At 28.3% G+C, this 57,671-nt stretch carries 66 protein-coding genes and 5 pseudogenes (1 of these 71 running past the window's edge); 15 read left to right on the forward strand and 56 right to left on the reverse strand.

The window, feature by feature from the left end:
* The first annotated feature begins 77 nt into the window (after positions 1–77).
* From tnpA to tnpC, 4 genes are all read left to right on the forward strand, one after another.
* Positions 78–341 carry an IS66 family insertion sequence element accessory protein TnpA gene (gene tnpA / locus NMU03_RS00005; protein ID WP_290138208.1) on the forward strand — a complete coding sequence of 88 codons (264 nt, stop codon included), beginning with the start codon at positions 78–80 and terminating at the stop codon, positions 339–341.
* Positions 338–685 carry an IS66 family insertion sequence element accessory protein TnpB gene (gene tnpB, locus NMU03_RS00010; RefSeq protein ID WP_290140241.1) on the forward strand — a complete coding sequence of 116 codons (348 nt, stop codon included), beginning with the start codon at positions 338–340 and terminating at the stop codon, positions 683–685. Before tnpA ends, tnpB begins: the two co-directional genes overlap by 4 nt.
* A gap of 66 nt (positions 686–751) precedes the next feature.
* On the forward strand, positions 752–1,009 hold the full coding sequence (locus tag NMU03_RS00015) for a hypothetical protein (protein ID WP_290138067.1): 258 nt from the start codon (positions 752–754) through the stop codon (positions 1,007–1,009).
* Complete coding sequence (gene tnpC / locus NMU03_RS00020) at positions 1,006–2,334, forward strand: IS66 family transposase (RefSeq protein WP_290140243.1); 1,329 nt, start codon at positions 1,006–1,008, stop codon at positions 2,332–2,334. The genes NMU03_RS00015 and tnpC overlap by 4 nt, the downstream gene beginning before the upstream one ends.
* A 167-nt stretch (positions 2,335–2,501) precedes the next feature.
* On the opposite strand, the gene NMU03_RS00025 is transcribed toward tnpC, so the two are convergent.
* From NMU03_RS00025 to NMU03_RS00150, 27 genes and pseudogenes are all read right to left on the reverse strand, one after another.
* The gene (locus NMU03_RS00025; protein ID WP_290140245.1) at positions 2,502–2,897 is read right to left on the reverse strand and encodes a UPF0158 family protein; all 396 of its coding nucleotides are present in this window, start codon (positions 2,895–2,897) and stop codon (positions 2,502–2,504) included.
* Positions 2,866–3,858, reverse strand: a complete 993-nt coding sequence (locus tag NMU03_RS00030; RefSeq protein WP_290140247.1) for a tetratricopeptide repeat protein — start codon at positions 3,856–3,858, stop codon at positions 2,866–2,868. Before NMU03_RS00030 ends, NMU03_RS00025 begins: the two co-directional genes overlap by 32 nt.
* A gap of 33 nt (positions 3,859–3,891) precedes the next feature.
* Positions 3,892–4,512 (reverse strand): SWIM zinc finger family protein, encoded by a 621-nt coding sequence (locus tag NMU03_RS00035; RefSeq protein ID WP_290140248.1) that lies wholly within the window; start codon positions 4,510–4,512, stop codon positions 3,892–3,894.
* A gap of 184 nt (positions 4,513–4,696) precedes the next feature.
* A complete protein-coding gene (locus tag NMU03_RS00040) occupies positions 4,697–5,170 on the reverse strand; it encodes a hypothetical protein (RefSeq protein WP_290140249.1) in 474 nt (157 codons plus the stop codon).
* 14 nt (positions 5,171–5,184) lie between these two features.
* Entirely contained in the window at positions 5,185–6,399 is a 1,215-nt protein-coding gene (locus NMU03_RS00045) for a hypothetical protein (protein ID WP_290140250.1), read from the reverse strand.
* 59 nt (positions 6,400–6,458) lie between these two features.
* On the reverse strand, positions 6,459–7,160 hold the full coding sequence (locus NMU03_RS00050; protein WP_290140251.1) for an AAA family ATPase: 702 nt from the start codon (positions 7,158–7,160) through the stop codon (positions 6,459–6,461).
* Entirely contained in the window at positions 7,151–7,315 is a 165-nt protein-coding gene (locus NMU03_RS00055; protein ID WP_290140252.1) for a hypothetical protein, read from the reverse strand. The genes NMU03_RS00050 and NMU03_RS00055 overlap by 10 nt, the downstream gene beginning before the upstream one ends.
* Positions 7,312–7,899: a helicase-related protein gene (locus NMU03_RS00060; protein ID WP_353956719.1), complete on the reverse strand. Its 588-nt coding sequence runs from the start codon at positions 7,897–7,899 to the stop codon at positions 7,312–7,314. The genes NMU03_RS00055 and NMU03_RS00060 overlap by 4 nt, the downstream gene beginning before the upstream one ends.
* A complete protein-coding gene (locus tag NMU03_RS00065; RefSeq protein WP_290140253.1) occupies positions 7,866–8,312 on the reverse strand; it encodes a hypothetical protein in 447 nt (148 codons plus the stop codon). Before NMU03_RS00065 ends, NMU03_RS00060 begins: the two co-directional genes overlap by 34 nt.
* Entirely contained in the window at positions 8,303–8,758 is a 456-nt protein-coding gene (locus tag NMU03_RS17400) for a DEAD/DEAH box helicase family protein (protein WP_353956720.1), read from the reverse strand. Before NMU03_RS17400 ends, NMU03_RS00065 begins: the two co-directional genes overlap by 10 nt.
* A 24-nt stretch (positions 8,759–8,782) precedes the next feature.
* Positions 8,783–9,460 (reverse strand): phospholipase D-like domain-containing protein, encoded by a 678-nt coding sequence (locus tag NMU03_RS00070; RefSeq protein ID WP_290140255.1) that lies wholly within the window; start codon positions 9,458–9,460, stop codon positions 8,783–8,785.
* 3 nt (positions 9,461–9,463) lie between these two features.
* Positions 9,464–10,594 (reverse strand): aminotransferase class V-fold PLP-dependent enzyme, encoded by a 1,131-nt coding sequence (locus NMU03_RS00075; protein ID WP_290140256.1) that lies wholly within the window; start codon positions 10,592–10,594, stop codon positions 9,464–9,466.
* Between the two features lie 185 nt (positions 10,595–10,779).
* Positions 10,780–12,513 (reverse strand): hypothetical protein, encoded by a 1,734-nt coding sequence (locus tag NMU03_RS00080; protein WP_290140258.1) that lies wholly within the window; start codon positions 12,511–12,513, stop codon positions 10,780–10,782.
* Positions 12,510–13,475 carry a hypothetical protein gene (locus NMU03_RS00085; protein ID WP_290140259.1) on the reverse strand — a complete coding sequence of 322 codons (966 nt, stop codon included), beginning with the start codon at positions 13,473–13,475 and terminating at the stop codon, positions 12,510–12,512. Before NMU03_RS00085 ends, NMU03_RS00080 begins: the two co-directional genes overlap by 4 nt.
* 80 nt (positions 13,476–13,555) lie before the next feature.
* Positions 13,556–13,990, reverse strand: coding sequence for a DUF6079 family protein (locus tag NMU03_RS00090; RefSeq protein WP_290140260.1), 435 nt, complete (start codon positions 13,988–13,990; stop codon positions 13,556–13,558).
* 122 nt (positions 13,991–14,112) lie between these two features.
* On the reverse strand, positions 14,113–14,982 hold the full coding sequence (locus tag NMU03_RS00095) for a DUF4007 family protein (protein ID WP_290140262.1): 870 nt from the start codon (positions 14,980–14,982) through the stop codon (positions 14,113–14,115).
* Entirely contained in the window at positions 14,966–15,988 is a 1,023-nt protein-coding gene (locus NMU03_RS00100; RefSeq protein WP_290140264.1) for a phosphoadenosine phosphosulfate reductase domain-containing protein, read from the reverse strand. The genes NMU03_RS00095 and NMU03_RS00100 overlap by 17 nt, the downstream gene beginning before the upstream one ends.
* On the reverse strand, positions 15,973–16,719 hold the full coding sequence (locus NMU03_RS00105) for a phosphoadenosine phosphosulfate reductase domain-containing protein (RefSeq protein WP_290140265.1): 747 nt from the start codon (positions 16,717–16,719) through the stop codon (positions 15,973–15,975). The genes NMU03_RS00100 and NMU03_RS00105 overlap by 16 nt, the downstream gene beginning before the upstream one ends.
* A 931-nt stretch (positions 16,720–17,650) precedes the next feature.
* Positions 17,651–18,982, reverse strand: coding sequence for a DGQHR domain-containing protein (locus NMU03_RS00110; protein ID WP_290140267.1), 1,332 nt, complete (start codon positions 18,980–18,982; stop codon positions 17,651–17,653).
* A 13-nt stretch (positions 18,983–18,995) separates the two neighbouring features.
* Positions 18,996–19,553 (reverse strand): hypothetical protein, encoded by a 558-nt coding sequence (locus tag NMU03_RS00115; protein WP_290140269.1) that lies wholly within the window; start codon positions 19,551–19,553, stop codon positions 18,996–18,998.
* Positions 19,554–19,685: 132 nt separating this feature from the next.
* Positions 19,686–19,958 (reverse strand): annotated as a pseudogene (locus NMU03_RS00120) (DUF3658 domain-containing protein); the annotation flags it as partial.
* A gap of 15 nt (positions 19,959–19,973) precedes the next feature.
* A complete protein-coding gene (locus NMU03_RS00125) occupies positions 19,974–20,396 on the reverse strand; it encodes a DUF1835 domain-containing protein (RefSeq protein ID WP_290140271.1) in 423 nt (140 codons plus the stop codon).
* A 5-nt stretch (positions 20,397–20,401) separates the two neighbouring features.
* The gene (locus NMU03_RS00130) at positions 20,402–20,527 is read right to left on the reverse strand and encodes a hypothetical protein (protein WP_290140273.1); all 126 of its coding nucleotides are present in this window, start codon (positions 20,525–20,527) and stop codon (positions 20,402–20,404) included.
* 85 nt (positions 20,528–20,612) lie between these two features.
* Positions 20,613–21,227 carry a hypothetical protein gene (locus NMU03_RS00135; RefSeq protein ID WP_290140274.1) on the reverse strand — a complete coding sequence of 205 codons (615 nt, stop codon included), beginning with the start codon at positions 21,225–21,227 and terminating at the stop codon, positions 20,613–20,615.
* 145 nt (positions 21,228–21,372) lie between these two features.
* Positions 21,373–22,257 (reverse strand): SPL family radical SAM protein, encoded by an 885-nt coding sequence (locus NMU03_RS00140; RefSeq protein WP_290140276.1) that lies wholly within the window; start codon positions 22,255–22,257, stop codon positions 21,373–21,375.
* Entirely contained in the window at positions 22,257–22,916 is a 660-nt protein-coding gene (locus tag NMU03_RS00145) for a GNAT family N-acetyltransferase (protein WP_290140277.1), read from the reverse strand. Before NMU03_RS00145 ends, NMU03_RS00140 begins: the two co-directional genes overlap by 1 nt.
* 212 nt (positions 22,917–23,128) lie before the next feature.
* Positions 23,129–23,575, reverse strand: a complete 447-nt coding sequence (locus NMU03_RS00150; RefSeq protein ID WP_290140279.1) for a TetR/AcrR family transcriptional regulator — start codon at positions 23,573–23,575, stop codon at positions 23,129–23,131.
* Positions 23,576–23,825: 250 nt separating this feature from the next.
* Here NMU03_RS00150 and NMU03_RS00155 point away from each other — a divergent pair.
* Positions 23,826–24,467 (forward strand): annotated as a pseudogene (locus NMU03_RS00155) (Type 1 glutamine amidotransferase-like domain-containing protein); the annotation flags it as partial.
* Between the two features lie 497 nt (positions 24,468–24,964).
* The gene (locus NMU03_RS00160) at positions 24,965–26,224 is read left to right on the forward strand and encodes a methionine gamma-lyase family protein (RefSeq protein ID WP_290140281.1); all 1,260 of its coding nucleotides are present in this window, start codon (positions 24,965–24,967) and stop codon (positions 26,222–26,224) included.
* On the opposite strand, the gene NMU03_RS00165 is transcribed toward NMU03_RS00160, so the two are convergent.
* The 3 genes from NMU03_RS00165 to pnuC all read right to left on the reverse strand — a co-directional run bounded on the left by NMU03_RS00165 (position 26,221) and on the right by pnuC (position 28,847).
* Complete coding sequence (locus NMU03_RS00165; RefSeq protein WP_290140283.1) at positions 26,221–26,967, reverse strand: SDR family NAD(P)-dependent oxidoreductase; 747 nt, start codon at positions 26,965–26,967, stop codon at positions 26,221–26,223. The genes NMU03_RS00160 and NMU03_RS00165 overlap by 4 nt on opposite strands.
* A gap of 18 nt (positions 26,968–26,985) precedes the next feature.
* Positions 26,986–27,543, reverse strand: coding sequence for an elongation factor P (gene efp, locus NMU03_RS00170; protein ID WP_290140285.1), 558 nt, complete (start codon positions 27,541–27,543; stop codon positions 26,986–26,988).
* A gap of 77 nt (positions 27,544–27,620) precedes the next feature.
* Positions 27,621–28,847 (reverse strand): nicotinamide riboside transporter PnuC, encoded by a 1,227-nt coding sequence (gene pnuC / locus NMU03_RS00175; protein WP_290140287.1) that lies wholly within the window; start codon positions 28,845–28,847, stop codon positions 27,621–27,623.
* Between the two features lie 356 nt (positions 28,848–29,203).
* On the opposite strand from pnuC, the gene NMU03_RS00180 reads away from it, so the two are divergent.
* Positions 29,204–29,788 (forward strand): hypothetical protein, encoded by a 585-nt coding sequence (locus NMU03_RS00180; protein ID WP_353956639.1) that lies wholly within the window; start codon positions 29,204–29,206, stop codon positions 29,786–29,788.
* Between the two features lie 413 nt (positions 29,789–30,201).
* Positions 30,202–30,297, forward strand: a pseudogene (locus tag NMU03_RS17405) (hypothetical protein); the annotation flags it as partial.
* Between the two features lie 187 nt (positions 30,298–30,484).
* On the opposite strand, the gene NMU03_RS17410 reads toward NMU03_RS17405, so the two are convergent.
* The 8 genes and pseudogenes from NMU03_RS17410 to NMU03_RS00220 form a co-directional block, all read right to left on the reverse strand.
* Entirely contained in the window at positions 30,485–30,688 is a 204-nt protein-coding gene (locus NMU03_RS17410; protein ID WP_353956721.1) for an ATP-binding protein, read from the reverse strand.
* 469 nt (positions 30,689–31,157) lie between these two features.
* Positions 31,158–32,033 (reverse strand): hypothetical protein, encoded by an 876-nt coding sequence (locus tag NMU03_RS00185; RefSeq protein WP_290140289.1) that lies wholly within the window; start codon positions 32,031–32,033, stop codon positions 31,158–31,160.
* Between the two features lie 89 nt (positions 32,034–32,122).
* A complete protein-coding gene (locus NMU03_RS00190) occupies positions 32,123–32,344 on the reverse strand; it encodes a hypothetical protein (protein WP_290140291.1) in 222 nt (73 codons plus the stop codon).
* On the reverse strand, positions 32,317–32,733 hold the full coding sequence (locus NMU03_RS00195; protein ID WP_290140293.1) for a hypothetical protein: 417 nt from the start codon (positions 32,731–32,733) through the stop codon (positions 32,317–32,319). Before NMU03_RS00195 ends, NMU03_RS00190 begins: the two co-directional genes overlap by 28 nt.
* Before the next feature lie 256 nt (positions 32,734–32,989).
* Positions 32,990–34,300 (reverse strand): DNA cytosine methyltransferase, encoded by a 1,311-nt coding sequence (locus tag NMU03_RS00200; protein WP_290140295.1) that lies wholly within the window; start codon positions 34,298–34,300, stop codon positions 32,990–32,992.
* Between the two features lie 41 nt (positions 34,301–34,341).
* Positions 34,342–35,012 (reverse strand): annotated as a pseudogene (gene dcm / locus NMU03_RS17415) (DNA (cytosine-5-)-methyltransferase).
* A gap of 15 nt (positions 35,013–35,027) precedes the next feature.
* Positions 35,028–35,225 carry a helix-turn-helix domain-containing protein gene (locus tag NMU03_RS00215; protein WP_290140301.1) on the reverse strand — a complete coding sequence of 66 codons (198 nt, stop codon included), beginning with the start codon at positions 35,223–35,225 and terminating at the stop codon, positions 35,028–35,030.
* Between the two features lie 257 nt (positions 35,226–35,482).
* A complete protein-coding gene (locus tag NMU03_RS00220) occupies positions 35,483–36,754 on the reverse strand; it encodes a transposase (RefSeq protein ID WP_290138468.1) in 1,272 nt (423 codons plus the stop codon).
* A 1,034-nt stretch (positions 36,755–37,788) separates the two neighbouring features.
* Between NMU03_RS00220 and NMU03_RS00225 the strand changes: the two genes are divergently transcribed.
* Positions 37,789–39,828 (forward strand): AIPR family protein, encoded by a 2,040-nt coding sequence (locus NMU03_RS00225; protein ID WP_290140302.1) that lies wholly within the window; start codon positions 37,789–37,791, stop codon positions 39,826–39,828.
* 638 nt (positions 39,829–40,466) lie between these two features.
* A complete protein-coding gene (locus tag NMU03_RS00230; protein ID WP_290140304.1) occupies positions 40,467–40,925 on the forward strand; it encodes a hypothetical protein in 459 nt (152 codons plus the stop codon).
* 129 nt (positions 40,926–41,054) lie between these two features.
* On the opposite strand, the pseudogene NMU03_RS00235 reads toward NMU03_RS00230, so the two are convergent.
* From NMU03_RS00235 to NMU03_RS00265, 7 genes and pseudogenes are all read right to left on the reverse strand, one after another.
* Positions 41,055–41,357 (reverse strand): annotated as a pseudogene (locus NMU03_RS00235) (restriction endonuclease); the annotation flags it as partial.
* Positions 41,358–41,571: 214 nt separating this feature from the next.
* Positions 41,572–41,898 carry a hypothetical protein gene (locus NMU03_RS00240; RefSeq protein ID WP_290140306.1) on the reverse strand — a complete coding sequence of 109 codons (327 nt, stop codon included), beginning with the start codon at positions 41,896–41,898 and terminating at the stop codon, positions 41,572–41,574.
* A 625-nt stretch (positions 41,899–42,523) separates the two neighbouring features.
* Positions 42,524–44,443 (reverse strand): hypothetical protein, encoded by a 1,920-nt coding sequence (locus NMU03_RS00245; RefSeq protein WP_290140308.1) that lies wholly within the window; start codon positions 44,441–44,443, stop codon positions 42,524–42,526.
* A 16-nt stretch (positions 44,444–44,459) separates the two neighbouring features.
* Positions 44,460–45,236 (reverse strand): DUF4238 domain-containing protein, encoded by a 777-nt coding sequence (locus tag NMU03_RS00250; RefSeq protein ID WP_290142394.1) that lies wholly within the window; start codon positions 45,234–45,236, stop codon positions 44,460–44,462.
* Positions 45,224–45,472: a DUF4238 domain-containing protein gene (locus NMU03_RS17930; RefSeq protein ID WP_290140310.1), complete on the reverse strand. Its 249-nt coding sequence runs from the start codon at positions 45,470–45,472 to the stop codon at positions 45,224–45,226. Before NMU03_RS17930 ends, NMU03_RS00250 begins: the two co-directional genes overlap by 13 nt.
* 208 nt (positions 45,473–45,680) lie before the next feature.
* Positions 45,681–47,228, reverse strand: coding sequence for a glutamine-hydrolyzing GMP synthase (gene guaA, locus NMU03_RS00260; RefSeq protein WP_290140312.1), 1,548 nt, complete (start codon positions 47,226–47,228; stop codon positions 45,681–45,683).
* Between the two features lie 12 nt (positions 47,229–47,240).
* Positions 47,241–48,518, reverse strand: a complete 1,278-nt coding sequence (locus NMU03_RS00265; protein WP_290140314.1) for an adenylosuccinate synthase — start codon at positions 48,516–48,518, stop codon at positions 47,241–47,243.
* Positions 48,519–48,676: 158 nt separating this feature from the next.
* Here NMU03_RS00265 and NMU03_RS00270 point away from each other — a divergent pair, with 158 nt between their 5' ends.
* Positions 48,677–49,555 carry a LysR family transcriptional regulator gene (locus NMU03_RS00270; RefSeq protein ID WP_290140316.1) on the forward strand — a complete coding sequence of 293 codons (879 nt, stop codon included), beginning with the start codon at positions 48,677–48,679 and terminating at the stop codon, positions 49,553–49,555.
* 340 nt (positions 49,556–49,895) lie between these two features.
* Here the strand turns inward: NMU03_RS00270 and NMU03_RS00275 are convergent, their stop codons facing one another.
* The 7 genes from NMU03_RS00275 to NMU03_RS00305 are packed head-to-tail and all read right to left on the reverse strand — an operon-like array spanning position 49,896 to position 53,763.
* Positions 49,896–51,038, reverse strand: a complete 1,143-nt coding sequence (locus NMU03_RS00275) for a molybdopterin-binding protein (RefSeq protein WP_290140319.1) — start codon at positions 51,036–51,038, stop codon at positions 49,896–49,898.
* 21 nt (positions 51,039–51,059) lie between these two features.
* Positions 51,060–51,494 (reverse strand): MG284/MPN403 family protein, encoded by a 435-nt coding sequence (locus tag NMU03_RS00280; protein ID WP_290140320.1) that lies wholly within the window; start codon positions 51,492–51,494, stop codon positions 51,060–51,062.
* 52 nt (positions 51,495–51,546) lie between these two features.
* Complete coding sequence (locus NMU03_RS00285) at positions 51,547–52,017, reverse strand: tyrosine-protein phosphatase (protein ID WP_290140322.1); 471 nt, start codon at positions 52,015–52,017, stop codon at positions 51,547–51,549.
* A complete protein-coding gene (locus tag NMU03_RS00290; RefSeq protein ID WP_290140324.1) occupies positions 52,014–52,283 on the reverse strand; it encodes a tyrosine-protein phosphatase in 270 nt (89 codons plus the stop codon). Before NMU03_RS00290 ends, NMU03_RS00285 begins: the two co-directional genes overlap by 4 nt.
* A 12-nt stretch (positions 52,284–52,295) precedes the next feature.
* The gene (locus NMU03_RS00295) at positions 52,296–52,778 is read right to left on the reverse strand and encodes a TatD family nuclease-associated radical SAM protein (RefSeq protein WP_290140326.1); all 483 of its coding nucleotides are present in this window, start codon (positions 52,776–52,778) and stop codon (positions 52,296–52,298) included.
* Positions 52,754–52,936 (reverse strand): radical SAM family protein, encoded by a 183-nt coding sequence (locus tag NMU03_RS00300; protein ID WP_290140328.1) that lies wholly within the window; start codon positions 52,934–52,936, stop codon positions 52,754–52,756. Before NMU03_RS00300 ends, NMU03_RS00295 begins: the two co-directional genes overlap by 25 nt.
* On the reverse strand, positions 52,933–53,763 hold the full coding sequence (locus NMU03_RS00305; protein ID WP_290140329.1) for a pyridoxamine kinase: 831 nt from the start codon (positions 53,761–53,763) through the stop codon (positions 52,933–52,935). Before NMU03_RS00305 ends, NMU03_RS00300 begins: the two co-directional genes overlap by 4 nt.
* Positions 53,764–53,903: 140 nt before the next feature.
* Between NMU03_RS00305 and NMU03_RS00310 the strand changes: the two genes are divergently transcribed.
* The 3 genes from NMU03_RS00310 (at position 53,904) to NMU03_RS00320 (ending at position 55,156) form a co-directional block, all read left to right on the forward strand.
* Positions 53,904–54,500, forward strand: coding sequence for a pentapeptide repeat-containing protein (locus tag NMU03_RS00310; protein ID WP_290140331.1), 597 nt, complete (start codon positions 53,904–53,906; stop codon positions 54,498–54,500).
* Between the two features lie 77 nt (positions 54,501–54,577).
* Complete coding sequence (locus NMU03_RS00315) at positions 54,578–54,691, forward strand: helix-turn-helix domain-containing protein (RefSeq protein WP_290140333.1); 114 nt, start codon at positions 54,578–54,580, stop codon at positions 54,689–54,691.
* Positions 54,692–54,832: 141 nt separating this feature from the next.
* Positions 54,833–55,156, forward strand: a complete 324-nt coding sequence (locus NMU03_RS00320) for a hypothetical protein (protein WP_290140334.1) — start codon at positions 54,833–54,835, stop codon at positions 55,154–55,156.
* Between the two features lie 157 nt (positions 55,157–55,313).
* Here NMU03_RS00320 and NMU03_RS00325 read toward each other — a convergent pair whose 3' ends face one another.
* The 4 genes from NMU03_RS00325 to NMU03_RS00330 form a co-directional block, all read right to left on the reverse strand.
* Entirely contained in the window at positions 55,314–56,315 is a 1,002-nt protein-coding gene (locus tag NMU03_RS00325) for a His/Gly/Thr/Pro-type tRNA ligase C-terminal domain-containing protein (RefSeq protein WP_435372916.1), read from the reverse strand.
* A complete protein-coding gene (locus NMU03_RS17935) occupies positions 56,288–56,446 on the reverse strand; it encodes a hypothetical protein (protein ID WP_435372917.1) in 159 nt (52 codons plus the stop codon). Before NMU03_RS17935 ends, NMU03_RS00325 begins: the two co-directional genes overlap by 28 nt.
* Positions 56,434–56,745: a class-II aminoacyl-tRNA synthetase family protein gene (locus NMU03_RS17940; protein ID WP_435372918.1), complete on the reverse strand. Its 312-nt coding sequence runs from the start codon at positions 56,743–56,745 to the stop codon at positions 56,434–56,436. The genes NMU03_RS17935 and NMU03_RS17940 overlap by 13 nt, the downstream gene beginning before the upstream one ends.
* A gap of 149 nt (positions 56,746–56,894) precedes the next feature.
* Positions 56,895–57,026 (reverse strand): hypothetical protein, encoded by a 132-nt coding sequence (locus NMU03_RS00330; protein WP_290140336.1) that lies wholly within the window; start codon positions 57,024–57,026, stop codon positions 56,895–56,897.
* A 143-nt stretch (positions 57,027–57,169) separates the two neighbouring features.
* Here NMU03_RS00330 and NMU03_RS00335 point away from each other — a divergent pair, with 143 nt between their 5' ends.
* Positions 57,170–57,671 carry the beginning of an IS1634 family transposase gene (locus tag NMU03_RS00335; protein ID WP_290140338.1) on the forward strand. Its footprint extends 1,178 nt past the window's final position, so the window shows 502 of its 1,680 coding nt (coding positions 1–502); its start codon is at positions 57,170–57,172; its stop codon lies off the right edge, out of view.

The following is a 57,671-nucleotide window of genomic DNA, read 5'->3' on the forward strand; positions in this document are numbered from 1 at the left end:
TCAAATGAAATAGCACTGATATTTATAAAACAAATCATATAAAATGTAACTACCAATTGAAAAGGAGGTTTAGCTACATGAAATATGATTGGAAAAAGATCATTGATGATCAGCTGAACAGTGGACTCACTGTTAATAAATACTGTGATGAACATCATCTTGCTCTCAGCTCTTTCTATAAAAATAAAAGGAAGATTCAAAAGGATTCGGTTTCTACTGATATCTTTCTGCCTGTTGGAGTTATTGATGACATGCCAGCTCTTGTATCGATGAATATTGATGGTCATACTGTTGAATTTGATTCTTCATTGCTTGATAAAGTCATTGGTGCATTAAAATGATCATTAACACCGATGAAATCAAGAATATATATGTTTCAAGCCATTATGTTGATATGCGAAAGTCGATTGATGGTTTGACACAGATCGTGAATCTTCAGTTTCAGATGAATGTTCTTGATCATAGTTTGTTTATCTTTACAAACAAAGCCAGAAACAGGATCAAGATACTCTATTATGAATCCAATGGTTTCTGGCTGTTCATCAAAAGACTTGAACATGGCAGGTTCAAGATTGAAGAACATGATGATTCCAATACAAGAAAAATAACTTCCACTCAGCTCCACTGGCTTCTGGAAGGCCTTGAATTTGAAGAAAAATTCAAAGAAAAACAGCTTCTCATCTAATAATTCATATTGAAATATGGTACAATACTATTCGTTGAATTATTAAGATATGGAGTGAATTATACAATGAATCTGAGAAATCTAAGTCAGGAAGAACTAATCAAAAAAATCAATATGCTTGAAGAAAGAATCAAAAGACAGGATAACGAGATCAATGTTTTAAGTGAACAGTTAAACTGGTACAGTCAGCAGATCAGACTTCAGCAGAAGAAGCTTTTGGTTCATCATCAGAAAAAACTGTTCTTCCTGACCAGATTTCTCTTTTTGATGAAATTGAAATTGAATCAACTCCAATCAAAGCAGAGCCAAAACTTGAAGAAGTGACATATAAACGAAAAAAGAAAAACAATAAACGTGGCATTGATATTTCATCATTACCCGCTGTAACAAAGATTTATGATCTAGAAAACAAGAACTGTCCTGACTGTGGTGAACCATTAAGAAAGATTGGTGAAAACATCAGAAAAGAACTTGTCTATCATCCTGCAAAATATGAAGTTATTGAGCATGTTCAATATGTCTATACCTGTGACAGATGTGAGGAAGATTCATTAAAATCAAAAATATTCAAGGCAGATATGAAAGCTTCCGTTATCTATAAGAGTTTTGCATCACCATCACTTTTATCATATATTATTGATAATAAATTCAATAAGGCATTGCCTTTATACAGACAGGAGGTGATGTTCAATCAGATTGGATTGAAACTATCAAGACAGACAATGGCCAACTGGATGATCAAGCTTCATGATGAATATTTCAAAAGAATGACTGATTATATGCATAAGACACTTCTTCAAAGTGAATATCTGCATGCGGATGAAACAACAAATCAGGTTTTGAATGTTCCAGACCAGAAACCAACAACAAAATCCTATATGTGGGTATACAAGACAGGACGAAGTGAAGACAAGCAAATTGTTCATTTCATTTATGAAAACACAAGAGGTCATGAACATGCAAAGAAACATCTTGAAGGATATCATAATATACTTCAGACAGATGGATATCAGGCCTATGACAAACTTGATGATATCAGACACATGGGATGCTGGGCACATTGTCGTCGAAAGTATTTAGAAGCACTTGATGGTGCACCATCTGATACAGATCTAAAAGGTACTGCAAGTTACAGACTTCTTCATAAGATCAATAAGCTTTTTACGCTTGAAAAGAAATTAAAAGGCAAAAGCTATGAAGAGATCAAAGACACAAGGCAAAAAGAAGCAAAGCCAATCATTGATGATTTCTTCAAGGATGTCAAGGAATGTGCAAAAGTAGCAGTTGAAAAGACCAAACTCAGCCAAGCCTTAACATACAGCATCAACCAGGAAGAAAACTTAAGATTGTATCTTGAAGAAGGTCGTATTGAAATATCCAACAATCGAGCAGAAAATTCAATTCGTCCATTCTGCGTAGGTCGTCGCAACTGGTTGTTTTCAAACACAGTTAAAGGAGCAGAAGCAAGTGCAGCAATCTATTCGCTCCTTGAAACAGCAAAACTTAATAATCTCAAGCCATATGATTATTTTGAATATCTTTTAACAGCATTAACTGAAATAGATATTAATGATGACAAGGAACTAGAAAAGATCGTGCCATGGTCAAAATCATTACCAGAAAACATATATCTGACTAAAAAATCGTAGAAATACGATCTTTTAGTCGTTAAATGAAATCCAATAAATAATTACAGTCCTATTATAGTGTTTCTTCAGCATTATTTATAGGGCTTTATTATTTGACGCTTACGATGAAAATGACAAATCACTTGTTTTTTTAATAGCAAAAATTTTTTCTTCTTTGACAATTTAAACTATTCAACAAAGGAAAGATTATGTTTTTGACACCAACTGATTGCGATATTTTTATACTCTCTATTTAAGAATTGATACCATTGATCAATAATATGATATTGATGAGCTAAATCCTTGAATCTACGAAATGCTCCTTTGCCTTTAATCACATTTCTCATGATATTTCTTATTTTTTGATCGGTGAGTTGTTCAATAAACATCTCCATAATATGATATTCATGAATATCATAAGATGATGGTAATTCAATGTATTCATCACTATTCAACATAACTTCTATTTGAGTCATATTTGTATCATCATAGACAGGAACAAATTCACCTTTTGCTTCATGATAATACCATGTCATATCGTTATCTGTATTTTCAAGTGCTTGAATAACATCGGATAAATGCACAGTCACTTTCTTTTTTAATTTGTATTTCTTCAATCATAGCGTGACGTTTTGGATACAATTGTACGAGATTATCTATAATCTGATAAGCTGTTGTTTCGTCATATTGTGCTATTTTATTGATATATGAAGCAATATTTTTATAAAATTCTCTTGATCCAGTTTTCTTTAGACTTTCCATAATAAACTCTTTATATAAAGCCATGATTTTCTCTTTTTCTTTTTGAAAAAGAATATCTTCATACTTTCTTATTTCAATCATATCTTGATGTTCAATAAAATAACGCATCAAAGAATCATACATCTGTTCTTCTTGATAAATAGCACAAAGGTTCGTTTGTTGTTGTTCTAAATCATGAATGATTTCAAATTTCTTTTGTTGCCATTCTTGTAAAGAATACATTTCTTTTAATAAATGATAATATTTAATACTACCAGGATATTGACGACAAAGTAATTGTGTATATAAAGAAATAAGTTTATCTTTTTGTTTTGTTTCTTGATAAATTTCAACCAATAACTGATAAGTATCTTTTTCTTTTATCTTTAACATTTTTTCAATACATACTTTTTCAGCTTCTTGAAATTGTTTATTATTTATGTAATGCTTTATTAATTCAAAGAGAAATTCTTGATTTTGAGAATACTTTTGAATTATATATTGAAATGAAGAAGGTTGAAAATGAGAAATTATATAAATATATTTTTGATAAAACATTTTTGTAGATCGATATGAAATACTTATTTTCTTTTCTAAATCATCTATGATCTTTTCAAGTGAGTAATCCTGTTTATAAAGCTGTTCCATAAAACGATAAATAATAGATTGATTATACTGCAAACAAAGATGATCATAAATTTCAGTTTTTTCATCAACAGAAGAGCTATATTTTTCAATCAATTCAATCATATGATTGAAGAAATCCTCTTGTATAGGTTCTAATGTTGAAAAAGTATCAAGCATTCTACATAATGATTCATTAGCTAATGATGGTATTTAGTTATCTAAATGTATATCATGAAGTTTTTGAATAGCTGCATAAATATCTTGATACTTATTTGGCTGAATCTCTAAATATGAAGATATATTTGCTATTATCATATTCTTAATATTTTCTATTTTTTGATCATTATCAATAACACGAAGAAAGCAATCATATGTTGAAGAATCTTCTAATGCTAAAGCAATCATATCTAAAATTTCAGATTTTGTCTTCTTTTCTAAAGGTCCTAATATTTCATGATCTTGATAGATTCTTGTTTCATAGTATTCATCATAATCGTCATATTCATCGCCATCATCATAATCATCTTCTTCATCCCATTCATCTTCATCATTATGCATATCACCCATGACAGCTTCTTCACCAAAGATTTCTAATAATACAGCAGCTTCATGTTTACATTTTTTACCATCTTGTGCATATGGACATGTACAATGCATTTGAGTCACTTTAAATTCATTAGAAATTTGAATTTCTACTTGATAATCCTCTGTTCCCTTAACATTGCCTTTATAAACATTTCCTTCTTTAATAACGTTATAAACAGATCCATATAAATAATATTGGTAGCCTTTTTCTAATATACGTTTAGCAAAATAATTTCCATATTTCATAATATTTCTCATTTCTTTTTATATACAACAAGTCTAGACATTCATAATATTTATTTTTCTAATTTATTATAAAATCATAAATACTTTGTTTAAATGGTTGATCAAGATGATAAATCAATTGTTCTATTTTATGGAAAATCTATGTAATATACATATAAAAAACTAAATATTAAAATATTCAATATTAATTTTCGAAATCTAAAAATTCAATGAGATTGTATAATAATTCTTCTTCATTTCCTAAACTGTCATTAAAAGTTTCATAAATATATTCAATTCCTCCCAATACATATTCGTTAAAAATCTTCATGTTTTCAGCAGTCTTCTTCTCATCATTATCATATTTGAAAGCACGATCTAGTCGTTCTTCATAACTAAGATTTTCTCTATTATCAAGTAATAAGACAATTCTATAAACATATTCTAGATCATCTTGATAATTATTTATTTGCTGTAATTGTATGGTTGTCTTTTTAGGACCAGGATCAGTTTGTGCTTTTCTGTTATAAATAATTCCTATCACAGGAGCTAAAATATATAATTCTATTTTAGACTGAAACAAATTTAATCCTGATTCATTTATTTGCCCTCTATCTTTGCATAAAAAGATTACATATTCGGCATGTTTACCATGAAATACTTTTTCATTAAATAGCATATCAATCGCCTCCTTTAATCCATAGATCTCACGACAGTATAAGTTTCTGTTTGTTTATCTAATACATACTTTTTACCAACTTTATCTTTCATAATGGATTTAGCATAATTCCAATCTTTTTCCATAACAACAATAATTGTTTGCTCAGCAACTTCAGCTATCAATTTACATATATTAGGAACATGTACTTCATCTGCAGATGAAAACGGTGCATCCAATACTAAAGGATATGGATCGATTTCTAAATCATTATCTTCAGAATTTCTACTTTCCTTAGCAATTTCCACTAAGGCAGCTATAAAAGCAAAATTTTTAACAGTTTGTAATCCCGGAGATTCTTCAGTTTTAATCTTTTTATTTTTTAAATTTGCAGTCAATATCATTTTAAAATTATTATCAATGGAAATTTCTCTAGTTCCATGATACATTTGCTTAAAATATTTATTAACTAATTCATTTAATCTACTTTTGAAATTTTCTTCTTTTACTTCGTAATCTTTATTAATATCAGCAATAACCGCATTTGCATAAGCTCTATATTTTTTTAACTTTTTAGATTTTTCTGTTACAGATGAATTTTTATTTATCTGTTCAGAATACAGTTGTTTTCTCGATTCATATTGCTTAATTTCATCTTCTAATTTCTGTTTTTCTTGCAATTTTTGAGAATAACCGTTAAGATGTCTATCTCTAGATGCTTGTAATGCAGCAGTATCTATGGAATGATTAATTCGTTTTCTTATATTATTTATTGATTCATCATATTCTTCAATTGAGTCTCGATTACTAGAATATTGCTTATAATTATTTATAATATTCTGAGAATAATTATTGATTTGTTTTTCGCAATTTCTCATATCCTTTTTATAAGTTTCTACCATAGCAAAAATACTTTTTGGTGGTACATTTCTTAACTCTTGCATAATATGTTCAAATGCTTGAGTATGCTCTTCAAGTGGACGGCCACAAACACATACACCTCTTCTAATTAATTCATTTATAGATTTTTCATTTTGATAAGCTAAACCCATTTGATCTTCAGGTAAATGTTCAAGAACATCATAAATCAACTCGTCAAGTTTGCTAGAAAAATACTTATACGGATCATTATTAAAATTTTTCAATATAGCTTCATATGCACGTTTTTTATCACTTAATGCTCTGTTCCTATAATTTTCAAATTTTTGTAGACTTTTAACAGCTTCAGTAGTTTTAGCATTTTTTAACAATTCTCCATCATAATATTCATATCTTTCTTTATAAAACTCTATTGATTCATTTACTTCTTCTAATTCAGCTTTTTTTGAACTATATCCTGTTTTACTTTTTCTAAATCTTTTCCTCTTTGAAAAACTTGTGTATCAACTCCTTCTAATCTTGCTAATTCAATATCATACTGATCAACAACAGATTTTATATGACTTTTTGCATTATCTATAGCTGATAATCCTAGGAAATCTTTTACAGCTTGACTAATATTTTTATTCGAATCAATATTATCTATTCTTTCTCCCCAAAAGAAGAAATAACTAGATAAATCTTCTGGTAAAATAGATCTAATCATTTCATCAAGTTTATTTCTATTTAATTCTATCATATGATAAGTTTCTCCATTATCTTCACTTTGCTTAATAGTAAATCTTTCTGCTTCTCGAAAAGCTCTGTTTGTTTTCTCATAAGTTCTTCTTCTCTCTATACGATAAATAATTCCTTTATGAGTTAATGTTAAATCTACAGCAACTTCTGAAATTGCACCAATCGGACGATCTTCAAATTCAGATTCTATTTCAGCATTCAATAATTTAGTATCTTTTTTAAAAGTGCTTTTCCCATATAGACACCATACAAATGCTTGTACCAAAGTAGTTTTTCCTCCAGTATTTTTTCCAATAATAACTGTAACATTTTGTTCTTTATCATGAGCAAATTCAATCACTTGATTACCTTTATATTGTCGAAAATTGGTAAGTATTATTTTATCTAATAGCATTTGTCTACCTCACTTTCAATAACTCTTTTTATCTCTTTTTTTATTTCATTTTCCTTTTTGTTTTGTGTCTTAATATTCAATACTTCACGTGTATAAATTTTCCTTCTTATTTCCTTAACCTTTTTTTCATCAATTACAATATTTTCTATATTCATAAAATGTATCCTTCCTCTTCTTCATTATATACTACTGCACCATAAATAGAAAATAATTCTTCAATTAATTTATCAGTAGCATATGGATTTAATGATAATTTAGAAAATTCTGTCATTCTAGAAACTTCTCTTTTTATTAATGAATTATCAAACTCTATATCTTCATTATTTTTTACATTATGTAAATCCCTTGGCAATGTTATAAAATCATAAATATAAGCAAAATCTTTTCCTTCAGCTTTTCTTAAAACTCGCCCTCTTCGTTGAATGTACTCTTTAGGATTTGTACTACTTGCTAAAATAAATGCTATTCTTATCTTAGGAATATTAACACCTTCATCTAAACATTTCATTGAAACTAAAACTTGACAAGAATTACCTCGTTGAAAATCATCAATTATCATTTGTCTTTCTTTTGATGATTCACTAGCAGTAAATTGCAAACAAGACATACCCAATTCTTTATTTAAAACTTTTTGAACCTCATTTATCTGTTTAATGGAACCGCTATCATCACTATGTTCATAATACTGTGTTGCACCACAGTAAACTAATATATAATAATCATTTTTATACTTCTGTATTTCCTTTTTAAAGCTGGTATTTTATTTCTAGCTCCCGCAATAATTCTACTTCTTTTTATTAATAATGTTTTAGCAATATCTGTTAATTCATAACTACCATCATCTTTGTATTTTAGTGCTTTTTTAATTTGAAGAGAAAGTGCATTATACTTATCTAATTCATCTTTTTCTAAATATACAGGTATTGGGTAGTAAAAATACTTACAGAGCATTCCTTCTTCTATCGCTTGCTCCATTGTATAGTTTATACACTTTTTATCAAAAAAATTGTATAATCCTTTTGTTCCATACTCATCTAGATGCCTTTCAAAAGTAGCTGATAATGCTAATCGATATGTAAATAGATCCTTATTTAATAATTTTAACAAGTTATTAGATCCAAAATTATGAGCTTCATCAACTACTAATAACAACTTTTTTTACATGATTTTATGATAGTGTATATATAATCAGATGAAAATGATTTATTTGTAGTTAAAATACAAAAATTATCTCTAACATTATTCGAATATTCAAAAACCTCTCTCTTTAATTTAATTTTCCATTTGCTTTGGGGAGAATTAGAATATCCTATAACAGGTTTAAATTTAAAAGATACTAGATCTTCATACCATTGATCAACTAAATGTATATATGGTACACATATAATAATACCCAATTTCATATTCTCACAATTCAATAAATCGACTATCGCAGATATTCCAGTAATTGTTTTACCTGTTCCCGTTGCCATATCAAAAATACCCACATACTTATTTTCTTTCCATTTTTGTATTGCTTCTATTTGATACGGTCTTAATTTAATATATTCAGGTATACTAGGATATCTTGATACTTTTTTATTATATTCTTCAATTATTTGTTTTTTTCCTCATCATCAATATTATAATTCCCTTTTTTTGTTATGCTTAATTATTTCTTTTTTTACGGCATTTGGAAACTCAAATGTAATAGCTCCTTTTTCACTATTTTTCCATAAATTCTCAAATGCAATCATTTTTCTTTGAACTCTTTCCATATCATCCCATGATTTAAATACATCCACAGTTTCATAATTATTAAACATACCATTTTCGGTTTCATTCATCGAGCCAGTAAAACTAATAATATTCTCACTATTATCATGTATTAATCCCATTTTTTCATGATATAATCCTATTTTTCCATTATTATATGAAAATGCAATTTTTATATCCAAATGATTTTGTGCAATTAATTCACAAATTAAATTAAATCTTTCATTTTGAAAATAGTCTTCATATGAACTAATAGAAGCAATTAATTTTTCTTCTACAATTTCTTCACGTTTTCTATAACCTTCGTTAATTGCATTATAATCTTCTTCTGATAAATTCGGAGATACTAACAAACGAATTTTACCACCATTTTGGATAAGCTGACATATGCCATACGAAATCTTTATCAACGCATCAGAAGAAAAATATCCTACACTTCTATCATATTGGACAGCCTGTGATAAGACTGGTAAATAAAAATCACTAACAATGTTATCTCTAGGAATACGATATTCACTTTCAATATTTATATCTTTTAAGCTCAAATTTCACACCTCCAATACTATTTCTTCCAATGCATTTACAAGAGTATTTACATCTTCAATAGTCGTAAAATAACTAAAACTTATTCTTACTGTCCCTAAATATGGTTTTGATTTGATATAATCATGAATAAATGGTGCACAATGATAACCAGCACGCACCTCTATTTTAAAATCTTCATCTAAAATAGAAGCAACATCATCACTTTTCATTCCTTTGATATTAAATGATATAATACCTGTTCTATTTCCCATTAAATTACTATATAAAATTATCTCTGGAATATTCTTTAATTTATGTACTAAATAATCTGCTAAAAATCGTTCATGTGATAGTACATCATTTTCAAAAACCCACTTTGAACTATGATATAAACCATAAGCAGCAACAGCATTAGGACTAGATGGTTCAAATCTCACATTGCCCTCTTTTGGCATATCTAAATTTAAAGAATCAGTACCCGTGCCTCCAAATACACTTAAATTTAATTCATTAGTACAAAATAAATAACCACCTATTCCTAAAGGACCATATAACGTCTTATGTCCTGCAAAAACATAATAATCAATATTATCCTCTTCCATATTTACAGGAACAACACCAAATGCTTGAGCACCATCTACAACAAATATTGATCCATTTTCTTTAGCTATCTGTCCAATTTCATGTATTGGTAAAATATACCCTGTAACATTACTTACATGACTACAAAAAATTACTTTTGGTTTATTAGTTATACATTCAAATCTAAAAGAGGACAAATCTATGGATAAATCTTTATTTAAAGGTATTAATTTTAATTCAATATGTTTTGATTTTCTTACTGCATTTAGTGTTCTTGCAACTGAATTATGCTCATACGGGGAACAATAAACAATATCATTCTCTTCAAAGTTAATCCCCTGAATAATCTGATTTAACGCATAAGTTGCTGATGGAGTGAAAACTAATGATTTGCCATTTGCTTTTTGAATCAGAAATTTTCTTGTCTTTTCAATGGCTTCATAAGCATCTTGAGCTTTTTGATAATGACCTCTACCTGCATTAAATGATAAACTTCTATAAGCATAATCCAATTTTTCATATAGTATTTCTGGTTTTGGATATGTTGTTGCGGCATTATCCAAATAAATCATAATCAAAACCCCTTTCATAAATTATAAATATTTTTTCATAATTTTAACTAACAAAGCTATTTTTTGTTCAGAAGTAATAGAATCACCAAAATCATCAATTGCATCAACAATAATGTTTTCAATCAATTCTGTAGAATCATCTAAATCATTTTTAAAATTCTTAATAATTTGTTTCCCATCAACATTTATAGTAATTTGATCAATATTTTTTCTTCTTCTATAGATTTAGACACAAAATCTCCCATATTTTTATTAAAAATTTCTATTGTACGGTCTGTCCAATCATCAATATAAATTCCTGTCATATAAAAGGCAATAGAGTTGACTAAATCCATTTCTACATCAATATTTTTATTGTAAATATCAATAAATTGTTTATAACCCTCTGGTAATATTAATGTATTTAATTTATCTCTATTCTCAATTATCCAACGTTTACAACTCTTTATAACATTTGCATTCTTATCAAATCCTAAATATATATTTATTTTTCTTTTCAAAATTTGGCAATAGTGTGAAATATAATTATCTAATGTTATTTTGATTTTATCTAGCTGATCAATAAAATCATAATCATCTGAATCAAAGATGCTAGGTATTGATTGTAATATAAAATTACTAGGATTCATATTTTGAGATGAACAATACTTTTTCAACCTTTTAAATTGGATACTTTTTATTAAATCATCTTTTCCAATCATAAATTTAGTAAATTTTGGTAACTGATGATACCATTCTTGAATTCCACTCATTATCTGAGTATAATCACTATTATTTTCAATATTTAAATTAAAAATATTGATTAAATTATTAATATACTGCCTTTTAATATCATCACGATTATCCATTATAAAAGAAAAATTTTCAGGATTTTCATTTATCTTTTCTAACAATTCTGCATCTAGTAGCATTTCAATACCATTATAATATATAATAATATTTTTTGATACTCCAACCAATTGTAATGCCAATAATATAGGTAAAATCCCTTTTCTAATACCATAAGGGGGATTTTTCAAAGTAGTATATATATCAGAAAATCTACCCTCATTTAATCTAAAAAAGTTATTAATTTCTTCAATAATTCTATCAAATCTAGATTGATGCAATTTTTCAATATCAAAAGGTTTAATTCCAGTTTCAACTAGCAAACAATTAATAATAGTATCTACAGGTGATGTTTTTGCATTTTTACAATCGTCATCGTCTAAATATCCTTTAAGAATTTTTGTATTTAAATCAACTCTAGCTTTTTTATAAGCAGATTTTACATTATGTCTATTAATCATTTCTAAATTAATAGTAGGACTATCAGGAAATGTTTGCATAAGAATTTCACCTAAAATTCTTTCCTTAGATAAAGTTCTTTGTACATTATCAATTGCTTCATCATATGAATTAATTAAATAACAATTTCCATTATAAAATGAGTAATTTTTATTTAATATTTCTTCAAGATCTATTTTAAAATCATTATATAGCTGATTAATTTCAGTATATAAAAGTCTATCTTCATTCATATAAGTTATTAACATATTTCTAACAGCTAATATTTTCTTAATATTTTCATCAAAATTAATATATTCTTTAGGATAAACAACCAATAATCTATTATTATTCATCTGCAAAACTTTATTTCTAATTATATTGTAATTATTGTCTTTCTTTCTTACAATATTAAAAATTATTCCATCATTATCTTCTTTTACAAACCATCTATCTAAATTTTCTAACGACATAAATGCATCTTCTTCAATAAATTCAATTCTAAAATATCTAGTAATAAATTTTTGAATATTATATAATCTCGGATAAATGAACTTAGTTGTACTATATTTATTTAATTGTTCAGCAATTCTTATTTTTGTAAATTTAGTATGAATCAAATTATCAATCTCAGCTTGTACATTTTTATTCATGTTAATTTTAAATTCATATAAACCATTTCGACGTTTAATAATAATATTTTTTTCTCAAGCAATTCAAGAACAGTATGTCCATCACTTAAAGATAGCAATACTGATGTAGCTAAGTTTTCTTCTGATGCAGGAAAATAGTCTTTTTCATTTATTATGAGAATCAAAGCCAATGTTTTAATCATCAATTGCTCGATTTCATCTTCCACATAATTTAAAGCCGTTAATGCACTCATTGCTATTCTTTGAATATTGATGTTATCAACATCCTCTAGCAATTGTCTTTGAAAATAATCAAATATAGTAGAAGGTAATACATAACGATATGGATAATCACTTTCAACTATTTCTGACAAAGAATATCGTGATTTTCTTATCAAGAATGTAAACAATGTTCTTTCATTTTGGGCTATTTTCTCACTTATCCTAATTAATAAATATAAAGTTATAGGACTTAATGGATAACAATTATTTATCAATTGATTTTCAATATATTTATTACCAAACTCTTTTTGAAATATAGGTATTTGTGTTAATGACCTTACAAAATTTTCATTCAAGCAATTATTTTTATTCGCAATTTCCAAATAATTATCTTTCTTTTTTATTGCATTGAAAACTAATTCAAATGAATTTTTTACTGTTGTTTCAAAATAATAAGTAAACATTCTACCTTCAATACCTTTAAAAGCATTTTTAACATCACTATTTAAAGATCTATATGTATTGATTGGTTTATGTAAAACTAACATAAAATACATACTGTTATCTATAGAAGCGTTGCATAACTCCGCAAGATCTTGAATAATTTTCATATCATTGCTCACATAATTTTTATCTCTAGATTCAATAAATTTACTAAATTCATCAAATACAATATATATACCATCAAACCCATGATGATTACATATATAATCTTTAACTTCATTATAATAATCAATAACATCAAGAGAATTATTAGGCACAAACCCTACTCCAGCAAGAATCTTTTTATGTATGTCAGAAAAAATTAATAACGATTTTTCATCATAACTTTCTAATCTTTTTAAAAATTTGTCAATAGAAATCTCTTTTTTTGTAATTCATTAATGAATTTTTCGTAAACATCTTTATATGATTTTTTCCAACTTAAAATTCTTTCTATTGCTTGCGTAAAATCAGTACCAAGATTCACATCATTTAAGCCAAACATTTGTAATGATTTATTTAAAGCGTTCATCAATGTTTGATTTAATGAAACTTTAGTATGATCAATAATAACAGGTAAATATTTTTTAGATTGAACAATACGTATTCGTTCTTCAAAAGAACTATCCATTTGGCAAATATTATCAATAAAAGATTGAATAGATTCAAAATTAGTGCGGTAAAGAAGATTTAATAATACAAGAATTGCATGTGATTTACCTTTACCATATGGTGCAATTATCATTGATGATTTATTTCTATCTTTAAGAAGCACATCATCTAAATATGTCATTAAAAAATCATTACCTCTAGTTGTAGGTATATATGTATTAACTTTTTCTAAATTTTTAATGTCTAAACTCAAATTTATTGAATTTTGAAAATGGTTGTTAAATTCTATGTATTTATTAAATTTCATAGATTCATACCCCTTTCATAATATTCTTCAATAATATGATCAACATCTAAATTTTCATTAAAATAAATCATATCTAAGCCAGCAGTATTTTCTACTTTGATATATTTATTTTTTAACATATCAATATATTCATTGACTAATAATCTATTTAAATTCATATATTTATTTAAAATCTCCTCTGCTTGACTCAATTTCATATATCCTTGTTCTAAATATGTATAGCCATCTTCATTTTTACTCTTACTTAAAATATATAAAATTATAATTTCATGTCCTTCTTGAAGAATAGGTATTTTCTTTTCATAAACATTTTGATTTTGAGTTATTAAATTTAATTTAGATAGTGGGCATACTATATTTTCTTCTGGATCATCATCACCTAACGTTTTAGAATACATATTTAACAAAACTCCAATATCGTTTTTTAAAGCACTTTCTTTAAATTCAACTTGATTATTATTTAAATAGTTAGTTAAAACCACCTCAACATCTTTAGTTTCGAAAGATTCTGCTTTAAATTCATTCCAAAACAAATACCATGTTGTAGCTTCGGATCTATTTGTACAGAGATGGAAATGTAATAGCCATAATGTCAATTCATTTTCAATATATAAATCATAATTACTTATTAATTGACCAAATTGAGTTAAACAATAACCTCTTCCTCTATATCTTATTAATCCTGTTACAGTTAGCCAATATTTTATTGACTTAACCATATTTGCTCCTACACCTAATTTAGAAACACCATCTTTTATATGTGAAAACATAGTCGTACTATTCCCGTCTATCATGTTAAATAATGCCTTTGATAACCAACCCTCTCTAAAATAAAATGTTTCATGTCCTTTAAATTTTGTTTTCATCTTTTATTCCTTCCATTCCATCTCGTGTAGCTAATACTTTTTTCAAATAGCATCCACTTGTATAATGATTTATACACTCAAAACAATTTACACATTTATTTTCATCTATTTTATAAACCAATCTATTTTGCGTATATTTAATTTTAATTGCATCAAAACGACATACTGACATGCATGCTGAGCAATTCAAACACATTTGAAATTTTGTTATTTGACATTCAATCTTTCTTTTTGCATCCTTAAAATTTTTAGAACCTGCTAATCTAGGAGTTAAAATAGAAACTTTCAAATGAACATCTCCTTTTTTACCCTGCAATTTAATAATGATATTATTGTTTTTATCCATAACAACAACTTCATGTAAACGTTGATTTCCTAAATCAAAATTAATCTTTCCAAAAGGTTTAAATAATTCATAAAGATTATCATCGATTGGCTTGTTCAATTCATAGTTAAATGAGTTTTCTTCCAATGCACATGGTTCAAAGGAAACCACATTGTTTTTTGCATATTCAATTCCTTCTCCACCCTGTTTTGCTTTCCATGCTCCTGAGTCTACATATTCTTCTGGATCTTTTTTACCAATATCAATAGCATTTTTAATCAATTGATCACGCCATGGATAATATTGTTCAGGATGAAAAACCTTAGATAAAAACTCTGACCAGAATCCATTATTCGGACAACACCAACATCCAACTCTTGAAAAACCTAATTTATAAGCTCCATTAAAATCTAGTTTTCTAGTAAAAATATATAACCAAACATCAAAATCAGTCCATTTAATAATAGGTGACACAACTCTTTGTTTAGTAATTTTTGGACTGTCTGATTCACGATCATATTTACTTCGACTTATTGATTCAGAATGTCGAATTCCCTGAAAAACAATAATTTTAGGTTTATTTTTATAAAGAGAATCCACATATCTAGTAATTGCTCCTGTTTTAAAAACAGTACAGCACCATCTCATTACTCTTGATGGTGGTCCTATAATCTCAGCCATTTCAAAAAAATTCTTTTCTCGATTTTTTGCTGTAATAACTGGTGTAAATCTATGATTTTTTTAAATCGTTTAATATATTCATATGTTTCAGGAAATTCTAAAGTAGTATCACCAAAAATATGTGTGATTTTTGGTGTTCCTAAAGCACGTGTTACTACATCAGACACAACAGTCGAATCTTTACCACCTGATATTGAAATAAACATATTTGAAATATCTCTATTAATATAAGGTTCTAAAAATTCTGATACTTCTGAATCAATATATTGATACCTTTTTTTATTTTCATTAACAAAAATTTCTATATATTTTTCAAAGTAAATATTTGTATTTTTAGATTCATATAGTTGATATTTTTCTCGTATTTCATCGGCATTCAATTTATTTAAATCTTTAATCAAAATTTTTTCATGGTCAGAGTTCATGATATTTACTTTTTGACCATCAATTATATATGAACCACTAGGCAATCTCCAACAAGAAGATGTTAGATATTTTAATGGTTCACCTAAAATACATTCTAGCAACAAACGTTCTTGAGGAAATACAGGTCTAATATCTCTTGCTAAAGAAACCAAATCTGAATTATTATCATTAGGGAAACTCATAATTGGTATATTTTTAGTTTTAGACCAGTAAACCCATACTAATAGTTGTGTCTTATTCCCACATTGAGGGCATATGCTCAATTCTGTATCTATTCCACATTTTTCACATCTATATAATCCCATTTTATTCTCCTATTTAACTGACATATATCTTTTATTCTACACTATTTACAAATTTTTTTAAACAAATTCAATTCAGTATTTAATATCTAATAATCTCATCTTTTTATATTTTTCAAATTCTAATTACAAATAACTATAATATAAAAAGCATTAAGACACTAAAAAAATTTAATCAATAATTTTTGATTAGTATTTCTAGTATAGTCACTACAAAGTTTATCAAAACACTATAACAAACACAAATCAAAGGCTCTATAATTTTAAATCATTAATAAATATAGCCACAAGTTTAGCACAATATTTTACATTTATAATCATTAGATAACTATGACACAAATAATAAAAACAAAGAACTTCTCCTTCATATTGTATGAAAAATTAAAAAGATAGATATACCTACTATTTAATACTTATACTTTTCATCTTAGTGATAATTTCTAGCATCAGAAAAATCTTTATTCTTAAAATAGATTCCATAATTATGTAAAGAGCAAAAAATCATAGTAATATCAATATTGAAAATATATATTAAATGCGTTGAACAAAACACTTCAAGAGCATCAATATAGAAAATCACATTGTGAATGTGAACCCACTAACCAACATATTCCTAGCATTACTCTCACTTTGAGTATAATAAACATGTTGATATTGTTAAAAATATATACTATTTCATTTATAAAAAGAGGAAATTACAACAGAATATCAAGGATATATGAAACCATCTCAAAAGAAATAGAACATGATATTTTTTCAGTTTGAAGAAATATTAAAGAGATTAATGTAATTTTACATTGTTATTAGAATTAGCTCATCTAGATTTTTTTAAACGAAAAAAGGCGTAACTCTTTAAGAGTAAAATTATCTTTTTGTTACAGCCTATTTATTTACTATATTTTCAAGACTCAAAATACTAAAAAGTTGCAAAATTCTAATTTTCAAAATATTCTATCTTAAATAATTTATTTTTTTCTTCCTGTCTAAACCAATTAGTTCTGTTATTTTTCAAATATTGTAATGCAGTACTTTCATCATTCAAAGAATTTTGCAAATCATTTCTAGCTTTCCTAAAAGCACTAGCTAATTTAGACATTTCTTTTTCATTTAAGATTTGATCATCATATATAAATAGTATCAATAATTTTATTAAACTCTTATTGATAGATGAATTCATAGATTGGGATGCTTCATTCCATAAAATATTTTTCCATGGCTCTTTTTGTACATTTTTTTCTATGGTATCAAAATTTTTAAAAATTGAATTAAAATCATTAATACTAGGATAGATATGTAGTGCTGCTTGAGTAATAGGAAGTAACCCAACAGGTCTGAAATATATAGATCCTCCATGTTTGTTCCTAAATTTTATACTTTTCTCTTTTTCCAAACTCAAATATTCTTTTACCTCAAAAATATTATCTTTCATTGCATTCCAAAACGATAAAACAAATTGATAATATCTTTCTATTTCATCATCAGCTTTCCTAAATCTCTTATATCTATCTAATTTGTGTTTTCCTTGCTTTAAATACTTTCCATTTTCACCTTTTATTTTGAAGTCCTTAATATAATAATTTAATAATTCAGAATTTATCTCATATAACTCTATTATTGAAACAAAAGCATTTGAGTCATTTGTACTTATACTCTTATTTTTAGAATCAGCTACTCTATCTTCTTGAAACAAAGAATAATCCTCTATTAATCTTCTTGTAATAATGGCAGCAGAATCATCTTCATCTAAAGCAATAATATCTCTCAAACTAACAGGTTTTGCATATCTATTAAGTGTACTAAAAAGCCTTCTAGTTCTAGACAAACCTTTACTATTATTCTGATGTCCTATAAAAATAACAGGTACCTCTTCATTTTCTAACTCACTATTTTTTAAAATAGCATCTTTTATACCTTCAACTCTATGTTGCCCATCTACAGGAAAAATTTTTTCTTCACCATTGAAAGTTAAAACTCCAGCTTCTAAAATTATATTCTCATCCTCTAAAGATATTGCTCTCCATGTTGGATTACCATCATATACAGCAAGTACTAAAGAATTAAACATACGTTCTTCCTGATTACATAAATATTCTGATATTGACTTATAGTTTGATGTTAACGATCTTTGAATTGAATCTCTAAGTAATTTAGAAGAATGTAGATTTTCATCAATCGCCGAAACATATTCACTTACTTCTTTAAATGTTAAATATGTTATATAATAACTCCATATTCCCATATGAGCTCTTATTGCTATTCTTTCCATATTAATCCTCCTCCTAAAATGCCGCCGAAACAGCTTTGTTCAACTTACCTGGCAATTCTTTATTGCAAGGTGGTATAATTAATGCGATTAAGGTTTGTTCTAAAGCATCTATAATTTTATTATCGCTCAGTTCACAATAGTAAATACATAAATAAGGTGCATATATATGTAACAGCATATTTACTTTTGGCCTTGTTGTTATACGGATTTCTCCTAAGTTAGAATTTTTATATTTTAAATATGTATTATAGTATTCTTTACATCTCTTTCTTAAATTTTGATTTTGCGTTATATGAGCTCTTCCTATATATAATATATATTTATGAAGAAAATGAACGTTTGTTTCACAAACAATCATATATATCCCACCAACTTTATTATTGATTAGTCCTATTTCAGTACCATTTTCATCAGTTAAGAATCTTACTTTCTTCCACTTTAAATTTTTCCAATCAAGTCCATGACAATCAAATGTTTCTAAATTATCCCATCCTTCTTTCCACAGATTAAACTTAATTTTTTCATTTTCAATATTATCTGTAGAAATAACATCAATATAATCAGTTATCATTAATGACCTCCACCATCTTCTATAAAATCGTTCTATTTTCTTATATATTATAATACATTGTAAAAATAAAGTCACTTTCATAATTTATTTAATATACCATTTTTTTAATTTATAAATTTTTCTATAAACAAACTATTCATCATAATTATTCAAACATATCATTCTTTCATATTTGCTTTTTGAATCCTTAATAACATGTATTTTGTTTTGTTGAATATAATATTCTATACGCATTGCATACCACCAGTCTGCAACACTGTTTTGGTAATCTAACATTATTTTTCCTATTAGATGTGCTTCCATAATAGGTTCATTTTTAAGATATTTCCAGATTTGGAAATCATAAAAATCTTCAGGTACACCTATCATTTTCCCATTTACAAAAGCACGAAGCAAACTATGATTATTGACAAGTTCATCCTATTGTCTAGCAAAATAAAGAATATCTTGTTTTGCTAATTTCTTTTCATAGGCTAAACATTCTAAAAAGTGTTCTTCAGACGCTTCATTCCAATTTTCATAAGATGCAATACCGTCTTTAAGAACAAAATATTCAGGAAGTTTGACTATATATTTTTCATTGTCGATATTTTCTAATAAAGAACATAGCCAATATAATCCACATCTTGAGTATGGAGCATCACTATACCAAATTCTTATTTTTTCTCCCTTATGTAAAAAGTCTTTGAAAAGATTCAATTCTTGAAGATAAATATTTTTGTTATCTTCAAATTCTTCATCATCTTCATCATCTTTCCATTGATTTTGAAAATATAATGATTGAATCAATTCATATCTATAATCACTTTCAACAGGTTGACTAATATCTCCTATATCTAGCATAAAAGCTAAACAGATGACTTCTTCTTTCGTTCCAAAAATTCTTTATTCTCAAGAAATTGCCCATTCTTTTTATTTTCTTTTAATATTCTCATTGTGGTTGCTTCACTTTCACTAAATAAAACTTCAATCATAGAAATTCTCCTTTCCCTTTATCACAAGTATTTTATAACTAAAAACCATTTACATACTCTATAATAAAAAATCATAAACATAAATTTATGACTTTATTTTATAAATACTGCGATCTGCGTCTTCAAATGTATCATAATAACTTTGTATCACTTTTTTAAAATGTGCATCTCTTTGATGGCATCTTCTTATCTCATCTTTTAAAACAAGATTAACATCATACATCTCTAATATATTTGCTACACTATGAATATCATATCTCTTGGCATATTCAACTATCGACATAATAATACCTAATATTTTTTCTTGAGCCTGATTTTTAGGAACATGATTAAGTGCATCTATTCTTCTTGTAATATAAAAAGGATCACTTAATGTATCTATATCAAAATTTTTAATAACAATTTTATCTATCAAATAAAATAATGCATCAGAATTAATCATATTCTTTTTATTATCTAACCCTTCCCATTTTAATAAATCTTTTTCATAAAAATAATCATCTGTTTTTTCTATATTTATACATTCTTTATATTTTTCAAGGATTTCTTGTTCTGTTAAATGAATTGCATTTTTTGCAATTTCTTTTAATAAATCATCGATAGATATTTCTTCAAAATAACCTAACCTATTCGTTAATTGTGCAAAACCCTCTTGCATTTTTAATAACATTTCCAATTCTTCTTGTTTACTTATATTCATAGACTTCTCCTACTTTCCATTCATTTTATAAACCCATTATAGCATATAAACAGCATTAATTTATATTAAAAAAAGGAAACTTATTTTTAGGTTCCCTTATCTTCTTGCTATTTACAACTTTTTACAAAACACACATTGATGTATTTTAAAACAATGATATTTGTTCGAACCTTTTTTCTTTCTTATAAGCTTTAATAATATCACTCATTTGATATAACAATCCATATTTTTCACATTCATTACAAAATATTTGGTAAAGTTTTTGAGCATGTTTGGGATAACATTGATATTGGTTCCCATAGTTTTGAATGTACTTTTCTTTTATACCTGGAAAGTTTTGATCTAAACATTTATAATAATGCTCTCTTTGAATATTTCTTAATGTCATTGACATATATGTATGAATAAACTTTGCGCCATGTGTTGCAGTTAAATGGACTAAAGTTTTCATATCATCTTCTTGATCAGTAACAAAAGGAAGAACAGGATTCATCATAACCCCTACAAAAAGACCTTGTTGACTCAGATTTTTTATTGCATTGAATCTCTGAGATGAAACACAAACATGTGGTTCTATGATTTTTGACAAATCATCATAAGGTATTGTGATTGTGAACTTAATAATCACTAGACTTTTTAAGTTTATCTTCTTTAATAAATCGATATCTCTTAAAATCAAATCACTTTTCGTATCAATAGAAACACCAAAACCATAACGCTCAAGTAATTTCAATGCATTTCTTGTCTGTTTATACTTTCTTTCAAGCGGATGATATGTATCAGACATTGCACCTATGCCAACGACTCCCTTTTGACGTTTACGCATCAATTCTTTTTCTAAAATGATTAAAGCATCTTCTTTTCCTCTGACAATATCAAAATTTTCTATATGATAGCATAGACTTCTACTATCACAATAAATACAGCCATGTGGACACCCTTTATATAAATTCATATTATAGTCAATGTCATACCACTGATCACCATATCTAGCTTTGGTTAATATTGTTTTTGTTTTTATAAATTCCATTAATATTTATTTAGTAACTTTTGAAATGAATTGGCTTTTAAGATGGTATGAGATATAAATTGACCTTTATAGAAATTCGCCCAATGATTAAAAACACAAGGAAGACTTTTGGCTTTTTCTAAAGAATCCACTTTGATAAAATTTATTTTTAAATCATTATTTTGGCAATATTGTGTGAGTTCTTGAACTTCATATTGAACATAAGGACATGCAGGACTGTAATAAATTGTAAATTCATCTTGGTCTATTGTCATCTTTCTGACATTATCATGAAAACGTGGAGTTTCCTTGTCATCAAAAGATAAGGCTAATAATTGATACTCACCTACTTCATCTACAACACGGAAACCAAAATGTTCAAAAAATTTCCTTTCCTGTAAAAATGGTTTCTTTTTTCGAGATGATAATGTACATAATCCACTTTTTCCTTTTTCTCTTGCATCTTTAATTGCGTATTCCAATAATTCCTTTGCAATCCCTTTACCTTTAAAACTTCCTGCAACCCATAAACAATAAATATATTCATAGTTATGCCCTATCACTGGAACCCAAGCTGTTTCGATGGGTTCATATTCAATAAAAGTTTTACCACGTACATTTAATTTACGAAAGACATGACCATCTTTTAATTTATTTTTTATCCACTCTTTTTTAAACAAACACCTGTTTGATGTTTAGGGTCACCAATTGCACAACATAGATGCTCATCATCAATATTGTCATATGTTAAATTAATATATTCATGCATTTTCTTTTTCTCCTTCTAAAGATTTAATGCCATTCATGATGATGGTTAAAGATAATTCAAAGCTTTCTTGTATAGATAACGGATTACCAAAAGCGTTATTATTAACTAATAAAGCAAAGCCTTCTAAAAACTTCTTAATGTTCTAATTGAATGATTGATATGATCATCACTTAAATATAATGGTCGCATAACTTTTGATAAAACATCAAATAGTTTCTGTGTTGCCTGATTCGCTTCTTCATTATCATATTTGTTGTACCACAACATGGCATTAAAAACACCTTTATTATTAATTGCGTAATCATAAAAAGCCCAGCACATATTCCTTAGTGCCTGATATCCAGCAACACCTATGGCAGCATCTATCATCTTCGTTTCTAAATTTTTCCATCCATATATCATAAGTAATCTTTTCATTTCTTCTAAACTAGAAATATGATTATATAAAGAAGGGGATTTTATTTTTAATTCGTCCGCTACCATTTTTAAAGTTAAATTTTCTAAACCTACATGATTAGATAGTTTGGCAGCAGTTTCTATAATGATTTCAACTGTTATATGACTTTTCATTTCTTTCTCCTTAAACTAATTATATTTCTATTATAACTAATAAAATTAGTTTAAACAATAAAAAAGTCCAATTCAATAAGATTATGCTTATTTTCCATATTTGCAATCTCTTTCAAATTCTTTTATAATTTTTATATAAAGGTGGTGTCAAAATGGTTGTCTTTTTAACAAGTAGTCCCACAGGTCCGTTAGATGGAAGCAGACATGTGGATGGTTTAGATAAAAAAATCACTTCGTAAAACAATTAAAAAAATATTGGAAGAATCAGAGTCGTTGTTGTATCATTGCAGCTAGCCCTGATGCCTATGATAGAAATGATGAAATGTGCGATTTCTTTAGAAAAGCTTTTCTAAAAGATGGATTTTCAATTCAATGCTTTGATTTGATTGATCAAAGATACAGCAATTTTACAAAAGATGATTTACAAAAGTATGATGTTATAGTCTTAGGTGGTGGGCATGTTCCAACACAAAATCGATTTTTTAAAAATATTCATTTAAGAGAAAAAATAAAGGATTTTGATGGTATTATTATTGGCATCAGTGCTGGCAGCATGAATAGTGCTGATCTTGTTTACTGTCAACCTGAAGAAGATGGCGAGGCTATTGATTCTAATTTTCAAAGATGGATTGAAGGTCTAGGTCTAACCAAAACAAATATTCTACCTCATTATCAAATGGTGAAAGATAGATATTTAGATGGAATGAGATTATATGAAGATATTACTTATCAAGATAGTATAAATCATCCATTCATTACTTTGGTCGATGGTAGTTATATATTGCTTGATCATGAAGAAACGATATATGGTGAAAGTTATTTGATTGTTGATGGAAAAATTCAAATGATATGTCATGATAATGAAACAATAAAAGTCAGTGACATATATTGATATGACTTTGTCATTTGTGAATATAAAAGGTGGAATCAGAGAATAGCCACCTTTTTATGTTTCAATGAAACATATTCTATTTATAAATCACATAAAAAAAGAAATCATCAATTGACTTCCCTTTTTGACATCCTTAAGCCATTTTTTATTTTATCGATGTGTCTTTGCTCTCACACATCATCATCGCTCGGTCATTTTTTATTTTACCGACGAGTCAGAACCGTCACTCGTCATCATACAATACTTTCAAAATGGAACTCTTCATCATCAGTAAGTACTCATAACATCAAAAGATTTCCTCATCTCTATTATACACTTTTTCGAGAATAAGTATATGCTTTTAGCAATTTAATTTCAATAAAAAACGACATTACTTAATCATATCAACTTACAAGATATTCAAAACATTTGAAATATTCACTTTTCTTAAAATATATCCATACAAATCAACAATAATCATGTATAATAGACAATGCAGAATTGATAGGAGGTTTTATATGATACTTGAACAAATTCATCCAGATTTATTTGAAATGGCCAAAGAATCTGATCTTGTTTTAGAAGATATTTATAAAAATATTGATTCCATCTGTTTAACTAATTCCAATCGCATCTTATCTGCATTTATAGAAAACAAAGTATCTTATTCTGATTTTGCAGATATTAATGGATATGGAAATTATGATGAAGGACGAGATAAATTAGAAAAGATTTTTGCGACTGTATTAGGTTGTGAAGATGCTTTGGTTCGTCCACAAATTATGAGTGGAACAAATGCTTTATATTTAACACTATCTGCTTTATTAAAACATGGTGATACTATGATTTCATTATCTGGTGCACCTTATGATTCTTTACAGGAAATGATTGGATTAAGTGGTAATTCAAGTCAGTCTTTAAAAGCTAATGGTGTTCATTATGAACAAATCGAATTGGTTAATGATGATTTTGATGATGAAACAATTATACAGAGATTAAGAAATAAAGATGTTAAACTTGTAGAAATTCAAAGATCGAGAGGTTATTCACATCGTCAATCACTATCTATTTCAAAGATTGAACGTATTATTTCTAAAATTCGTGAAGTGAATACTGATGTTATTATTATGGTTGATAACTGTTATGGAGAATTGGTGGAAACAAGAGAACCTGGTCATGTTGGTGCAGATATTGTCGTTGGCTCTTTGATGAAAAATCTTGGTGGTGGCATCGCTCCAACGGGAGGATATATTGCAGGAAAGCACGATTTTATCCATATGGTTGCTGAACGTTTAACAGCACCAGGAATTGGAAAACAACTTGGAGCGAATTTCAATCTAAACAATACTTTCTTTAAAGGGATTTTTATGGCACCAAATGCTGTAAAAAACGCTTTAAAAACAGCTGTATTTACATCTTATATGTTAGAAAAGCTAGGCTATGATAATGTTTCGCCTCGTTATAATGAACCAAGAACAGACATTATTCAAACTTTAGAATTGAAATCAAAGGATAATTTAGTGAATTTTACGCAAGGTATTCAACAGACAAGTCCAATTGACTCTTTTGTTCATGTATTACCTGCTCCAATGCCTGGCTATCCATTTGATGAAGTTATGGCAGCAGGAAGTTTTACACAAGGAAGTACAATTGAATTAAGTGCTGATGCACCTGTCATTGAACCATACACGCTATATTTACAAGGTGGACTCACTTTAGAATACGGAAAATTATCTATTTTACTTGCATTATCAAATCTGAAAAGGAAGTTGGATTAACAACTTCCTTTTTGTCCACCATCAATACGAATAATGGTATTATTTATAAAATTAGCTTCATCACTGATTAAAAATTTAACTAGATAAGCAACTTCTTGTGGTTTGCCATAACGTTGAACCATAATTTTTTCAGTTTCTTCTTTTAAAAATTGTTCATCATAACCATCTAACTCATTTTCAGTTCCAATAAATCCTGGCGCAATACAATTGACATGAATATAAGGAGCAAATTCAAATGCAAGATTATGTGTCAAAGAAATCAAGGCTGCTTTGGAAGCATCATAATCTATACACATAGGATAGTAAGTATTGATACCATTCGTTGATGATATGTTAATAATTCTACCATATTCCTGATCTAACATATGACGATAAACACGCTTACTGCAATTAAATGCACCCACAACATTAACATCCAATGTTTTCCTAAATTCATCTGCATTTTTAAGATGAAATAAATTAGATAAATCGATTCCTGCATTATTAATCAAAACATCAACACCACCTAGTTTTGATTCAATCTTAGATACCATTGCATCCACTTCATCTTCTTTAGAGACATCTGCCTGAATCGCCATACATTGAATAGAGTAAGTATTCACCAGTTCTTCTTTAAGCTTATATGCTTCTATTTGTGATGTATAATAATTAATCACAATATCATATCCTTGTTTAGCGAGTTCTATTGCAATAGCCTTACCTATTCCCTTGGCTGCTCCTGTAATTAAAACAACTTGACTCATTATTGAAAAAGAGCTTGATTAAGCTCTTCCTGCATACTTTCCATCTGTTGTAAAGACAACAATTTTTTCACCAGGTTCAATAAATTGAGGAACACGTAACGATAAACCAGTATCAGTCACTGCATCTTTTGTTTGATTAGATGGTGCACCTTTTATTGCTGGATCAGTTTCTACTATTGTTAATTCTACTTTTTCTGGAACAGATACTGATAATAAATCTCCTTCAAAGAACATTAATGAAACTTCTGAACCTTCAATAATATAGTATTTTGCATCTCCAACTTGATCTTCTGCTAATTCATATGTTTCATATGTTTCCATATCCATAAAATAATAAGTTGCACTATCTTTATATGAATATTGTGCAGATTTTCTTGAAATATTCGCTTGATCAAATTTTGTAGAAGCATTGAAGTTTCTTTCTTGAATTGCGTTTGTTTTTAAATTTCTCATTTTTGTTTTTAAGATAGCAGCTCCCTTACCTGGTTTAACATGCTGAAAATCTAAAACCTGACAAGGATCACCATCAACAATTAAAGTTAATCCTGTTCTAAAATCTCCTGCTGAAATAGCCATATTATTTTCACTCCTTGTTTTATATATTTGTTTTACATGCCTATTTTATCAAGTTTATGTATAATCTACAAGACACATTATGATATTTGTGCCTGTTTTTCTTTTGAATGTGCCTGAATATACTGACTCCATTTGATATATCCATATGTTGTATTCGTAAAATAGCCTAATTTAAGTACTAATAAGACATATTGTCCTGAAATAATATTGATAAGAGCTTCAAGGAACGCACAAATATACCATGCTATCCATTGTTCCCTTAATCTAAAGAAAATAAACAATCCATTAGCAATTCCTACTGCTGATGCACAGGCATCAATATAAATAATCGCTGTTTCTAAAATTTCATTATTATAGAAATCTGTCGCAATATCTAGACCACTGATAAAATATCCTACAACAATCGTCCACACCACAATTCCAATAATAACTAAAACTTCTTGATAACCTTTTAATTTTCTAACAACTGTGAGTTCACTTTCTTCATCATCTTTATGTTTAGACCAGTTGATATAGCTAATAATATCAATAGGTAACCAGAAAAATAATGTTGTTGCCATTGTTGCGAAACGATACATTAAAACAATACACATCACAATTTCTACAATTTCAACAAATACAGAAACAAGGAAATTGTATCTTGATTGTTTAGAAATCAATAACTCACAAAGAATGTTCAAGAATGTATCTAGTAAATAAAGCAACATGATAATGATTCCATTGACACCATTTGCACTTTCCTCTGGGAAAATAACTGAAATAATAGTGGCTAGTACCATAATTGATACAAACCATATTTTTTCATATGTTGTAAAGAGTTTTGCAAAAAGCATCATAATCAAAATAGAAATCATTAAAATGAAAGATGCAATCCCAAAATTAAACACTTGAGTTAATTCATTAGCTTTAACTTGTTGATAAGCTGTTTGAATATCCTGATTGTTAATATTTTGATGATCAAAATAGAGTTTCGTTCCATTTTCTGTTTCATATTCATATGCAGTAATCGTTTGATCTTCTAGTTTTTCATAGTCTTCATATGAGTAAGAAACAACAAGTTGTTTATCACCATTTGTATATGTGACATCACAAATTGTATTATCTTCACTATAATCTTCTAACTCCATATCTCTTGTCATTTGTAGACTTTGGATAAATTGAGTATTGTCCACATGAGCATTTATTTCTAAAAGTCCATATCCAACTGATAGAATAGATGACACACATAGTATAATAGAAATAATCATTTCTATCATTCTTAGCCTTTTTCTAGGCTCTATATTTGTTTTAAAAATTTTAATCATATCAAACCTTCTCTCCCTATTTATATGCGTTTTTTGACGCTTTTTTATTATAAACTATTTTGGAGAAATGTGATAGATTTTATTTAGAAATTATTGTTGAAGTGATTTTTATTTTCTTAGTTTTCATTTAAACAAATCTTTATTTTCGCAATTATTTCTTCATTTATTTGGTTGGTTTTTAAATCGTATAAAAATTGTACTGGTCTCATTTATTTTAATTGTCAATCCATGGTTTTCAAATAGCTGTTCTACACTCATCATAAAAAAGAAATTCGGCATGTGCTGATTTAATTCACAAATACAATAGTAATTGGGCTGCATGCAATATTATAGAAGTACTATCGTTTGGTGATTTTGTGAAACTATTCCAACTTTATTATAATTTTTATCTAGATAAAAAATCGAATGTCATAGTAAATTTACTATGGCCACTCAAATTTATTAGAAATGCTTCAGCACATAATAATTGTTTATTAAATATACTTAGAAAACCATATATGCATACCCATTTATTTAATGATAAAAGAAATATAATAGAACCAAATAAGGAATTAGTAAGTTTATTGATAAAAGTGCCTTGTATTAGTAAAAACACTAGAAAAAAGAAACTTGTCAATCCAATCATACATGATTTTGTTGCATCATTATTCTTATTTAACGAAATATGTTCAAGCCAAATTTTAAAAGAAAAACAATTCCTTAATCTAAAGAAGTTAATGGATGAACGTTTCTGTATACATAAAGATTATTTTATTAATGACAATGTTTTTACTACAAATTATGAATTTGTAAAGAAATTATTGACTATTTATATAGACAATGCATATAATATATCGAAGGACAAAAACGAAAGTTTTATGTGGGACAACGCCAGCGTTGTTCCACTTTTTTACATTTATAATCATTTAATTCCTAATTTGAGATTTTTTGATTTCAAATAAATCTTGAAGGTTAACCTGTTCAATGATTTATTAGTTTTTCAAAATGGAATTAATGTTAGTGCTGAAAAGTATGGTCAAGGAATAAAATATATTTCTGTTGGAGATATTTTAAACAATATATTATGACAATATAAAAAGATTAATAGATGTAGACGATTCACCAAAGATTAATTATTCTGTAACATGCGAAGATATTTATTTTAACGAAATTCAGAAGTTTCTCAAGACATTGGGAGAACTATTGCATATTTAGATAAAACAAATGTGGCAACTTTTGGCAAGTTTTGTTATTCGTGGTAAAAAATTGAAGAATATTCTTTCAGTATCTCCTAAAATCACTATTATCAAGAAAAGATATAATCTGTTTAGCGGGTACCCAGTATTATAATATCGGTTAAGAAAGTTTAAAAACTCTTAATTTCTACCTTCCGTTATTAAATGAGCAGGATAAAATTGCTGATTTTTTATGTAAAATAGATGAAAGAATTAGTACTCAAATTAAAAATTGATTATTTCACGTTCTTCAACCACTTAATTCACAACATAAGCACCAGTAGTAGATAATTGTAGCACCATCTGTGCAAATGAATAGCATCGCTCAAAGGTGGTGCCTATTTTTTATTCTTTGTTCATATTTGAAGTCACTTCTCTCATATTGACGTCACCTGCATTAATCGTAACTGAGTTATGAATAATTCAATCCATGATTGCATCTGCATGTAGCCCTCCACCCAATCGCGTATGCCAGGATTCTATTTTGAATTGTGTACAAAATATAGTTGATTTATTTTGATATTTTCTTTCCACGAGCCCAAAAATAAATTCTATTTCTTGTTCATTCATGGAGTTTATGAGCCATTCATCTAAGATAAGTAAAGGACACTTAGCATATTTATTAATAAGTTTATTTCATCCTCTTTTTAGTTCTGCGTCTTCTTCGCATCGCTGTCAGTTCCTTTTACAAGCATAAGAGGAAGACAGAGAAATCTATAGAAGATCCCTTTGTCATCTATCCTGTTGAAATTTACTCTTTTAACCAGTGAACATACTTTCATCAATGTCAATGGTCATACTTGAGGATTTGATTCTTCTTTATTGAATAAGGTCATCAGTGTTCTTGAATGATCATTAATACTGATGAGGCTAAAAATACTTTTATTTGATTTCTTGTAGAACCCACATTGATTATTCTTTTAAATAAAAATAATCAACTTAGAATTTCCATACAGTTTAGTACAATTGAACTTAAAACAATTTATTTATATTAGACTTAGGCTAGGTATTGAGAATAGTTGATATCTTTTTTTGCACTTCAAACCATTTTAATTTCCTAACATGTTATATAATCAATTTCAAGGTTGAAATACTATTATCTGGGTTTGATTTCAATAGTATATTTTCCTTTGCTTCTTCCTGAACCAGTTGTTAGAAAAAAATCAGTCGGCACATTATCTATTAAATCGCCATGAACATATATATAACTAGCATAGTAGGGATCATTAAACCAACCTTTGCCTATAAAAATAGCTTCCATCAAGGGTTTATTAGACTTTATTATATTAATTAATTTACTTTGTGCATCTCTTCTTATTTGATCCAACAATTCTTTTTCTGTAGTTATTTCAGAAAAATGAACTTTCATTCTTTTTATGAATAAGTCATAATTTACACCTAAATCACTTGCTATATTCTCATTTTTGTATATCTCTTTGTCGTTGCTATAAATTAGCAATGACAACAAGCATTCTTCGATTTTATCTTTGTCAATATAAGAAGAAAAAGCTTTTATAAAAGAATCCTTAGTAAACTTTTGTATTGTATAATTTTTCGAATTTCTTAACTTGATGGATATACCAGTGTTTGGTATTACAGTGTATTTCATATTTTTCAAACCATCTTCTGTTAATATATATTCTCTTTTTAATAAAGACTCACTATCAATTTTCGCTTTAATTATGTATGCATCACTTTTTGGAAATACTTTTTTACCACTTAGTTTAGAAAGTGGCTTTTTGGTAACCTTTATTGCAAAATAATCACTTCTATCTTCATCATCAATTAGCTTTGCCCATAATTTACTATTCTTATTCTTATTTAAAAGCTGTGTCAAACTAAACTCTTGCGAATCCCCGTCGAATGTTCCAATATTTTCTTTTTCATTAACCATTAAATTTGCAAAATCTTCATTCATTTTTCCATACTTGACTTGTATCCATCCTCTTTTATGCTCAGAGTTTCCCTTCATAGAAACATTCCATGATTGGACAGACATTTTCCCTACAGACAGACAACTTGTATTTTTGCCGTTTATATTTGAATGTTTAACTTGATAATCTAATATTTTTTCTTACTAATCCAACTACCGTGTAAAGGTGTTCCATGATAAATATAATCTACCCTGCTACTATGACGTCCTATGAATAAAAAATGTTCAATAAGTTTTAATTCATTCTTAGCTAAAAAATTTTGTAGTTTTTCTCTTTTATCAGGAAAGTTTTTCTTAAACATAGTCGCTGTAAATCTACTAATTATGTTTCCATCTGCTCCTTTTTCCATATTTCCAGTTCCATCAAGAGTTCCATCTGCCCACAAAAAGAATCGCCAAAGATCACATATATCATCAGGAGCACCAAATTCTTTTTTATATATTCAATAAAATCTTCACACTTTTCTTGATGAACGGAGTTCCCAGAACCCATTTTAAGGCTAATATAAAACTTCTTGTCATCTATGAATATATAACAGTCTTGTTTTAACTTAGTATTACTTTCATACTTTGCAGAAATATCCGTCACTAAATTAAAATCTATATTTTCGTTTTTGCATATATATTTTATAAACTCTTTTAAATTAAGATTTAAACCTCCTAATCCTTTATTTATACTGTCCACAAAATTTAATTCATTTCTATTTCCATGCGCATTATTGCCAATATCCCTTCTCATAAAATCCCCCTAAATTAAATTTGAACTCTCTAATTATTTTATCAGTTTTAAATACCACAGTCCAGAGTACAAAAATAATTTAAGTTATTTATCTCAAATTTCTTAAAAAATAAATAGAACAGAATAGAATGAAATGATAGCGCTATATATAGATATTATTGTAATTTGATTACTAATTAAAAAAGATGTATATCAATTCAACATCCAACCACATTACACATCTAATCCAACACCAAAGCACAGTTCCTTAGCAAAACTATAAATATTTTTTTAGTTCTGTTGCTATCTCCTTAATCACTGGAATCACTACACTATTTCCGATTTGTTTATAGCTTTGATAACTATTTAGTTTTACACAATATCTTTCAGGAAACCCCATTATCCTTAAACACTCTCTTTCAGTTAATTTTCTATTTTGTTCAACTAAGACGGGAATATTATTTCCTCCTGTACCCATTTTAGCAGTAAGACATGGCGATATTCCATCACATCTAAAATTACACTTTGATTTTCTTATTTCAGTAGCTATTATTTTATGTTTCTTATCATATCTATTTGAATTTAAAAATTTTGCAATATGAGCATTAATATTGTTTTTAGCAACATCTGAAATTGCATATTCATCACTAACTTGTTCTTCTAATACATCATCAATTGTGTATTCCAATGGCTTATTAGACGGAAAGGAAAAATTGAAACAGTCATTTTCAACTAAATCTTTTCTAACACCTACACAGTACCATCTATTTCTATTTTGTGGAATTCCAACATCCTTAGCATTTATTATTCTCCAATCTATATAATAATCTTGCTTTTTAAGAGATTCTTCAATAACATTCAAAGTTCTACCATTATCATGACTTTTTAAACCTGCCACATTTTCTAGAAAAAATGCTTTAGGTTTTTTATCTTTTATTATTCTCAATACATCAAAAAACAATGTACCCCTAGTATCCTCAAATCCTAATCTTTTACCTGCTATACTGAATGGTTGACAAGGAAATCCAGCACATAAGATATCATGATCAGGAACCTCTTTCCCATCAATTTTAGTTATATCACCTCTAGGCATAGACCCGAAATTATCTTTATACGTTTCAGCAGCATATTTATCTATCTCAGAAGAAAAAACACATTTACCACCAATTTCCTCCATTGCGATTCTAAAACCGCCCAACCCAGAAAATAAATCAATAAATTTAAAATCTTCCTGTGTTTCTACCAATTTTTTAAAAATATCTTTAATTACTGGTGGACTAACTGCATTTCCAGACTGTTTATACATTTGAGTTGCGGACATTCCAATTTTATCTATATTCTCAACAAAATCTTTTTCAAACCCTTGAATATAGAAATTTTCTTCTGGTGTTATTTTTCTTATGCTTTTTTCTTTATCTATATAAATTTTGGTTGAATCAGATCTTGCCAATACCGTGGGTGATATCCCTTTTACTGAATATACTCTTCTTTGTCGTTCTAAATCATTATGGACTTCTTTAGGCAAATCAAATAATTTTATTATTTTATTTTCATTTTGCAATGAATCTTTACACTTTATTATTGACAAGTATTCACTCACTTTATCACTATTTAAGTAATATTTTCTATCTACTTTTTTTCTAAAACATCCTCTATATATGTTTTTTTATTTGAAAACATAAGATCCTTAAAAAAATTAAAACCTCTAAATTTCTCTTCATTTAATTCTTTTTTTAGACGGTTAACTGTAAAATTTCTGTAATCATTAACAAACTTTTCAATTTTTCCATTATAAATCCCAACTATATATGTTCTATCTCTATTCTGTGGAACACCGGCCTCATTAGAATTGATTATTGTAAAATCAATTGAATATCCAATTTGACTTAATGTACTTAATATAATTCTTATAGTTCTTCCTCCATCATGACTAATTAAATTTTTTACATTTTCTAGAATAATGTACTTTGGTTTTTTTGCTTTTAAAATTCTAACCACATCAAAAAAAGCGTTCCTCTAGTGTCATTGAAACCCTCCTTCTTCCCCGCTATACTAAAAGACTGGCACGGAAATCCTGCAACCATACAATCATGGTCTGGAACTTCACTTTCATCTATAGATTTTATATCACCATACAAACAATTGCTATCAAAATTAGCACTATATGACAATTTAGCGTATTTATCAATTTCTGAAGCAAATACTACTTTATGTGGTATATTAGACAATTTTATTCCTTCTTCAAAACCTCCAATTCCCGAAAATAATGAAGCTATTTTTATAGGATTATCAATTTCCATTTTATTACTCCTTACTTATTCAATATGAGCTATATCTGAAATTTGAACATTCAAATATAGAGCTATTTTACTAATAGTTTCCATTTTAACAAACTCATTCTTACCAAGTTTTGATAAAGTATTTGGAGATATTCCAACTTCTTTTATTAAATCTGTTTTTTTCATGCTCTTATCAATCAATAATTTCCATAATTTATCATATGAAACCTTCATATTATGCCTCCAATATTATCCCCATAGATAATAAAATTATCTATGGGGATAATATAACATATATTTATCATTTTTTCAATGGCACAAATTTTGACTTTCGGTTTTTTGCATTCTTTTTTGAAGGGTATGTCTTGTTGTTTATTGTCATAACCCTTGTTTTCTTATCTATATCATCTTTTTTGTTTTTGTTCTCTTTTTATTGTAGCTGAAAAAGTGTCATTTTCATGACCTTTTTTATTATTTACTATATGTTCATTTTATAGTTTCAGTTGCAGCTGCCTGTATTCCTGCTTCTCTCTTATATTTTGAAACTCCTTGATTCCCTTTTGTGCATATTTTAATATTTCCTGTATCCCTTTACTGATCTGATAGCACCAGTAATATCTCTTTCCTTTAAGCGATTTGCTTCTCTCTATCATCTTTATGACCAGTAATTTCTTGTCTACTTTCTCTGCCAACAGTGTTATATGCCCTATATGCATCATCAATATCGTATTCAATACATTTATTGATTTCATCGTCCTTACTCTTATATTTTCAAAACCATACTGATTCTTTTTGAATCTGAATTTCTCCTCGATTCGCCACCTTGACATATATGCCCTCACTATCTTATGCACATCTCTTTTATTCCTGATCTCTCTATTCGTTAAAAGCATCATCGGTTTTTCTTCACTTAATCCATACACAATGACTAGATTTAATATCCTTCCCTTTTGTGATGGCAGTTCCACTCTCGTATGTGATACATAGACTTCACTGTCTTCCTTAGAAAAATACATGTTCATCTTAATCTTGCCTTTTCTTCTTTTGGCGATTTCTCCTACTTTCTTTGGCTTCCCTTTAAACAATAATGTTCTATTTTCTTTGAGTCTGATGATGAAATCATCTGCATTATGATTTTCATCTATGAAGTAATCATAAAATACATTGGCATCATATCCTCTGTCACATACAAATGTACATCTTTCAGGAATGAGAGATTTGACATATTTTATGCTCTTTATTGTTTCATCGTTCATTGACTTGAATCCTTCACTTTCAGTTGAATAGATATGGCTATACAAAGATATTGGATGATGTTGATCCTGTGTGAGGGCAGTTGCCTCACATACATGGTATCCAGGATAAATGTCATCCTTAAGTGAGGAAGCATCCCTGACCATACAAAGATCTTCAAATTTTCTTCCATATTTTTTGATGATTTCACTGTTATCAAGTAAAATGATCCTGTCTTCGCTAAGATGCTTGATAACCATATCATTATAATTGGATTTCATTTGGTTCATTGCTTCATCATCAAATTGAGCCAAATGATTGGATAATCTGTCAATTGTATAATTGAGCTTGATATTTTCATCAAGAGCTCTGGCAATATCGCTAAGTAGAACACTTTGACTTCTTGCAAGACCAAACATCATGTCCATGACAAACTTGGCAGCAGGTTTATCAAGACTGTCTGATAATTTATTAGAAAAATTGACAATTTCTCTTTTCGTTTCATATAGATCTGTGGTAAAATAACTCATGGAAAATCCCTCCTAAATTTTGTTTATTGAGATAAAATTATTATAACATTTTAGAGGCTGATTTTCCTTATAAATAAAGCAAAACAGGCAATTTGTGAATAACTTTTTACCTGTTTTTTATTTTTTTACCGAAACTCAAACACAAATATAACTATAGATAAATTTTTGAGATAGATATTTTTTTCAAGTGCATATAAAATGAATACAAAAATGATTGTAATCTTGATATAATCAAAAAAGTATCAACTCTCAGTTGAATTTTTAAGGTCAATTTATGGTCATTTTCTTTTTAATATTCAAAATATCCTTTATTTATCAATTATTTTGAGTTATCTATTTATTCGAACTCAACCAAGGAAAGCTAAACTTAAACAAATTTGTTTAGTAAATATCTTACCTCGTGTTCTCTCTAACTTGATTATTCATATTCTATCTCGTAGCTGATGGACTTTTATCAAATCCTTATCAGTATTGATAAGCCAACTAGATATCTATAAAGAATAATATCAAGTGGCTAACTGCATTTTAACACAGAAACAAGCCTTCTACATTGCATAAAATTCACTATTTAAGGCTTGTCAAGAATTAGAACAATTACAATCATGTTTGCAGTATTTATAATTATTGCAAGACAAAGAAAAAGATGATATGTAAGTTCGTTGGTGATGAAGTTTGATTTCTTTGCCAATTGTGGATTTATCCTTACCTAACGTATTAGCGATTTTTTAGAAAATCCATTTAAAATACGAGTTAATATGATTTGTCTATCACTTTCAGATAAGTATTTTTATTAGTACCAGCCATAATAATGGCTCCTTTCCTTAATTCGCTACCACCAATCACTAATAATATTATACAGCTAAATGAAAGAGTAAGTTCTACTAGAAATTACTGCATAACTCTATTCAATTTGCAACATTTAGAAGTGGAATTTAAGTTTTTAATTCAGACAATTATTTTTGAAACCAATAATCCCTGTAATATCTGTCGAATTATGGTATAATTAATAATATCTTAATATAGGGAGGATACAGATGGATATTATTTTAAGTACATATTTTTCAAAGTTTTTAAAAGAACAACAAATTTTTGACGGAAAAACCGATGCAAATTTTGAAAAATTTATTAACTATATTTGTTTAGCTACGAATAATATTTCTAATTTCAATTTATTAACAACTTGCGTTGGAAATGGTAACGATGCTGGTATAGATGGTATTGCTATTGCAATAAACAATAGATATGTTTTAGATATGGGAGATATAAACGATATTCTGGACAAAGGCATGGAGTTAAATGTTGAATTATTTTTTATTCAAACAAAAACCACAGAAGGTTTTGAATGCAAAGAAATATCATCTTTTGCTGACGGGGTTTTAGATATGTTCAGGGCAGAACATGAAATTAAAAAAATTATGAATGAAAAGGTTAAAAGCAAATATTTTATGATACAGAAGCTGATTAACAATTATGAATACATTAAAAATATAAAATGTACTCTATTTTATGTTACTCCTGGAAAGTATATTGAAGATGATAATATTCTTTCAACTAAACAAAGAATTATGGAAAGTCTAAAATCCCTAGAAATCTTTGAAGAAAACAATATCTCTATACAAATAAAAGATAAGGCTTTTATTCGAAAACAGTATGAAAATACAAAAGTACAAAATTCTGCTACTTTCACCTTATCTCAAAAAATAGAAATACCATATATGGAAAATGTTGATGAAGCATATTTCGTAATTTTATCAATTAAAGAATACCTAAAAATTGTTTTAGATGACACTGGTAAAATTAGAAATGGAATATTTGAATTAAATGTAAGAGATTTTGCAGGGATTGAAACAAATCGTGTAAATCAAGATATTGTAACAACACTTAAGTCTAGAAATAAATCCTATTTTGGATTATTAAATAACGGAATAACTATTGTTGGTAAATCCCTAAGCAAAATGCAGGGGAAATATACAATTAAGAATTTTTATGTAGTCAACGGATGCCAAACTACAAATGTATTATCCGAAAATGTGTCAGATATTACTGACGATATGTGGATTAGTGTAAAAATTGTTATTACACAAAAAGATGATATCATTAGAGATATCGTAAAAGCCACTAATAATCAAACTGAAGTCGAAGAAATACAATTACTTTCTATGACTGAATACCAGCAAGAATTAGAGGCATTTTATTCTACTTACACTACCTTTACTAAATTATATTATGAACGTCGAGAGGGACAATATCGAAGCAATCCAGATGCAATTCCAATTAAAATAGTTAACCCAGATGCACAAATGCGTTGTTTTGCTTCAGTATTTTTACAAATCCCTCATATAGCAAGTAGATTCTCTGGTAAATTGCAAGATGAAAATAGGCAAATATTTTTATCAAATGACAATCCTATTATGTATTATACTGCAGCTCTTTTAAACTATCATGTGGAATGTTCCTTTATGAACAATAAATTGGAGCAAATTTATTATAAATTTAGATATTATATTCAATTATTGATTGCAGATAGTATTTGGAAAGATATAAAGAAGCCTCAGCGTAATTCAAGAAAGATGACCTCCTATTGTGAATACTTAATAGCTAAAATAGAAGATGATACTCTATTTGATTCCTTTATTCTAAAGGCCATACAATGTATTGACAAAGTTGTAATAAATAAGAATGATACTGAAATAACTAAGTCTATATCACTCATGAATAATTTGTTAATGTATCTACACATCGGTTGGACTGAAAAAGACTTAAAAGCTGTCAAACATTTTTTAGATATTGTAGATGATTATTTAGTACCTTTTAAAAATATGAGTATAGATGGCGACTTACGATATAACTTCAATAAAAATCTTGTTTATTTAGAAAAAATAACATCTGATAATGATTTTGCTTACAAACTAATTGGAAATAGCTTTTTTACAGACATTCATCAAAATTTACATGAAGAAAATCGTAATAATCGAAAAGTTTATGCTTTAAAGATTGTTGATAAGTATAATAGTGTGTGTCAAGAATTTTCTGATAAAGTTAAAGAATCACAAAGATTCATATCACAAAAATAGTTGGATTAGCAGTAAATCTTAGAGGTTTACTGCTTTTTTCTTACCAAAATTTATGATTTGAGGTTGATTTTGGATACAGATATTTTTGATAATATGAAACAGTGGATCAGCTGCACTTATATTTCTGAATTACCTTACCATAAGAGGTATGGCAGGAATTTAAAAAGCTGCCACCTCTTTCGTATCTCCTAAACCAATTAGAAGATTTTTCTCATTATGTATTTAACGTAAAGTATCCCTTTTTAATGGAAATACTAAAAAAGATGAAAGGAAGTGACACGTCATTCAATGTATGAAATGAGATTGTATATCCTCAACACCACAAAGCCTTATCGTGATAATTAAAACGATTATGCAGGTGCATGGTTTGTCTGCCCTATGGAGTTTGAGGAAATCAAAGAAAAGCTCGGTATAAAAAAGAGGAAGATATTGAGATTGAAGATTACGAGCTGCCTTTTACCCTCAATCCCGATTGAATATTTCAGCCTGCTGACGACACCGTGTTAATGAAGTGACGACAGTGTGTTAATCAAAATGACGACAATTTTATTGGTTATTATATATAAAGCAAAGCCTCCAGGCGTTAAAATTGTTTTGTAGATTTATCTACACACATTTTAATGAAAGGAGGTTTCTTTATGCTGAAAGAAAAGGAAATCATCCGTCTATCTCATCAGGGATTTTCCCAACGTTCCATATGCAAGATGATCAAGACTTCAGATCGTAAAATCAGACAGACACTGAAAAAATTGGCTGATTTGAATTTGACATATGACGATGTCAAAGACATGGATGATGAAACATTTCTTGACTTATTTCAAAACAAAAGAAAGGAGGTGAAAAGCATTCATAGGCAACCTGACTGCAATCATATTCATCAGGAACTCAAACGAAAAGGTGTGACTCTTATGATTTTATGGGAAGAATATGTTGAAGAAAGCATTGTACTCAATGAATCATATTTGAAATATACGCAATCCTGTAATGTCTACAAGCAGTATGTTGAAAAACATCAGCTGGCAATGCATATTGAATATAAGCCGGGTGAAAGATGTGAAACTGATTGGATGGGTATAATTCCACTAAAACATTTCTGAATCATCTTGTTTAATAAATATTTTTTTCTTTTAAAACAAAAAAGAAAAATTAAAAATGTTATGAACGATACTACAAATAAACTCCATAATATACAATCTCTATTATTACTATAAAGAGTTAATATAAAACTAATAATATTCATCAAACATCCACCTACTCACATTAACTTTAAAAATTTCATCATCAAAATAATCCATATCAAATCTTTTGATTTCATATGTATTTTCTATGCTTACACCTAAATTATATTCCATCATTAAATGAGTCAGCATTTTTCCATCCACTAAAACCAATTTAACTTGGAGTTTTTTTGCAAATTGAATAGCCTCCCTCGTAAAAGAAGAAGTTGTTATAAACAAGCCTTTAGTACCACCTTGTCCTGCCACTGCACCTAAAAATTTCTGTATTTCTGGTCTTCTAACTGTCCCACTCCATCTTTTTGCTTAAATGTAATTATTGCTAAACCCAAACTTATCCTTTTTAATAATTCCATCTATTCCTTCATCACCACTATATTTAGTTGCAATAGTAGAACTATCATATCAAATACAACATATCTATATCCGTCAACATCAGCATACTGAAAGAACACATTTGTTCCTATTTCAGATAATTGGTCTATTGCAAAATAGTAATTCCCATCAATTATAACATCAACAAAATTTCTCTTTTATTGTCTAAGATATATTCCACTATTTCAGCATATTCTTCCTTATATTCTTCTATGTTGTTGATATAACAATACCATTCGTATGCCATTTTAGTAATACTATGAATCGCGTGAAAACCAAGAAAACTGTCATATGAAATTGTTTTATGCAAAACCACATCACTTATATCAACGACAGATGCTTTTCCCTTACCAATCTTTTCTATTTTATCCATAGGCGCCATTAAAAACTTTTTGCCATCATCATCAACACCTTTAGGTGCATATAGTGATTCTCTATTAATAACTTTTACATTATGCATTTTTGTCCCACCTACTGATATATTCGCTTTTTTACTGAATTGGTTTTCCATCACGAGTTCTAAGACCTAAATGGTTTTTGAAAAAATCCAAATTAGCTACAAATTTTTTTCTCATAATTATCATTTGTAAATGCATTATGTGTTGTGCAAATAAAGGATTTGGTTAGCTTTGCTCTTGTGATTGCATAAGTTATAATGTCAGATGATGTTAGTTCTGTTTCTAAATTACAATAAATACATTTCATTGTTTATTCTTTCCTTTCATCATTACAATTCATATTATCTTTATAAGACTCATATTAATCTTTATTTAAAAACCTTATAAAAATTTATTAAAAGTATCATTTAATTTGTTTAATATTAAGTATATTTTTAGTTATCTCTGTAATTTACTGCAACTATAACATAATACTTCAAATATTATTCTTTAATCTGATAGCTTGATTTTAAAACATATAAAACTGATTTCATCCCATTAAAGCACAAAACCTTAAGCACATATTTAATACGAATTATTCAGATAAAAGTTTTCTGATATATGAACTCACTTCTAAATAGTTCAATTATTATTTATTTTATATTGAATCTATAACATTATATCAATTTTATAGTTTCAAAAATCTTATTATTTTCCACAATTTCTTATCTCATATTCCAAACAAAATTCATCATTGATTTTAAGAATACATAAAACAAGCATTCTTAAAATAATATAGTAATCGTTTTTTTGCACATTTTCATCCATACTTTGAGTTCCATGAATATATTTATTTCTTATATCTAATCCATTAGTAAAATCACTTTTATTAAATATGTAATTAAAATAATCGTATTCAGGTTTAGAAAATAACGTATTTTCATATTTTAAAATGTTCTTTTCAAGAAGAATATCTACTGTTTTCTGTTTATTTTTATCCAAATGGTGGTAAGATAAAACATCATTCAAATAAAGTTCATTAATAATCCAAATAACATCTATATCATTTTTTAGAAATCCATCTATATTTGTATAAATATAATAATGATCTAATAACCATTTTACATCTTTATGTTGATACTCATGAAAATCTTCAATTTTTAAATCATTCTTGTTTATTAATTCATAAAAATTAGATTGATTATATTTTTTAGAAATATAATGTATAGGTGATTGATTTGAACATAATAAGTAACTTGCTATATTAAATTCTTCACTATTAGGATAAATATATTTTTTATCTATTAAACTGGGAAGATCTTTATATAACATATGATTAGAGGACATCTGTAAAAGTTCTAAATCAATATTTCTATCTTCGCACCACATTTTAAATTGTTTCAACACACTATCTATTTCTGAATTTAATGTGCGATTTTTTTCTAAATAACTAGCATTTGTTGATGGACAATTAAAATAAAAACCTATGACATTAAATTCTGTTTTCAAATAATCCTCAAAAAACCACTTGTATAATGCTTCTAATTTAATACTTTCATTATTCAAAAATGCATAATATACTTGTATTTGAAGTTGAGCAGCCATATTTAACTGTTCAAAAACTGTATCAGTTATATATTCATTTTTGCCTTTAATACCTAAACATTTCTCTATAACACTCATTGAATTCAATTTATGAACATGCAAAAATCTTATTTGATTATCCACAAACATAAAATTATGTATAAAATTATAAATCAATAATATTGGATAGTCCAAATTTTCTTTGAACCATTTTTTACTATAAGTAAAAATTAGGTTATGATCCTTAAATTCAATATTTACAGATTGTCTTTGTATATCAGAAAATGATAATTTAACACCATATGACATAAATGTTCCTTTTATTAAAATTTTTTTCATATCTTTTTCATATCTTTTTTTAGCTTTTAATCGAAGTTTATCTGATAATTTTAAATCATTTGTACTTAAAGACTTAACAATTAGTTCCAAATAATTTAAATTAGCCACTTCTGAATCCACATACATTTCTACTAATTTTGTTTTATTTAAACTATTTGGAAAATAATATTTTTTATCTGTATTTTTAAAAACCAAATATTCATCTAACAATACTTCACAATTTTGTATATCTTCCATTATTATGTTTGATATTATTTGATCATATTTTTGAACAATTATTTTATGAACAAGAATATATTGTAAATCTAATCGTTCTCTTAAAATAATTTCAAATATCTCTTTTGATATTTTATTATATAATTTATATTTTTTAAATAATGTCCAGAAATCATCATAATATTCATTCTGTATTTCTTTATATATATTTATAATATTTGTATTATCAATAAAAGAAAAATATAACCCAATTTGTTTATCAAAACTTTTAGATGCATTTTGATATGCATTAATAGTTGCTTCATTCCATCTAATTAAATAACATTGATTAGACAAATATAATTGAATATTATAAAATTCAAGAATTATATTAATATCTTCATACTTGTAAGATTCATCATATTCTTCTAAAACTGTTTCAGCTTTTTCAAGATTATAACCACATGCTAAATCGCTGGATGAATAAAATTTTACACCTTTGTCATGCATCTTATCACTTCTTTCTTTATTTTATATATAATAATTCATCATTCATATAGTTTTCATGTATCTGCTCTATTTCTTTTTTTATTCGCAAAAATTCTTTTCTATTAACTACTCTATTTCTAATAGAAGAAACCATATTATCTTCTTTAAAGGAATATACTTTTAAAAAAGCATTTTCAATTATGAATCTTTGAATTTGTATAGCAAAGTCTACATCTGCTTTTTTGTACAAAACATTTTGCTTAACTCCTATTTGTGCAAATAATAATTTTTTAGGAGATAATGGAAAAATAATATTAGTATTTTTGCTTGCCCATCCTCCTTTAAAATCATATGTATTTTTATCATAATAATTTAGAAAAATAACTGGATCATCTGATGTTACCCAATTAAAATGCTCAGGTGCTTCATAAATACACCATGAAACATCATCTAAAACTTTATAAGTTTTAGTCAATAAATGTTTCATACTATATATCCATGTACTTTTACCTATTATACTATTAACTTCTAAAAAAACGTTTTTATCATCCTTCTTAACTATATTAGTTTTTAAAGGAAGTAATTTTTCATCAATAGAACTTATTTTATTTGTCTTATGTTGTACTATTCCTTCTTGTATTTCTTTATCTATCTTTTCTATTGTATCTTTAATAATATCCTCAAAAGAATTAGTTAACACTTGCTTACAGCGTATATAACCACCTATTGTTCTTAAATGTTGAGTCGCTATCAGTTTTGAAATATATTTTAAATCATTTTCATCTAGACTACTATGATTAGTTAACTTATCAATAAATGATTGATAATAATTTTCAACTTCAAAAGAAAAAAATCTTCTAACTCTTCTGAAACTTCTTTATTTATATTATACAAATATAAGTAATCCAAACTTGATGTTCTACTAATAGATTCTCTTTTCCAAATAGGACATTTTTTATTAGGTACTAAAAGTTCATAAGTATAAATCTTATTTTTTTGCTTCCATTGTTTTAAATAAATTTGAGGAACATAATGGTTATTTATCTTCATTTTTACTCCTTATCAATCAATAAAATTAATAATATTATTATAATATATTCACAAATGACATACAATTTCAAAAATGGTAATTAAATGATTATTTAGGATTCCTTTAAATTTTTATTATTTACTAATTTAACAATAAATATATCAATAATAAAAAGTGCCATTTTTCAATGACACTTCTAAACTTGTAAACCTCTCGGTACTATTCTACCTATTCGAACTCTATCGTTCCCGGAGGTTTAGATGTAATATCATAGAATACTCTATTAACCCCACGAACCTCGTTAATAATTCTTGACATAACTTTGTTTAACACTTCATAAGGAATCTGTGCTGCTTCAGCAGTCATGAAATCAATAGTATTAACAGCACGTAATGCAATGGCATAGTCATAAGTTCTTTCATCACCCATAACACCAACAGAACGCATATTTGTTAAAGCAGCAAAATATTGTCCAATTGAACGATCTAAACCAGCATTCGCAATTTCTTCACGATAAATGGCATCGGCATCTTGAACAATTCTCACTTTTTCTGCAGTGACTTCACCTATAATACGAATACCTAATCCTGGTCCTGGGAACGGTTGTCTAAACACTAAATATTCAGGAATTCCTAATTCCAATCCTACTTTACGTACTTCATCTTTAAATAAATCTCTTAAAGGTTCAATGATTTCTCTAAAATCTACATAATCAGGTAATCCCCCAACATTATGATGAGATTTAATAACTGCAGATTCTCCACCTAATCCACTTTCCACAACATCAGGATAAATTGTTCCTTGAACCAAGAAATCAACAGCCCCAATTTTCTTCGCTTCTTCTTCAAAAACACGAATAAATTCTTCACCAATAATTTTTCTCTTAGCCTCTGGTTCAGTGACACCTTTTAACTTTTCATAATATCTTTCTTGTGCATTCACACGAATGAAATTCAACTCATAATGACCTTCAGGTCCAAAAACAGCTTCTACTTCATCCCCTTCGTTTTTACGAAGTAAACCATGATCAACAAACACACAAGTCAACTGATTTCCAATAGCTTTAGAAAGTAAAACTGCAGCAACCGAAGAATCCACACCACCAGATAAAGCACATAATACTTTTCCATCTCCTACTTTTTCTCTAATGGCTTTTATTTGTTCTTCAACAAATGAATCCATGCGCCAATCTCCAGCACATCCACAAACATTCATCACAAAGTTAGATAACATATTTTTACCATATTCTGTATGTAAAACTTCAGGATGGAACTGAATGGCATATAATTTTTTCTCTACATTTTCACAAGAAGCCACTGGACAATCTTTTGTATATGATGAAATTTCAAATCCATCAGCAATCTCGGAAATATAATCAAAATGACTCATCCAACATGTTGATTCTTGAGGTACACCCTCAAATAATGCTGAATTTTCCTTGCTGACAATCAAATGTGATTTTCCATATTCTCTGACATCAGCACGTTCAACTTTTCCACCTAAAACATGTTGCATCAACTGTGCCCCATAACATAATCCTAAAACAGGAATACCAAGTTCAAACAACTCTTTTGAATAAGTTGGTGAATCTGCTTCATAACAGCTATTTGGTCCACCTGTTAAAATAATTCCTTTAGGATTCATTTCTTTAATTTTTTCAAGATCAGTTTTATATGAATAAATTTCACAATAAACATTACATTCTCTTACACGTCTAGCCACTAACTGATTATATTGACCACCAAAGTCTAAAACAATGACTAATTCTCTTTTCACTCGTGTTCCTCCTTAAAATTGAATATCTTTTAATACAACTGTCTGTTCTCTATCAGGTCCTACAGAAAACATCACAATTGGACAATGAATCAATTCTTCAATACGTCTTAAATAATTTTGACAATTCACAGGCAATTCTTCAAAAGATTTCACATGTGTAATATCTTCTTGCCATCCAGGCATTTCTTCATAAATTGGTTCTACTTCTTCTACCCCTTTAACAGTCGCAGGTAAACCATGAATAATTTCACCTTTATATTTATAAGCTGTACAAATTTTAATTGTATCTAAACCACTTAATACATCCAACAACATTAACGCAATTCCTGTTAAACTAGACATTCTTCTTGATTGATTGACAACCACAGCATCAAACCATCCTGTACGTCTTGCACGTTGTGTCACAGTTCCATATTCATGTCCTTTTTCACGAATGTAATCACCAACTTCATCAAACAATTCCGTTGGGAAAGGTCCTGCTCCTACACGTGTTGTATAAGATTTAATAATACCAATAGCTTCTTTGATATATAAAGGTCCAATACCAGTTCCTTCACTAACACCATTTGCACCTGGATGAGAACTTGTAACATATGGATATGTTCCATAATCAATATCAAGCATAGCTCCTTGAGCCCCTTCAAATAAGACTTTACGATCTTCTTGTAAATATTGATCTAATAAAATTCCTGTATCACAAACAAGAGGTTTGATTACTTTCGCATATTCCTTATATTCTTCAAAAATACTTTCCACAGTAAACATATCTTTTAATTCAGGATATTCCATTACCTTCATTGGGAAAGTTTCTTTTAATCTTTCTAAAAATAATTCTTCATCAACAAACTCACCCATACGAATACCAATACGACTATATTTATCAATATAACAAGGTCCAATCCCACGTTTTGTCGTTCCAATACTCTTATCACCTTTTCTTGCCTCCTGCAAAGCATCGATTTCAAGATGATAAGGTAAAATCACATGACAACGATCACTGACACGAATCTTGCTTGTATCAATACCTGCATCATTTAAATATTGAACTTCTTCCAAAAAGGCTTTAGGATTCACAACCATCCCATTACCCATAATGACTTCATGTCCACTAAAAATACCAGAAGGTATTAATTTTAATGCAAATTTTTTTCCATCATAAACAATCGTATGTCCTGCATTATTTCCTCCTGCATAACGTACTACAACATCAGCTTTTTGGGCAAGATAATCAGTAACTTTTCCTTTTCCTTCATCTCCCCACATGCTTCCAACTACTACAACACCAGCCATAAAATTCATCCTTTCTTTTTACATCATTATTATATAAAATATGACTCTTTTATACAATCAAAATTTATCATAATTGACGTATCTTCTTTCCTATTATAAAATAAATACAAACATAAGTAAAATTAATATTTATAAACAATGATATAAGGAGAAATAATATGAATATTAAACTCGAACAATATAAAATCTTTAACGAGGCTGCTTCTACATTATCTTTCTCTCTGGCTGCCAGAAATCTTTTTATTTCGCAATCAGCCGTTAGCCAAACAATCCGTCTTTTAGAAAAAGAACTCCATACGCAATTATTCATCCGTCAATCCAAAGGTGTCATTTTAACCAAGGAAGGAAAGATTCTCCATCAAAAAATTGCTCAGGCACTTTCTTTAATTACCTCTGCTGAAAATCAAATCACTCATTTTCAAGAATTAAGTCAAGGCGAACTCTTAATAGGTGCTGGTGATACACTAAGTGAAAACTATCTAATGCCTTATCTTGTTTCTTTTCACCAACAATATCCATATGTTCAAATTAAAATGGTCAATCGTACCAGTTTAGAAATCATTGAACTTTTAAAAACGGGTGATATTGATTTAGGTTTTGTCAATATGCCTTTATTTGATGAAGCCATTACCATCCAAGAATGTTTACAGGTTCATGATATTTTTGTCAGTCAACAAAAAGATAACCATATTTATACATTCAAAGAACTGGCAAAAGAACCTTTAGTGATGTTGGAAAAAAATGCAAATTCTCGTCAATATGTGGATGATTACTTTGCCTCACAAGGATTTTTATTACAACCTGCTATTGAACTTGGTTCTCATAATCTTTTATTAGAAGCTGTTAAAAATGGTCTGGGCAAAGCTTGTGTCATCAAAGAATTTTCACAAGCCGAATGTTTACATCAACAAATCCATGAAATTCAACTAGAAACACCATTGCCTAAGCGTAGTATCGGTTATGCCTATTTATCACGTAAAACATTAACACCTGCAGCTTTCAAATTCATTGAACTGCTACCTATTATGTCAAAATAATCAAAACATAAGAAAAGAGCGATATACCCTGAAATATCGCTCTTTTCTTATATCGATCCATAGCGCTGCTGTTCACTATTTGTCTGTTAGTCTGCTGCCACTAACAGGGATCTTTTTGAGTAAATTATATGAATACTTTTGCTTCATATGTATATCGAAGAATATTATAATATGATATACACGTTGTCCCTTAGGACAGTTCCTATTATATATAAAGTTTGTTCATATGCAAGTAAAAAATTAAAATTATATTGATTTTACCAATGTTTTTTTGATTTTATTATTTTGTAAACGATTGCATTAGACAAACATAGGAATAGTTTTAAAAAGTACCGTATTTTTAAAATGTATGTGTCATCATAAATTGATAAAGCTTACCAATCCATCTTGCCTCTACTTTTGCATAAGAATATCTTGCTGCAACAAAAGTGGGAATTTCAAAATATTCTTCATTTATAGAAATGCAAACAACCTCACCTAATTCTTCTTGACGTATTTTAACATGAATATGAATAGGTGCATCATCTTTGATAAAAGGCTGTAACCAATCATCATCAAAACGGAAATCATTTTCATATGTCAATTGTAAAGAAGGTTTCATTTTGATAATCGCTGCTTTCAAATCTTTTTCATGAATAATATATTCACTCAGACGCTTTTCTATTTCAGCTTTTACATCTTTCATCATCTCATGAGCTTGATTTAATGATGATGCTTTGACAGCCAAACGAATACGCACAGTTTCTTCACCAGCATATAAAGCAATTGAAACCTGCTCTTGTTCATTAATTAAATCTCTTAATATTTCATCAATTTTACTTTCTCCAATAAACATCGTCATATACTCATAGGTATAAATTGTATCTTGTTTAAACTTTTGTAAATATGGAATCAAAGCATGTTCTACAACATATTTTAATTCTTTGGGTGGACCTGGCAAATTAATAATCATTTGATGCTCATTAAACATTACACAACCATTCGCCGTTCCCATATCATTTTCTAAAATATACGCATTTTCAGGATAATAAGCTTGTTTAAAATTATTATCTGGAATTTGACTGATACCAGTACAATAACGACATTTTTTCTCTACTTTTAAAGCCTCATCCTCATGATAGACCATTTCTAAGCCTAAATACTTCGCAGACAGTTCTTTCGTCAAATCGTCCGTTGTTGGGCCTAATCCACCCGTAGTCATCACACAATTAGCACCACGCTCAAAAGCAATTTTTAAACAATCATATAATCTTTGAGGATTATCACCGACAACACTTTGATAATAAACATTAAACCCTAAATCTTTACATACTTTCTGCAACAATGTCGCATTCGTATTCACAATTTCTCCCAATAACAATTCTGTTCCTACATTAATAATTTCCACATTCACACAAAAAACCTCCTTAAACAATCCTAAAAATATCTTATCCACTTTAAAATGATAACACGATTGATACCATTCATCAACTCTATCAATCAAAGTCTTTCCATAAAGAAACCATCAAGAATCTAATAAAGCTAAAATTTCTTCTTCACTCCAAAATACCAAAATACACTCCATAAATTCATCTAATGCTTTATGTTTGATACGATAATAACTTGCACGTGAATAAAAAGTCACCCACCAAGAAGCTTCATAATAATTAATATACTCATGTTCAATAAAATCATAAGCTTCACTTGATAAATGTGTATGTACTTGTTGAATAAGACCTACAAAATTTTCAAGATGTTGTTTACGTTCTAACTGTCGCATAATTTTTTCATCACCACGATGATAAGCTGGTGATTGATCCTTCACTCTAAACATATCAACCTGTGGATAATAATTGTAATGCTGTGTTAAATACAAGATATCCAACTGTGCCCTTTGATAAGTTTTGTAAATCTTTCTAACGATATAATCTTTTTGTTTTAGTGTTAAATTTTTTTCCATAAAAAATCCCTCCTATTATTTATATACGCATTTTAGAGGGCATTTTTCTTTTTTAAATTGTAAAATTTTCAATTATTTGATCAATTTCTTCATTTTTCATGCCAATTTCCAATAAATACTCCTTAGCACTACCATAATGTTCTCTTAAATAATCCAATAATTCCATCATATAACGAGGTGAAGATTTTAAATATTGTTTAGCTTCTTCATTATCCATCATTTGTGCTAATGAGGCATTAATTTCTAAATTATTTTCATATGATTCACTATAATCTTTCACAATATCATATTCATGACAACCAATTAAATCTAATAATAAAGCCGCTGTCACACCTGTACGATCTTTTCCAGCTGAACAATGGAATAAAACTGTTTCATAAGGATATTTGATAAAAATATCAAATAATTCTTTAAACTTATGTTTCATTCCTTCCAACATATAAATATAGACACCACCCAAATCTTTATAGGTTTGAACTTCTTCAGGCACAATGGATGCTTTGGTTGAATCAAATAAATTCACTTCATAATAATCAATATCTTTTTCTTTTGAAAAGGATTAGGCTGACATTCTTTTTCAAAATCACTTCTTAAATCAATCACAACTTTCACACCATAATCCTTAAGCTTTTGCATATCCTTTGCAGTTGCATAAGTCGGTGCTGCTGCTCTGATATATTTATGAGCACGACTATAAAGTCCACTTTGTGTTTCATATCCACCTAAATCTCGTGTATTACTCATTTTCTCTAAAGTTATCTGACGTTCTTCCCTAGTCATATATAACATTGATCTCATCTCCTATTCTTCAAATGGACGTACACGTAATTGCACACCAAGTTCATCACAGATTTGTTGACATTTTTGAATCTTTTCTTCACCAATAATATCTACAACACTAAGGACCACAAAAGGCACATAATCACGACAAGATGCTGCAAAATCTAACATTGCTTGATAAGATTTCATGCCAAAACGACTACGTGTTAATTCATAGTATTCTTTCGCATCTGGAGCATTTAAACTAATCGACACCGTATCAATACGTCCTTTTAATTCAGGGGTAATATCTCTTTGATGAATTAAATTGGCTAAACCATTGGTATTCACACGAATTGGCAAATCACGTCGAAAATGTTTAAGAATACCAGCAATCTGTACAACATCTTCCACTCTTTCTAAAGGTTCGCCAAAACCACAGAATACCACTTCTTTAAAATCATCCAAATCATATTTTTGAAATTCATGAATCACTTCTTCTACAGTTGGTTCTTTTTTAACCATAAGCTATGTCCTTCTTCCATTTCCTTTGTCTGTCTTAAACAAAATGTACAGGCACAAGGACAGCGATTTGTTAAATTAACATAAACTGTCACATCTTTACAAGATGCTAATTGACAAATATCTTGATAACCATTTCCATGTAATGTATATAAAATCATAACTCTTCTCCTAATTCATATAAATATTCTTCAAAACACAAACCATAATGATGAGGAACTCCTGTCTGCTCACAATATTGAATACAACGTGATGCAAACTTAGTCGCCTTTTTAACACTTTCATAAAAACTAAAACCATTCAAATAACTGCCTGCAATGACTGCCGCAATCACATCCCCCGTACCACAACGATCTTTACCAATACGATCAACCATAACAATTTGATAATCCTCATCTTTATTATAAATAAAATTAAGAATCTGTTTCTCGTTAAATGGAATACCTGTAACCACAATATGAGATGGTCCTTGTTTTGATAATTGTTCACACATCTCTTTTAATTCATCAAACGAAGGTAAAGTTGTTGGATAAGAACGGTCAACCAATGTTACCAGCTCTGTTAAATTTGGTGTCATCAAATCAGCATACTTCACCAGTTCTTTCATCTTCTCACACATCTCAGGTGTATAAGTCGCATACAATTTGCCATGATCACCCATCACTGGATCAACAAGAATAAATGAATGATCTTTTTTTAATGTCTGAATAAAATCAATAACAATATCGATTTGTTCCTTTGAACCCATAAAACCCGTCGCAATAGCATCAAATTCTAATTGCAAATCTTTATAAGTTTGAATATAATCTTTCATTCTTGATGTATAATCATCAAAATAGAAAATAGGAAATTGGGTATGGGTTGATAAAATGGCCGTTGGAATGACCACTGCCTGTATCTTCATGGCAGAAACAATTGGTGCCATTGCTGCAATCGCACATCTTCCAAATCCTGTGATATCATTAATTAAAGCTATCTTCTTTTGCATATTCCCACCTCATTTTTATCCTATTCTATCACAAATATAATCAAAAAAGAAGAATTGTCATCAGAAACTATGAATGATGCCCTTAGCATATCATTTTTGATAGTTCTATGATATGATGAAATAGAGAAAGGAAGTTATTTATGGAGAGTTATATTTTAGAAAATGATATTTTAGAAGATGAAATTAAAAATGGACATTATCAAAACGAAATCATCTTTGATTACCATTTCACACATAAAGATTTTCAACATTGTATATTAGAACATATTGATTTTCAGGATATTACGTTTGAAAACAGTTATTTTGTTAATGTCACTTTTTCACATTGTGATTTATCCAATATTAAAATGAATGCGACTCTTTTTCGTCATGTGAAATTTTTGAATTGTAAACTGATGGGTACAGATTTTTCTGAATCTATTTTTGATCAAGTCATACTAAAAGACTGTTTATGTTCATTTGCTAATTTTGCTTTTATGAATAATAAAGTTGTTCAATTTCAACAATGTTCTTTACAAAATGCCAGTTTTATTGAAAACAAAATGAATAAAACAACCTTTGATGAATGTCTTTTACAACAATGTGAATTTCTTCATTCGCACCTTTATAAAATTGATTTATCCTCTTGCAATATTGAAGGAATCATCACTTCTCCAGAAGATATTCGTGGTGCCATGATCAATCGCTATCAAGCCATTGACTTGATTCACCTTTTAAATGTACGTATTAAAGAATAAATTCACCTAAACTCGAAACATGTCCTGTTCAAAAAACAGTTGATTTGATAAGATGAAACTGTAAAGGAAGATGACTTATGAACCCCAAAACATTTGGACTCACATTAAAACAAGCACGTTTAAATAAAGGTATGACTCAAGAACAACTCGCTGAAATTTTTGGTGTGACAAACCGTACAATTTCCCGTTGAGAGCACGATGTCAATTTACCTGATTATGATCTTTTATTACAGAGCAGTACCTATTTTGAAATACCTGTCAATGAAATATTAACTGGTGAGAAAAACACGTCTACTCCGCCAAAAAAATGGTATCAAAAATACTACGCTTCCATGAATGAGTTTAATTATCATACTATTCAAATTATCTTTAATATTTTGAATATCATCGTTATGACTCTATTGTATAATCATGATGCTTTTGGACCTAAAACAATTGATTTTTCCATTATTCTTAAAGAATTTTTCAGACAAATAACTGTACCTTACATGATATTCTTTATTATTCCTCTTATTTTTATCATTATTTTCACAGTCAAAAAACACTTTCAAAACATCAAAAACTATAATATTCGTAAAATTATTGATATTAATCTTGTTTTCTATCATATGATTTTTGTTCCAATTCTTTTGATTTTGTTTTGTTTTGAAGTTTAGTTATATTCACAAGCTGTTGATAGTTCCTCTTTAGTTGCATTTTGTTGTTTATTTTCTAATATGATCATTTTCCATATACTTTATGTCAATTCATTTCATAAATACACTGACCAATTATGGACGCATGAAAAAAACAGTTGATTTTTGATCAACTGTTTTAATATGCTCTTGCGAAATAAACAATATGTTTCGCTTTTTTACCACAAATTGGACAAACACCTTCAGCTTTCGCATCAGTGTCAATACAACGAGAAGTGGCTGCTGTATCTTCTTTGATTTTGATTTCACAAGCTTCATCTCCACACCAAGCCATTTTTACATATCCACCTTTAGAATTTAAAACATCTTTAAATTCATCATATGTTGATACATTTGTAATATGTTCATCTCTAAACTGTAAAGCCTTTTGATACATTTCATCGTGTACTTGATCTAATAAAGCCGCTAATTTTCCAGGTAATGTTTCATCAAGTGCTAATGTTTGTTTTTCACCATCAACACGTTTTGCGACAACACATTGCCCATTTTGTAAATCTCTTGGACCAATTTCTAAACGAAGTGGAATTCCACGCATTTCAGCTTCAGAGAATTTCCATCCTGGTGATTTATCACTGGCATCCACTTTCACACGAATACCTTGTGCTTTTAATTGGCTTTCAAGTTCATAAGCCTTATCCAAAATACCTTCTTTTTGTTGTTGAATTGGGATAATCATCACTTGAGTAGGTGCCACTCTTGGTGGTAAAACCAAACCATTATCATCACCATGAACCATAATAATAGCTCCTAATAATCTGGTAGAAACACCCCAAGATGTCTGATGAACATATTTTAATTGATTATCTTTATCTAAGAACTTCATATCAAAGGCTTTCGCAAAACCATCTCCAAAATAATGTGAAGTTCCAGATTGAAGTGCTTTTCCATCATGCATTAAAGCTTCAATCGTATATGTTTCTTCAGCTCCTGCAAATTTTTCTTTGTCTGTCTTTTTACCTGTAACCATTGGAATCGCTAATAATTCTCTGGCTGTTGTTTCATAAATATCCAACATACGCATTGTTTCTTCTCTTGCTTCATCAGCCGTCGCATGAATTGTATGTCCTTCCTGCCATAAGAATTCTGATCCTCTTAAAAATGGTCTTGTTGTTTTTCCCAACGGACAACAGAACACCATTGATTATATAATTTAGGTAAATCACGATAAGAATTCACAATTTTAGCGTAATGTTCACAAAATAATGTTTCTGAAGTTGGACGAATGACTAATTTTTCGTCTAATTCATCCAACCCCCTCTTGTGACAACCGCACATTCAGGCGCAAATCCTTCTACATGATCAGCTTCTTTTTGTAATAATGATTCAGGGATCAACATCGGCATATAAACATTTTCATGTCCTGTTTCTTTAAATTTTTTGTCCATATAGGCTTGAATCATTTCCCATAATGCATATCCATATGGGCGATAAATAATAAACCCTTTGACACTTGAATAATCCATTAATTCAGCTTTACGACAAACATCTGTATACCATTTCGCAAAGTCTTCATCTCTTGATGTAATCGCATCATTTTTTACTTTTGCCATCTTTCTATACCCCTTCTTTAATATTTACCTTACTATTATACAAGAATTTCATTAAAAAGCAATTAAGACTTTTCTTTTTCAAAAATCAAATCAATTTCTTCCATATAACCATTCCCTCTTTGTAAAATAGGTACATATCCAACATATCGCTATCCTTCACAGGCATAACGGTCAATAACCTCTCTTAAACCTTTAAAATGATATTCAGTGATACCAATCCCAGAGACTTTTGTTGTCATACGATGATATTTGTAAACATACCCGTCTTTAGGAGTTCTCACTATATTTTTTAGTAATCCTTTTTTATCAAATATTATATTATGCCGATTTTATCGGCTTTTTTTGTTTTTTATCTTTTTTTATTTATTTTTTTATGTTATAATTTATATAGTGATACTAGTGATATCTATTATGGAGGTTATTTATGGCTTATTTTCTTAAAAAAACTCATCGTAACGGGCGTACCTACCTTTCTATCGTGGAAAGTTACTATTCCCCTCAAAAACGCTGTGGAGCTCACCGCACCTTTAAATCCCTCGCTTCTGTCGAATCTTGGAAAGCCAAAGGAATTGATGATCCTATCGCTCATTTCCAAAAAGAAGTCAATGCTCTTAATGATGAAATTTCTAACAGTCAGGCTCTCAAAATTTCTGAATCATCTCCTGAACTTTATTTAGGATATTTTCCTTTTGTTTCTTTACTGAATAAAATGAATATCAAAAAGTTTGTTGACTATTTCAATATTTCCAATTCTTTTGAATTTGATCTGTACGAATTGCTTTCCTCTCTTATTTTTGCCCGACTTGTGAATCCTTGCAGTAAATACAGAACTTTTCATGAAGTTATTCCTCAATTGAGAGGTGCCACTCATTTTTCTTATAATCAGCTTCTAGACGGTCTTGCATTCATGGGCAATGATTACGGCA

It is taken from the genome of Allocoprobacillus halotolerans (assembly GCF_024399475.1).
Classification (GTDB): Bacteria; Bacillota_I; Bacilli_A; order Erysipelotrichales; family Coprobacillaceae; genus Allocoprobacillus; species Allocoprobacillus halotolerans.

What these genes read in the sequence shown, in the direction of transcription:
- tnpA (WP_290138208.1), top strand. Translation starts at nt 78, where the DNA reads ATGAAATATGATTGGAAAAAGATCATTGATGATCAGCTGAACAGTGGA.
- tnpB (WP_290140241.1), top strand. Translation starts at nt 338, where the DNA reads ATGATCATTAACACCGATGAAATCAAGAATATATATGTTTCAAGCCAT.
- NMU03_RS00015 (WP_290138067.1), top strand. Translation starts at nt 752, where the DNA reads ATGAATCTGAGAAATCTAAGTCAGGAAGAACTAATCAAAAAAATCAAT.
- NMU03_RS00030 (WP_290140247.1), bottom strand. Translation starts at nt 3,858, where the DNA reads ATGCTTGATACTTTTTCAACATTAGAACCTATACAAGAGGATTTCTTC.
- NMU03_RS00035 (WP_290140248.1), bottom strand. Translation starts at nt 4,512, where the DNA reads ATGAAATATGGAAATTATTTTGCTAAACGTATATTAGAAAAAGGCTAC.
- NMU03_RS00040 (WP_290140249.1), bottom strand. Translation starts at nt 5,170, where the DNA reads ATGCTATTTAATGAAAAAGTATTTCATGGTAAACATGCCGAATATGTA.
- NMU03_RS00050 (WP_290140251.1), bottom strand. Translation starts at nt 7,160, where the DNA reads ATGCTATTAGATAAAATAATACTTACCAATTTTCGACAATATAAAGGT.
- NMU03_RS00055 (WP_290140252.1), bottom strand. Translation starts at nt 7,315, where the DNA reads ATGAATATAGAAAATATTGTAATTGATGAAAAAAAGGTTAAGGAAATA.
- NMU03_RS00075 (WP_290140256.1), bottom strand. Translation starts at nt 10,594, where the DNA reads ATGATTTATTTGGATAATGCCGCAACAACATATCCAAAACCAGAAATA.
- NMU03_RS00080 (WP_290140258.1), bottom strand. Translation starts at nt 12,513, where the DNA reads ATGAATAAAAATGTACAAGCTGAGATTGATAATTTGATTCATACTAAA.
- NMU03_RS00090 (WP_290140260.1), bottom strand. Translation starts at nt 13,990, where the DNA reads ATGACATATTTAGATGATGTGCTTCTTAAAGATAGAAATAAATCATCA.
- NMU03_RS00095 (WP_290140262.1), bottom strand. Translation starts at nt 14,982, where the DNA reads ATGAAAACAAAATTTAAAGGACATGAAACATTTTATTTTAGAGAGGGT.
- NMU03_RS00100 (WP_290140264.1), bottom strand. Translation starts at nt 15,988, where the DNA reads ATGGCTGAGATTATAGGACCACCATCAAGAGTAATGAGATGGTGCTGT.
- NMU03_RS00105 (WP_290140265.1), bottom strand. Translation starts at nt 16,719, where the DNA reads ATGGGATTATATAGATGTGAAAAATGTGGAATAGATACAGAATTGAGC.
- NMU03_RS00110 (WP_290140267.1), bottom strand. Translation starts at nt 18,982, where the DNA reads ATGGAAAGAATAGCAATAAGAGCTCATATGGGAATATGGAGTTATTAT.
- NMU03_RS00115 (WP_290140269.1), bottom strand. Translation starts at nt 19,553, where the DNA reads ATGATAACTGATTATATTGATGTTATTTCTACAGATAATATTGAAAAT.
- NMU03_RS00125 (WP_290140271.1), bottom strand. Translation starts at nt 20,396, where the DNA reads ATGCTAGATATAGGAGATATTAGTCAACCTGTTGAAAGTGATTATAGA.
- NMU03_RS00130 (WP_290140273.1), bottom strand. Translation starts at nt 20,527, where the DNA reads ATGATTGAAGTTTTATTTAGTGAAAGTGAAGCAACCACAATGAGAATA.
- NMU03_RS00135 (WP_290140274.1), bottom strand. Translation starts at nt 21,227, where the DNA reads ATGAATATAAGTAAACAAGAAGAATTGGAAATGTTATTAAAAATGCAA.
- NMU03_RS00140 (WP_290140276.1), bottom strand. Translation starts at nt 22,257, where the DNA reads ATGGAATTTATAAAAACAAAAACAATATTAACCAAAGCTAGATATGGT.
- NMU03_RS00150 (WP_290140279.1), bottom strand. Translation starts at nt 23,575, where the DNA reads ATGAAAAGTCATATAACAGTTGAAATCATTATAGAAACTGCTGCCAAA.
- NMU03_RS00160 (WP_290140281.1), top strand. Translation starts at nt 24,965, where the DNA reads ATGATACTTGAACAAATTCATCCAGATTTATTTGAAATGGCCAAAGAA.
- NMU03_RS00165 (WP_290140283.1), bottom strand. Translation starts at nt 26,967, where the DNA reads ATGAGTCAAGTTGTTTTAATTACAGGAGCAGCCAAGGGAATAGGTAAG.
- efp (WP_290140285.1), bottom strand. Translation starts at nt 27,543, where the DNA reads ATGGCTATTTCAGCAGGAGATTTTAGAACAGGATTAACTTTAATTGTT.
- pnuC (WP_290140287.1), bottom strand. Translation starts at nt 28,847, where the DNA reads ATGATTAAAATTTTTAAAACAAATATAGAGCCTAGAAAAAGGCTAAGA.
- NMU03_RS00185 (WP_290140289.1), bottom strand. Translation starts at nt 32,033, where the DNA reads ATGAAGGGAAACTCTGAGCATAAAAGAGGATGGATACAAGTCAAGTAT.
- NMU03_RS00190 (WP_290140291.1), bottom strand. Translation starts at nt 32,344, where the DNA reads ATGGAAAAAGGAGCAGATGGAAACATAATTAGTAGATTTACAGCGACT.
- NMU03_RS00195 (WP_290140293.1), bottom strand. Translation starts at nt 32,733, where the DNA reads ATGAGAAGGGATATTGGCAATAATGCGCATGGAAATAGAAATGAATTA.
- NMU03_RS00215 (WP_290140301.1), bottom strand. Translation starts at nt 35,225, where the DNA reads ATGAAGGTTTCATATGATAAATTATGGAAATTATTGATTGATAAGAGC.
- NMU03_RS00220 (WP_290138468.1), bottom strand. Translation starts at nt 36,754, where the DNA reads ATGAGTTATTTTACCACAGATCTATATGAAACGAAAAGAGAAATTGTC.
- NMU03_RS00225 (WP_290140302.1), top strand. Translation starts at nt 37,789, where the DNA reads ATGGATATTATTTTAAGTACATATTTTTCAAAGTTTTTAAAAGAACAA.
- NMU03_RS00230 (WP_290140304.1), top strand. Translation starts at nt 40,467, where the DNA reads ATGCTGAAAGAAAAGGAAATCATCCGTCTATCTCATCAGGGATTTTCC.
- NMU03_RS00240 (WP_290140306.1), bottom strand. Translation starts at nt 41,898, where the DNA reads ATGCATAATGTAAAAGTTATTAATAGAGAATCACTATATGCACCTAAA.
- NMU03_RS00245 (WP_290140308.1), bottom strand. Translation starts at nt 44,443, where the DNA reads ATGCATGACAAAGGTGTAAAATTTTATTCATCCAGCGATTTAGCATGT.
- NMU03_RS17930 (WP_290140310.1), bottom strand. Translation starts at nt 45,472, where the DNA reads ATGAAGATAAATAACCATTATGTTCCTCAAATTTATTTAAAACAATGG.
- NMU03_RS00265 (WP_290140314.1), bottom strand. Translation starts at nt 48,518, where the DNA reads ATGGCTGGTGTTGTAGTAGTTGGAAGCATGTGGGGAGATGAAGGAAAA.
- NMU03_RS00270 (WP_290140316.1), top strand. Translation starts at nt 48,677, where the DNA reads ATGAATATTAAACTCGAACAATATAAAATCTTTAACGAGGCTGCTTCT.
- NMU03_RS00280 (WP_290140320.1), bottom strand. Translation starts at nt 51,494, where the DNA reads ATGGAAAAAAATTTAACACTAAAACAAAAAGATTATATCGTTAGAAAG.
- NMU03_RS00290 (WP_290140324.1), bottom strand. Translation starts at nt 52,283, where the DNA reads ATGTTATATATGACTAGGGAAGAACGTCAGATAACTTTAGAGAAAATG.
- NMU03_RS00295 (WP_290140326.1), bottom strand. Translation starts at nt 52,778, where the DNA reads ATGGTTAAAAAAGAACCAACTGTAGAAGAAGTGATTCATGAATTTCAA.
- NMU03_RS00300 (WP_290140328.1), bottom strand. Translation starts at nt 52,936, where the DNA reads ATGATTTTATATACATTACATGGAAATGGTTATCAAGATATTTGTCAA.
- NMU03_RS00305 (WP_290140329.1), bottom strand. Translation starts at nt 53,763, where the DNA reads ATGCAAAAGAAGATAGCTTTAATTAATGATATCACAGGATTTGGAAGA.
- NMU03_RS00310 (WP_290140331.1), top strand. Translation starts at nt 53,904, where the DNA reads ATGGAGAGTTATATTTTAGAAAATGATATTTTAGAAGATGAAATTAAA.
- NMU03_RS00315 (WP_290140333.1), top strand. Translation starts at nt 54,578, where the DNA reads ATGAACCCCAAAACATTTGGACTCACATTAAAACAAGCACGTTTAAAT.
- NMU03_RS00320 (WP_290140334.1), top strand. Translation starts at nt 54,833, where the DNA reads ATGAATGAGTTTAATTATCATACTATTCAAATTATCTTTAATATTTTG.
- NMU03_RS17940 (WP_435372918.1), bottom strand. Translation starts at nt 56,745, where the DNA reads ATGGCAAAAGTAAAAAATGATGCGATTACATCAAGAGATGAAGACTTT.